Annotated in this window: 32 protein-coding genes and 1 pseudogene (2 of these 33 running past the window's edge); 19 read left to right on the top strand and 14 right to left on the bottom strand. The window is 71.6% G+C overall.

The genetic code is table 11. The annotated features are described in order from the left end of the window. The 3 genes from ACW14Y_RS41695 to ACW14Y_RS41685 all read right to left on the bottom strand — a co-directional run. Window positions 1–25034: the 5' portion of a DUF6349 family protein gene (locus ACW14Y_RS41695; RefSeq protein ID WP_456988731.1), read on the bottom strand. Its footprint begins 10954 nt before the window's first position; 25034 of the gene's 35988 nt are visible here — the first part of the coding sequence; its start codon is at window positions 25032–25034; its stop codon lies beyond the left edge, outside the window. A 53-nt stretch (window positions 25035–25087) separates the two neighbouring features. Beyond that, a complete protein-coding gene (locus ACW14Y_RS41690) occupies window positions 25088–25360 on the bottom strand; it encodes a hypothetical protein (protein WP_456988729.1) in 273 nt (90 codons plus the stop codon). Between the two features lie 581 nt (window positions 25361–25941). Further along, on the bottom strand, window positions 25942–26463 hold the full coding sequence (locus tag ACW14Y_RS41685) for a hypothetical protein (RefSeq protein ID WP_456988727.1): 522 nt from the start codon (window positions 26461–26463) through the stop codon (window positions 25942–25944). A 1022-nt stretch (window positions 26464–27485) separates the two neighbouring features. Here ACW14Y_RS41685 and ACW14Y_RS41680 point away from each other — a divergent pair. Together ACW14Y_RS41680 and ACW14Y_RS41675 are read left to right on the top strand one after the other, a co-directional pair. Beyond that, window positions 27486–27860, top strand: a complete 375-nt coding sequence (locus tag ACW14Y_RS41680) for a hypothetical protein (RefSeq protein ID WP_456988725.1) — start codon at window positions 27486–27488, stop codon at window positions 27858–27860. Continuing rightward, window positions 27841–28353, top strand: a complete 513-nt coding sequence (locus tag ACW14Y_RS41675) for a hypothetical protein (RefSeq protein WP_456988723.1) — start codon at window positions 27841–27843, stop codon at window positions 28351–28353. The genes ACW14Y_RS41680 and ACW14Y_RS41675 overlap by 20 nt, the downstream gene beginning before the upstream one ends. A 195-nt stretch (window positions 28354–28548) precedes the next feature. Here ACW14Y_RS41675 and ACW14Y_RS41670 read toward each other — a convergent pair whose 3' ends face one another. Continuing rightward, window positions 28549–29718 carry an ATP-grasp domain-containing protein gene (locus tag ACW14Y_RS41670; protein ID WP_456988721.1) on the bottom strand — a complete coding sequence of 390 codons (1170 nt, stop codon included), beginning with the start codon at window positions 29716–29718 and terminating at the stop codon, window positions 28549–28551. Between the two features lie 177 nt (window positions 29719–29895). After that, the gene (locus ACW14Y_RS41665) at window positions 29896–30738 is read right to left on the bottom strand and encodes an MmyB family transcriptional regulator (protein WP_456988719.1); all 843 of its coding nucleotides are present in this window, start codon (window positions 30736–30738) and stop codon (window positions 29896–29898) included. A gap of 274 nt (window positions 30739–31012) precedes the next feature. Here ACW14Y_RS41665 and ACW14Y_RS41660 point away from each other — a divergent pair, with 274 nt between their 5' ends. The 3 genes from ACW14Y_RS41660 (at window position 31013) to ACW14Y_RS41650 (ending at window position 35186) form a co-directional block, all read left to right on the top strand. Next, window positions 31013–31810: a helix-turn-helix domain-containing protein gene (locus ACW14Y_RS41660; RefSeq protein WP_380310155.1), complete on the top strand. Its 798-nt coding sequence runs from the start codon at window positions 31013–31015 to the stop codon at window positions 31808–31810. A 28-nt stretch (window positions 31811–31838) separates the two neighbouring features. Beyond that, on the top strand, window positions 31839–32543 hold the full coding sequence (locus ACW14Y_RS41655) for an SDR family oxidoreductase (RefSeq protein ID WP_456988717.1): 705 nt from the start codon (window positions 31839–31841) through the stop codon (window positions 32541–32543). Between the two features lie 528 nt (window positions 32544–33071). Next, complete coding sequence (locus tag ACW14Y_RS41650) at window positions 33072–35186, top strand: hypothetical protein (protein WP_456988715.1); 2115 nt, start codon at window positions 33072–33074, stop codon at window positions 35184–35186. Between the two features lie 311 nt (window positions 35187–35497). Here ACW14Y_RS41650 and ACW14Y_RS41645 read toward each other — a convergent pair whose 3' ends face one another. From ACW14Y_RS41645 to ACW14Y_RS41615, 7 genes are all read right to left on the bottom strand, one after another. Further along, the gene (locus ACW14Y_RS41645; RefSeq protein WP_456988713.1) at window positions 35498–36064 is read right to left on the bottom strand and encodes an NUDIX domain-containing protein; all 567 of its coding nucleotides are present in this window, start codon (window positions 36062–36064) and stop codon (window positions 35498–35500) included. Then, complete coding sequence (locus ACW14Y_RS41640) at window positions 36061–36633, bottom strand: HIT family protein (RefSeq protein ID WP_456988711.1); 573 nt, start codon at window positions 36631–36633, stop codon at window positions 36061–36063. Before ACW14Y_RS41640 ends, ACW14Y_RS41645 begins: the two co-directional genes overlap by 4 nt. Then, window positions 36630–36968 (bottom strand): nucleoside triphosphate pyrophosphohydrolase family protein, encoded by a 339-nt coding sequence (locus ACW14Y_RS41635; RefSeq protein ID WP_375982092.1) that lies wholly within the window; start codon window positions 36966–36968, stop codon window positions 36630–36632. The genes ACW14Y_RS41640 and ACW14Y_RS41635 overlap by 4 nt, the downstream gene beginning before the upstream one ends. Before the next feature lie 319 nt (window positions 36969–37287). Then, complete coding sequence (locus ACW14Y_RS41630) at window positions 37288–38985, bottom strand: ATP-binding cassette domain-containing protein (protein WP_456988708.1); 1698 nt, start codon at window positions 38983–38985, stop codon at window positions 37288–37290. A gap of 326 nt (window positions 38986–39311) precedes the next feature. Beyond that, window positions 39312–39824, bottom strand: a complete 513-nt coding sequence (locus ACW14Y_RS41625; RefSeq protein ID WP_380305522.1) for a GNAT family N-acetyltransferase — start codon at window positions 39822–39824, stop codon at window positions 39312–39314. Window positions 39825–39906: 82 nt separating this feature from the next. Beyond that, complete coding sequence (locus tag ACW14Y_RS41620; RefSeq protein ID WP_456988706.1) at window positions 39907–41076, bottom strand: protein-L-isoaspartate O-methyltransferase family protein; 1170 nt, start codon at window positions 41074–41076, stop codon at window positions 39907–39909. Window positions 41077–41583: 507 nt separating this feature from the next. Further along, window positions 41584–42924 carry a transcriptional regulator gene (locus tag ACW14Y_RS41615; protein ID WP_456988704.1) on the bottom strand — a complete coding sequence of 447 codons (1341 nt, stop codon included), beginning with the start codon at window positions 42922–42924 and terminating at the stop codon, window positions 41584–41586. A gap of 950 nt (window positions 42925–43874) precedes the next feature. Here ACW14Y_RS41615 and ACW14Y_RS41610 point away from each other — a divergent pair. Continuing rightward, window positions 43875–45500 (top strand): annotated as a pseudogene (locus tag ACW14Y_RS41610) (FkbM family methyltransferase); the annotation flags it as partial. 261 nt (window positions 45501–45761) lie between these two features. Here ACW14Y_RS41610 and ACW14Y_RS41605 read toward each other — a convergent pair. Further along, the gene (locus ACW14Y_RS41605; RefSeq protein ID WP_456988778.1) at window positions 45762–46949 is read right to left on the bottom strand and encodes a helix-turn-helix domain-containing protein; all 1188 of its coding nucleotides are present in this window, start codon (window positions 46947–46949) and stop codon (window positions 45762–45764) included. Window positions 46950–47169: 220 nt separating this feature from the next. Between ACW14Y_RS41605 and ACW14Y_RS41600 the strand changes: the two genes are divergently transcribed. The 13 genes from ACW14Y_RS41600 to ACW14Y_RS41540 all read left to right on the top strand — a co-directional run bounded on the left by ACW14Y_RS41600 (window position 47170) and on the right by ACW14Y_RS41540 (window position 57285). After that, window positions 47170–47631, top strand: a complete 462-nt coding sequence (locus ACW14Y_RS41600; RefSeq protein ID WP_456988702.1) for a 6-pyruvoyl trahydropterin synthase family protein — start codon at window positions 47170–47172, stop codon at window positions 47629–47631. Continuing rightward, window positions 47628–48365, top strand: a complete 738-nt coding sequence (locus tag ACW14Y_RS41595) for a 7-carboxy-7-deazaguanine synthase QueE (RefSeq protein ID WP_456988700.1) — start codon at window positions 47628–47630, stop codon at window positions 48363–48365. Before ACW14Y_RS41600 ends, ACW14Y_RS41595 begins: the two co-directional genes overlap by 4 nt. A 48-nt stretch (window positions 48366–48413) precedes the next feature. Next, window positions 48414–49034 carry a GTP cyclohydrolase I gene (folE, locus tag ACW14Y_RS41590; protein ID WP_456988698.1) on the top strand — a complete coding sequence of 207 codons (621 nt, stop codon included), beginning with the start codon at window positions 48414–48416 and terminating at the stop codon, window positions 49032–49034. A 117-nt stretch (window positions 49035–49151) separates the two neighbouring features. Beyond that, complete coding sequence (locus ACW14Y_RS41585; RefSeq protein ID WP_456988696.1) at window positions 49152–49592, top strand: phosphoribosyltransferase; 441 nt, start codon at window positions 49152–49154, stop codon at window positions 49590–49592. After that, entirely contained in the window at window positions 49589–50407 is an 819-nt protein-coding gene (locus ACW14Y_RS41580) for a class I SAM-dependent methyltransferase (RefSeq protein ID WP_456988694.1), read from the top strand. Before ACW14Y_RS41585 ends, ACW14Y_RS41580 begins: the two co-directional genes overlap by 4 nt. Further along, window positions 50404–51126, top strand: a complete 723-nt coding sequence (locus ACW14Y_RS41575) for a thymidylate kinase (RefSeq protein WP_456988692.1) — start codon at window positions 50404–50406, stop codon at window positions 51124–51126. Before ACW14Y_RS41580 ends, ACW14Y_RS41575 begins: the two co-directional genes overlap by 4 nt. Continuing rightward, entirely contained in the window at window positions 51116–52180 is a 1065-nt protein-coding gene (locus ACW14Y_RS41570; RefSeq protein WP_456988690.1) for a radical SAM protein, read from the top strand. The genes ACW14Y_RS41575 and ACW14Y_RS41570 overlap by 11 nt, the downstream gene beginning before the upstream one ends. Next, window positions 52177–53292, top strand: coding sequence for a DegT/DnrJ/EryC1/StrS family aminotransferase (locus ACW14Y_RS41565; RefSeq protein WP_456988688.1), 1116 nt, complete (start codon window positions 52177–52179; stop codon window positions 53290–53292). The genes ACW14Y_RS41570 and ACW14Y_RS41565 overlap by 4 nt, the downstream gene beginning before the upstream one ends. Before the next feature lie 71 nt (window positions 53293–53363). Next, window positions 53364–54137 carry a thymidylate kinase gene (locus tag ACW14Y_RS41560; RefSeq protein ID WP_456988686.1) on the top strand — a complete coding sequence of 258 codons (774 nt, stop codon included), beginning with the start codon at window positions 53364–53366 and terminating at the stop codon, window positions 54135–54137. Further along, a complete protein-coding gene (locus ACW14Y_RS41555; RefSeq protein WP_456988684.1) occupies window positions 54134–54838 on the top strand; it encodes an HAD family hydrolase in 705 nt (234 codons plus the stop codon). The genes ACW14Y_RS41560 and ACW14Y_RS41555 overlap by 4 nt, the downstream gene beginning before the upstream one ends. A 29-nt stretch (window positions 54839–54867) precedes the next feature. Further along, window positions 54868–55833, top strand: a complete 966-nt coding sequence (locus ACW14Y_RS41550) for a phosphoribosylaminoimidazolesuccinocarboxamide synthase (RefSeq protein WP_456988682.1) — start codon at window positions 54868–54870, stop codon at window positions 55831–55833. A gap of 97 nt (window positions 55834–55930) precedes the next feature. Further along, complete coding sequence (locus tag ACW14Y_RS41545; protein WP_456988680.1) at window positions 55931–56590, top strand: 3'-5' exonuclease; 660 nt, start codon at window positions 55931–55933, stop codon at window positions 56588–56590. A 53-nt stretch (window positions 56591–56643) separates the two neighbouring features. Further along, entirely contained in the window at window positions 56644–57285 is a 642-nt protein-coding gene (locus tag ACW14Y_RS41540) for a mycothiol-dependent nitroreductase Rv2466c family protein (protein ID WP_456988678.1), read from the top strand. 125 nt (window positions 57286–57410) lie between these two features. On the opposite strand, the gene ACW14Y_RS41535 is transcribed toward ACW14Y_RS41540, so the two are convergent. Then, on the bottom strand, window positions 57411–57671 hold the end of the coding sequence (locus ACW14Y_RS41535) for an NUDIX hydrolase (protein ID WP_456988676.1). 288 nt of this gene lie beyond the right edge of the window; only the last 261 of its 549 coding nucleotides appear in the window; the start codon falls outside the window, past its right edge — the gene reads right to left on this strand; it ends in the stop codon at window positions 57411–57413.

The following is a 57671-nucleotide window of genomic DNA, read 5'->3' as shown; positions in this document are numbered from 1 at the left end:
GTTTGGACGTGGGCCCGGCCCTCGTCGTCGACTCCGAAGAACCGGCCGACCAAGCCCTGGTGGCCGTGGACTTCCTCCCCGAACTCGAAGGGGCTCGGTTCGGTGCTGTTCTGGGCTGTGCCGGAGATGCCGGCACCGCCCGCGTCACCGGGCGGGTCCTGGTCGGCCTCGTCGATCGCCGCGTCCTGTTCGGGAGCGGAGCGGAAGCGCTCACGTTCCTGCTTCTCGTCGGCCTCCGCCTGCGCGATCAGGCCGGCCCGATCGGCCAGCCGTTCGGCCGTCATGGCATCCGCGGCCTGGTCCTGCCGGGCCGTGGTCTCACCGCGCTCGCGGGATGCCCGCTTGGCGGCCCGGGCGGCGTGCTTGTCACCTTCGGCGAGGGCGGCCTCGTACAACGCGGCCTTGACGTCGGGAACGGGTTGTCCCCCGTCGACGGCCGGGCCGACGAGAGTCCACACAAGATTGTTGAGCCGGTCCTGCCAGTCGACCCAGGTACCGGATCCCGCGATCCTGTGAGCGACGCTGGGCGTCTCGCGGTTGTAGAAGTCGTCGCCGGTGAGGCGGTGCGCAAGGTGTTGGTGGCAGATGACCACGGTGCCCAGCGGCGATCCGCTGTCGTCGAGGACTTCGACCAGGAACCTCCGGTCCTTGGCCTTGGACGCGCAGGACCCGAGGTGCTTGGGTCCGCCCTCCGCGCAGGGCTCGTCCATCTCGCGGTGGGTGCTGATGACCCGGAGGCGGTCGTCGGGCACGGCGAGCAGGCCCTGGTAGGTCAGCTGATGGGCCGCGAGTTCGAGGCGGATCCCGTCGCTGTATCGCCGGTTGGGGTTCTCGCCCAGCCTGCCGCGCTGGATGGTTTCCCAGCCCCACGGGTAGTCGGCGGCGATGGCCTGGTGCCCGAAGCGCGCCACGCGCATGACACCTGGCTCCATCTCCTCGGTCTCCAGCGTGGGCGAGAACGGCACCTGCGTGTTCAGGTGCCCCCAGCGTTCCCATCGGCCGGCCGCCAGCGCCTGCGACTGGCTGTCGCGCCGGATCCAGGCCAACGCCACATCCTGGGTGGGGTTGTGGCCGATCCACCGGTAGCCGCCGTTCGACATCGATGGCGACCAGGGCATCCAGGTGACCCGCCAAGTGTCGGGCTCGTATCTCTCCTTCGTCAGGCGGTACTTGTAGCCCTCCCTGCTGGTGAACACCCAGTCCTCGGCGGCGTGGGGGTGATACAGGAGGTCATCCGGGTTCTGCGGACGCTCGTACGGCAGGACGGACTCGCCTGGCTCCAGTGCGACCTGGACGGTTCCTGCATCGTCGTCGGTGGGTGTGTCGGGCTGTGCGGACAAGTCCGTCCGGCCTGGTTCCTCCTGCGGGTCGGCGGCCGTTCCCTCGCTCCGGGTGTCGGTGGGGATCTGCGCAATGGCGTCGAAGATCGCCTGCCAGCCGGTGGAGGTGACCACGGCTGAACCGCCCGGCCCCACCAGGTTCAGCGGTTCGCCCTCCGTGATGAGGTCGCGGGCCACGGTGAAGGACCTATTGTCACCGCGGGTGACGGTCCAGTAGCTGTCGCCGTGGTCGACGATGGTCATTCCGTCCGGCGGGATCGGTTGATCGCCCTCGGTCGTCAGGGCGAGGCCGGGCAGTCGTGACCGGGTGTTCCCGGTGAGGGGGGGCCGCTCGGGCGTGTCAGGGAGCCCAGGCGTGTTCTGGGCTGCGGGCGCGACCGCGGAGGGCGGTGGGCCCGCCGCTGACAGTGTCTCGCCTTGTGGAAGGTCTGGATCACCGTCTGCGGGTGGGTCCTCGGCGGCGCCGATAGGGGGGATCGGTGGGGTGCCGTAGGGGTCTGAGGCCAGGGGGTCCGCAGGTTCCTGGGCGGCCGGCTCGGGGAGCCCGAAGTCGCTCCCCTGCATGGCGAGCCAGTTGCGACCGCCTTCGATCGGGGCCGCCGGTCCGGTGGGCCGGGAGGAGCCCAGGTTCGCCGTGTCGGCGGGAAGCTGCTCGATGAAGGTCTGTCCGTGCCGCTCGCCGGTGACGGTCAGAGAGCCGTCGTCGGCCCGTTCGACCGAGCGCAGGACGAACGGTTCGCCCCAGCGGTCGGGGTCGACGGCAAGTTCCCCTCGGCCGACGATCTCCGGGTGGGGCAGCCGCGCGGTCTCCCCGGGGGCGACCTGCGACCAGCCCGCGTAGCTCCAGCCGGCGGGTACCCGGTCCTCGTGGCGCCTATGCAGTTCGTGGACGCCCGCGACCGCGTCCGGCACCGTCCCGAAGATCATGTCCATCGCCGAGCCGCCGTCGACGTCGATAGCCGCGAAGCCGTTCCCGGCAGGCACGACGCAGCCGACCAGGTCGCCGTTCCCGTCGGTGACCCGCACCAGGTGAGGGGGCGAATGTTCCGGGCTGGCCATCCACGCGCACAGCTGGGCGCGTTCCTGCTCGCGGCTGACGTTGAGGCCGCGGTGGTGCTCGGCGCGCTGGGTGAGCAGAGTGCGCCTGCGCTCGATCAGGGCCTGGTGCGTCGGGGCGGCGGCGGGAAGGTCGAGGTTGGCGAGTTCGGCGGTGACCTCGGCGGAGGTCATCTTGGTCGGATCGGTCGAGCCCGGGCGGGCGTGCCCGGTGGGGGGCTGCGAGTCGACTGCGGTGATGAGGCCGGCCCGGCGACGGGCGATCACCTGTCCGGGTCGGACGGGGGCGCCGTCGCCGGTGTCGAGGGAGGCCGTCTGGACCGTGCGAACGGTCTGCCACCAGCCCCGCGCGACGAGGATCTCGTCGCCGGGCTCGAAGTCGACGGGGGACCAGCGGCGCGCGCGGTCGTCGACGGCAGCGGATTCGAGTCGGTGACGTTCGTCGGAGGTGACCTGTTGGAGCGGGATGCTGTGGCGACCGCCGTGTTCGAGTGCGGCCGCCCGGTCGGCGGCGTCGAGGTAGACGGGAATCTCGCGGCCGAGGTCGGCGAGGCGCTCGACCAGCCAGGTCACGCGATCGTCGCGCTTGACCCGCTGCTTCCAGGTAGCCGGCAGTTCCCAGTAGTGCAGCCGGCCGTCGGCCGTGACGCGCTTGAACCCGCCGACGCCCTTGCGGACCTGGTCGAGTTCCCTGTCCTTGGCGTCCACTCCGTGCAGGCGTGTGAGGGATCCGCTGTGCTCGATCCACAGCTGCGGCTCCACCGATACGGCGGGCCGGGCCGGTGTCTCGGGGGTGGGTTCGGCGGCGACGACCTGCTCGATGGCTTCCACTGCTGGGGACTGTGGTGCTTGCGTGCGCTCTGCGAGGCCGAGAAGGATGCGTTTGGTGGTCGCGTCGACGATCTCCCAGGTCCCCACGATGCGGTAGCCGGACCTGGTGACGAACGCTTCGGCCCGGTCGGTGGGGACTGAGGCGACGTCGGCCGCGGGCTTGGGTGCCGCCCGCCGGTACCTGGGGCCGCCGGAGGGGACGAGTACGGCACCGTCCGACTGACGGATCCTGTACTCGCTGCCCCCTGTGCCGGGGTCCACGGAGACATACGCCCAGTCTCCCAAGTGTGCTACGTGGCTACTGGGTTCGACTGCGGTTCCGCGCCGGGGCAGGGCGTGGCGGCGCAGCACGTGCAGCATCTCCTCGCGGCTGTCCGCCTCCAGGTTGGCGCCGTCGGCGCTGGCCATGTGCACGATCTGGTCGGTGCCGATGTCGTAGCGTCGGCCGCCGGTGGTGAACAGCAGCCTGGGACCGGGAAGCGACTCGTGGTGTTCGTCTTCCGTGGTCGGTGCTTGCGGCCAGTGGCTGGTGTCTGTCGGCAGGTCGAACAGCTCTGCGGTGCGACGAACCGCGGCCGGCACCAGGTCGTCGGCTTCCTGGGCTGTGGCGATGGGTGTCGCGTCGCCGAGGTACAGGGTCCATTTCCCGGTGCCGTGCCTGTCCTGCGCGTGCTGTGCGGAGAAGCGCAGCCCGTCGACGGTGATGGCAGCCGCGCTGGCGTGGTGCCGTCGGATCCGGACCAGGGACGGGAGCGAGGCATCATCACCGGTGGCTGAGGTCGGCGTGCTCGGGGAGGGCTCGGGCCTGTCGTCGGTGGCCACGGCGACCGGGTGCGGGCCGTACGCCTCGGGAGCCGGTGTCGCCGTCGATGCGGGGCTGTCGAGGTCGAGCTGTTCCTTGCCTGTTGGCGCGGCTGCGGCCTGGCGCTTCTGCCGCTTCGCCGATGTGGTGTCCGGACGGTACGGGACGGGTGTACCGGCCGGCATCGCGACGATCGCCGCCGCAGGGAAGACGAAGGGGAACCCGGGGGTCATGCTCTCGTAGTGCTCCCGGCCGGTGAGCGGGCCGATGCGCGTGGAGAGATAGGTGTTTCCGCGGCTGCGGACACGGACTGTCTCACCGCCCTGGAGGGCGAGGTGGCCACCGACGACCGCCTGCCACCCCTGGGGGGCGGGGGCATCGGTGGTTTCGGGGTCTGTCGGGGCAATCTCGTTGCCGTCGGCGGTGGCCCGGATCAGCTCCGCCCGCTCAGCTGCCGCCTGCTGGTGGGCTTGAACTCGGGTGTCGGAAAGCAGGCGTGCGGTGAGGTCCTGCTCGTCCGGGCCCGCATCGACGACGAATTCGGTGAGGGGGTGGATGCCTCTCAGGTCCCAACCGGCCAACGAGTGCGGCCGGTCGTCCTCGGGGAGCCAGGTGTAGAGGCGCAGATTGGCCGAGCCGAGCCGTTCGGGTCCGGTGCCGGCCACGAGGAAGGGCCGGCCGAACAGCTTTCTCCCGGCGTGCTGGGGGTGGATCTCGCGGGCGATCTGGCCTGGCTGCAGGTCGCTGGCGCGTAGGATCCGGCTGGTGGTGGGCAGCTGCGCGGCCCAGTCCGGCGCCGGTACGGGTCCCTGGGCGGCGGTGGCCCGGAGCCGCCCCTGAGGCACTAGGTGCTCGTGTCCTTCGGGGTCCCGGACCCACCAGGCACGTGCGTTCTCGGCCATGGTGACGTGGCCGTAGGGGACGTGGACGCCGGCGCGGGTGTAGACCTCCACGGTGTCGCCGGGTGCCCAGCCGTCCGTGGCCGGGAACGGAGTGAGGAAGTCCGGGAGCCGTCCGGCAGCAGCATCTGCCGCCGCCTTCGCGACCCTTTCGGCATTGTGGGCCGCGCCGCGCCTTCCGATGGCCCGGACCTCGCGCATGTCGGGCTGTTTCATCCGGGCGGTGGCCCGGGCAACGATGTCCGGGTCCACGGCCGTCGGGACCATGGCGCGCGGGGCCAGCCCTAGATAGCGGCCGTTGGTGCTGGTGCCGAGGTTGGAAAGATCAACGTGGTACAGCCCGCCAGGTCCCACGTACAGGCTCGTGACGATGCGGGGGATGCCGAACTCGGTCCTCCCTTCGCCCTGCTCGAGGGTGAGGACGACGTCTCCGATGGCGAGGTCGGAGGCCCGGGCCGGTCGGTAGCCTTCCGGCACGGCCTCGGCCCAGGTGGGCAGGACGACCGGTTCGTCGTCGCGGTACCAGGCATTGCGTACGCCGACCCTGTGCGAGGTGCCGTCGCTGTCTACCAGGATGCAGGAGGGCCACTGGACGGCCTGGAACTCGCCGCGGGCCAGCGCGCCGTCCGCGGTGCGGAAGTACGCCGGGTCTCCGGCGGCCCAGGCGCGGTAGGGCGCGGTGCCGGTCCTGAAGTCCTCCTCCCCCGGCGGGGCTGGTACGGCGCCGCTGCGCTGGTCTGGGGCTCCCGCGAGGGGGGACGGAAGCAGAGGGCCGTCGGCCGGAGTGCCTCCCTCGACCACGGAACCGGGCAGTACCTCAACGATGGACAGCCCGGTGGCCGGTTCGGTCGTCTCCGGCCGGCCGAGCGGTGGGGCCGGGGCGGCCCCTGGCCCGTCCGCCCTGACCGCCGGTGCGGTGGGCGCCGCCGGAGGGGTCTTGCCGAGTGGGCTCGCAGGGGTGAGTTCGAATCCGGGAAGGACCGGTTCGGTGGGCGGCGGTGCCCAGGTGTCCGGTTCCGGAACCGCCACCACCCGAGTGATCGAGAAGCGCCCGTGGGGTCCCACGGTGTCGTACCAGTCGTTGTAGTCGGGGCCGTCCTGGACAGTGACGTTCTCGTAGCGGGTGTCCTTTCCGTCACCGTGCCGGACGCGGACCATGTCGCCGGCGAACAGCCGCGTCGGCGCCTCGTCGACGCCCCGCCAGCCCGCCGGGGTCGGGTCGGTGGGGCTTTCCGGCAGGAGGGAGGCCTCCGGGCCGGCGGGAGACCCCGCACCGTCGGCGAGTTGCTGTTCTGTGAGGACCTGCACCCGGGTGCCGAGCGGCACGAGCGGGATTTCCAGGCCGTCGACGTCCTTGATCCACAGCCGGTGCCCGGTGACGGGTCCCTCGTGCGAGCGGACAGTGATTGTCGTGTACCCGGCGAACTGACCTTGGGCCCACGCGGTCTGGCCGGCTGTGAGGTAGGGGGCTCGTACGAGGTCGCCGATCGCCAGTTGGTGTGCGAGGACCTCCCTCGGCTGCCCGTCCGTGCTCTCGGCGCCGTGGAGGGGCGCTGCAGCGGGAACCTCTGTCAGCGGGTCGGGCTCCGAGAGGGGCGGCAGGGAGGTGAAGGCTGCGTCGAGGGTCTGTGCTTCGGCGCGCAGGGCCGCGGCCACCTGCCTCAGCAGCTCGCCCGGGCCGGTGTCCGACGCAGCCGCGTCCGCAGCCTCGTGTACGGCGTCCGCGAGTGCGTGCAGGTGGGCGCTGGTGACCGGTAGTCCTCCGTGGGACAGCGGGCGGCCGGCGGCGGCGTTTCGCGACCACGCGGTGGCGGCCTCGACCAGACGGGGGTCGTCGCCGGTGCGCCATGCGACGACGAGCGGAGCGACCTGCTGAAGCTGCTCGACCGTCAGTGCGGGGGTCGAGCGGCCCGCTACCGCCTCGGCCGGCGGCCTGGTGCTGTGCCACGCGATCCAGACGGCGGCGCTCACCGGGTCGCTCCATCGGTCGGTCGCGGGGGCACCCCCGCGACCGTCCTGCGCCCACCACTGACGCACGCTGCGGTGGCTTCGGGCGCGGAGCCAGCCCTGGGTGTGACCGTTCGCGTCCACGACACGCCCTGTACCGCCGTCCTGGTCCAGGGAGACCAGGCGGCGCCCGTGATCGTCGAGCAGCAGCCCCTCGGTGCTCGACGCGGCAGCCAGTCGTCGGGCCTGACGCTGGGCAGAGTCTTCGGCCCCGGGGATGTCCTCGCCGGGGAGGACCAGGTCCTGCGCCGGGACCAGCGCGGTGATCTCCTCGGTCGGCCCCAGGTAGATGTCCGGTCCGACCGTCGGGTCGATGACCTGGCGCAGGTTCCGGCTGAGGCCGCTCGCGTCGACCTGGTAGACCCGTGCGTCGTCGCCGGCGCCGCTGAGGAACCAGTTGCCCTTCACAAGATCGGCGGGGGTGCACCGCATCGGGACCCAGGGCTCACCGGTTCCGGCCCGCCCCGGTCCGAGGCGCCGGGCAGCGAGCGCCAGTGCGGCTCGGATCGCGATCCGGCGGTGCTTCTCCCTGAACAGCCCCTCCCCGTAGGTAGGAGGCGATACTGCCGTGTCATCGGTGGGCAGGTCTCGGCGGCGTTCGTGCCAAGCTGCCCGGTTGCGCTCAAGCTTCTCGCGAAGATGCTTGTGCGTTCGGAGTTTGCGCTTGGCGTCCGTGACATCCGGGCCGGCGTCGACGACCGCGACGTACGCGTGACGGCCCCAACCAAAGCCGTACGAGCCGCCCTCTCCCCGGACCTGTGTGAGGTCGACACTGTGCCTGCGGTTGGCCTCGACCAAGTGCGGATCGTCCCACTGGCCGTCCCTGTATCTGCGGATGACCGTACCGGGTTCTACATCCGCGCCGACGACCCAGCGGGACTTCTCGGGGAGCGAGATCGGCGGCGCGGCCAGGATTCGGGCGGTCAGCTCCGCATCGCGGCGAAGGTGATCGGCGAAACCCGGCGCGTCCTCGCTGAGGTGGGCCCGCGCGTAGGCCGTGTACGCCGTGCCGATGGCGGCGTCGACCACGGCAAGCAGGGCGTGCGGTGGACTGTTGTCCTGCCCGGGTTCCTGGCCGGAGAGGCGACGAAGGAAGTCCACAACAGCGTCCGGATCGGCACCGTCCTCCTCCGCCGCGGCGCGGGCGGTAGCCATTCGCTCCACGAAGCCTTGACGCATCCGGTCGTGGTGGCGAGTCTGCGCCTCGGGACCTGTTGCTGTGGCGAGGAAGGCGTCTGTCAACGATTGCGGGTCGAAGCCGGCGTCGTTGATGCGCGTGAGGTAGTCGACCAGGACGAGTTCGCCGATCCGATTGGCGTCGTTGCGCAGGGCCGCGGCCTGACGGGCCCACACCCGGGGGGTCTCGACCTGCCCGAGGTAGTCGTTGCGAAGGTGCCAATGGTTGGCGTCGAACTGTGCGAGAGGTTCGAGCCGCTCGGCGATCTGCAGCATGCGCAGGTACTCGGCGGTGTCGGCGCGGTCGCCTCCGGCCACGAGCACGCGCTGCGCTGTGATGTTCGGGACCTCACCGCCTTCGGTGGGGTTCCAGTGCGAGGACACGATGCCACGGGCCGGACCGAGCTCTCCGGGCGGCGGGGGCGTGTCGTCGAGGCGAGCAGGTACCGGAGACCGGACACTGCCCAGGAGTGTCGCTGTCACCGGGACTTCGCCGACAGTTCCGGCGACGGGGCCAGGAAGAGCCTCAGCGTTAGCCACGGCCGGGGTGGGGGCTGCCCCGGGCGGCAGGGCCTGGAGCGTGCTCGCGGAGCGCCGCAGCCGCGGGCGGACTTCGGCTCCCTGGACGATGCTGCCGAGGACCGCTTCCACCGCCCGGTCCAGGAGCCCCTGGAGTTCGGGGTCGTCCCGGAGGTCGGCGCCGCTGAACCGCTCGTCCAGCTTGACCAGTCGGGCACCGATGTCGTGCGGCAGGCGCCGGTAGGCCCGGTCGGCGAGCTGGGCCCAGGTGAGGTGGCTTTCGCGGACCTGGTCGGGAGTAGCGACGCGGATACGCAAGCCCTGTGCATCCTGGCTGTAGTGGCGGCGCAGCACTGGGGTCCGCATCGGACGGTAGGACTTGCGGTCGCGCGCGATCTTGATGTGCTCGGCGACCCAGGGCTGGGTGTCCTCGCTGGCGACGGCACGGGCCAGGTCTGCCAGCCGGTGCGGTTCGATCATGGCCTTGAGAGCCGCTCTCAGTTCGTCGTCGGTGACGAGGCCCGAGGGCTGGGCGGCTTCCCAGCTGCGGTCCTCCACCGCGGCGGTGGTCCGGGCGGCGGGAGAGTCTGCTTCGCGGTCGGGATCGGTCGGGGCGGCACGGTCCCGCTCGGGCCCGACCTGCTCGTCCTCGGGGAGGTGGGGCTGGTCTTCGGGCTGCTGGCCTACGGAATCGGGCGCTGCTGCGACGCCGGTCTCGGCTGCGGGCGCCGTCGGCGCGACGGTGGCCACGTCGGTTGCCCCGGCGGTGGCATCAGCGGCTCGCAGAGCGGCTTCGTAGGCCAGTGGGGTGGCGAGGGCGAGCACCTCCTCGCGGGCCCCGTCGCGTTCGATGTAGGCCCAGAGCTGGTACTCGGTGGCGCTCTCCATGGCGCGGTCGACGGCTTCGGCGAGGCGGACCGCGTAGTCGTCCCGGCTGGCTGACGCGGCGTGGTGGGCGAGGGCGGGGTCCGGCGCGACCTGGTCGGCGATCCAGGTGATCAGTTCGTCGGCGGAGGGGGCGAGCGTGTCGTTCACTGCTTGGGCGACGGCGGTGTCGAGTGCCGTTCGGAACGGCTCGTTGTCCCGCGAGTCAGCGAAGCGGCTGGGAGGAAGGGCGGCGGCGAGCCAGGCAGCCACCTCGTCGGCCTCCACCAGGTGCTGCTCCCGGCTTGCCGGCCGGACCAAGGCGGGTGCCACGACGCTCACGGGCAGGGTGATCCCCGGCAGGTGGCCGGCGCCGATCCCGTCGAGGGGACGGGTGGCCGGTCCGGCCCCTTCGGGGGTCAGCGTGACGAACATCTGCCCTGGTGGAGCGACGAGGAGGGTGAGGGTGACCTGCGGTCCGCCGACGGGGCGCTGCTCGACCGTGGGCTGTGGGGTCGCGCTCGAGTTCTCCTGCGGCGTCGGGCCTTCCTGCGCCGGCTGCTCCTGGTCAGTGGCGAGGTCGTCCTGCTCGGAGAGCTCCTGCGCTTCGGTGATGCCGGTGGCGGAGGGTCGGGGGGGCATCGCGCCGTCCACGTGCAGGACGTAGTCGAGTGAGCCGAGCTCGAGACGCTTCTTGGCGCGGGTGACGGTGACGTAGGCCAGGCGCAGGTCCTCGCCGCCCGGCAGGACGATCTCTCCGGTCTCGGTGTCCTCCTTGGGCTGGGGGAAGTCGGGTCCGATGCGGACGTTGTCCCACTCGCGGCCCTTGGCCTTGTGGGCGGTGGAGACCGTCAGGTGCGGGCGCTGCTGGGGGTCCTTGGCGTCCTCGGGGACCAGTTGCCGGACCATGTCGATGATGTGGTCGGGGCTGTAGCGGTCGAGGAGGCGGACGAAGGTCTGCAGGGCCCTGGCGTCCTCGTTGGACTCGGCGTACTGGCGGACCTCCTCCCAGTCCTCGAACGCGCTCAGTTCGGCGTGCTTGGTCCGGCGGCCGGCCTGGAGGTCCTTCGCTGCCAGGGCGATCTGCTTGATGTCGGTGCCGCCGCCGACCATGGCGACGCGCTTGCCGGCGTCCAGCCCTTCGAAGACCGCGCCGACCGCGCCGATGTTGGTCTTCGTCAGGATGGCGTCGGGCTCGTCCACCGGGCCGATCGTCGTGTCCAGGGCCGGGTTGCCCTGCAGTTCCAGGTCTGCGCCCAGGAGACGGAGGTAGCCGTTGCCGACGGCCGCGACCTCGGGGCCGAAGCGCCAGCTCTGGGTGAGCGGGAGCACGGTGTCGGTGGGCCAGTCCCTGAGGGCGTCGATCGCGCCGCGGAAGGAGTAGATCGACTGCTGGCTGTCGCCGACGACGACCGTCTGCGTCGGCTGGTCCTGGATGACCCGCTTCAGGACGGGGTTAATATCTTGGGCCTCATCGAAAAGGATCATGCTGTAGGGCAGTCGGGGCCGCTTGAGCGCCCACATTTTGATGTAGTCGTCACCCTTGAAGACGATCTTGTCGCTGTCGGGGTCCGTGATGTCCGCCCACGCCCGGCGGGCGGCAGCGAGCAGGCCTGGCGCGGCAGGGGTGCGGCCCCACGCCCCGAGGTGCTGCGGCCCGATCTCGTCGTCCGCGCTCTCGCGGTAGAGGCGGACCGCCTGCATGGCGATCCTCCCGATGTCCTCCGGCTCGACCTCTCCGCCCTTGTAGAGGAGAGGCCGGGTGATGCCCAGGGCCGCGGCGACGTCCTTGTCCCGGCGGGCTCCGGGGTGGCTGCGGGCGATGGCGACCTTGCGCTCGATCGGCTCACCCTTGAGCCCCGCGCGGGCGAAGGCGTGGCTGGTGTCGGAGGTGACGTTGCGCGGCATCTTGCGCTTCGCCTCGTCGGCGATGGACCGGTTGAAGGCGATGTAGGCGATGCGCTTGTCGGGCAGGTGGCGGGTGACCATCAGCAGGGTCGAGGTCTTGCCGGTGCCCGCGAGCGCCTGGACCGCGACGTCCTGGCCGGCGAGGCACGCGTCGATGATCTTCTGCTGCTGCGGCGTCGGCGGGTACTCGTGGTCCACCTGCTCCGCCGCGGACGCGGCGGCCGCAGCTGCGTCGTGCTCGTCCATGTCCGCCAGGTAGGCGCGGATCTCGTCGAGGATGTGCGGCAGCCCGCTGCGGTCCCGGCGCCCGTACGTCCAGCGGTTCTCGCTCTTCTTGAAACCGAAGCCGTTGGCCTTCAGCAGCTTCCGGAGGTCGGCCTCCACCTCGAAGTAGCCCGGCTGGCCGGTCCCGCTGATATGCGTCGCCCGCCCGGCCGTGGCGATCTGGATGCGGTTGCTCCACGCGTTCGGGTCCGGTTCCTCCCCATGCCCCTCCGGCCGTCCTGCTGTCGCGTCGGCCTCGGTGGTGGGTTCCGCCGAGCCGGCCACCGCGCCGTCGGCGCTCTCCGGCCCGGCTTCATCCGCGACGGCGGACGCGTCGTGTACCGGCGACTCGTGGTGGGCGCCCAAGCCGTCGGCGGCGTGGTCTGCGTCGTCGGCTCCGGTCGGGCCCCGTCCCTCGGTGGTCTGCTCGGCACGCACCACCTCGCCTTCCATCTGGGGGCGAACGAGAGCGGTCGGTTGGGTCGTTTCCGCGTGCAACGCGGCGGCAGCGCCTGCCCGGCGGTGGAACGGAGGTCCTTCCAGCGGGGTGGCGTCGTTGAGCCGGGCCGACCAAGCGCCTTCCCCCTCCCGGCGTACCGACCCGATGAGGTCGGTGCCGTGCGTCACCGGGACCCATCCGTCCGCGTCGCGAACACCGAACGTGATCTGCGAACTCACGCTGTCGACATAGCCGATCTCGGTAAAGCGCTCTGCGTCCGCCCGGATCCACTCCCGGTTCCTGCGCTCCAGGAAGTTCGCAGTGGTGTGCAGTCGGCCCTGGTGTGCCGTGGCCTCCTGCAGGATGCGGGCGGTCGGGAAGGCGAGTATTTCGCGTGCGTCGCCTGTGATCCGGTCGCGCAGCGTGGCTGCCGGGTCCAGGAAGGCACTCAGGGTGGCAGCTTCTGCCCGCATGCCCTCGACGGTGTGGCCGATGGCGTCGTCCCAGGTGGCGAAGGCGGATTCGAGTGCCAGGAGTTCAGGCTGGCGGGAGTAGTCCAACCCGAAGGCCCGGGTGCCGGCCTCTATGAGGGGCTTGCGCTGACTGCCGAGGCGCGCGCGTCCCTCGGCCAACTCCCCGGAGGTGTTGTAGGGCTGGTCGAGATCGGGGCCGAGGTGGACGTCCTCGTTGAAGGCCCACAGGTGAGCCGCGTTGCGAGCTGCCCCTTGGAGGGTGAGGGTCGTATCGGTGAAGTCGTGTCCGACAATGGCAAGCCAGCTGTTACTGCTGAGGCCGCGTCGGAGCGTGGCCGCGGTCCCACCGTCCGGTGCGACCAGTTCGTGCTGCTCCTCGCTGCTGTCGACGAGGGTGCGGATGCTGAATCCTGGCAGACCGTCGACCGGGATGAGGAGCGGCTCCGCCGACGGGGCACGTTGTGCCTGGGTACCAGCCGTCCCGATGTGGCCGACCAGGACCCGATCGCCGAACCCGGCGATCAGGTCCTGCAGGCCGGTGGCCCCTCCTTCCTGCCGGGCCGCACCTGCCTGGTCCGCCTTCGTCGGCAGGTGTGTGCCCTCTGCGGGCGGGCCCGCAACGATGTCCTCGTGCGCAGTCGGTTCCGGCTGGGGCGGGAGAAGGACATCGAGGTCGACCTCGGCGCCGGACGGTGGCGGGGTCAGAGGCGCGGCCGGTTCAGCCTCGTTGCTGGCCGAAGGCGCAGGCGCGGCGGGTGGGAGCGGCATGGTGCCCGGGTCGCGCACGCGACCGGCCCAGGTGGCTGCACCAGTTGCCAGCTCGGTGTAGGCGGTCCGCAGGTCGCCGTCCCCGGTGGTTTCCCCGGCGGCAGCGACGGCGGTCGCCGCGACGGCCACCGCGTCCAGGCGCTCCGCCAGTTGCTGGCTGCCGAGTGGCCGCTCCAGTGCCGCCTTGACGGCGGTGGCTGCGGTGGTCACCAGTGTGGTCATGCGAGTGGTGATGACGTGGCTGGCTCGCGGGCCTTGCCGTTCGCGGAGGTAGGCGCGGGCGGCACGACGCGCGAGTTGGTCGGCCGTGTATTCCAGGTCGCCTTCCGCCGGACGCATGGCACCGTGCCGGCGCAGGTGTCCTGGGACCGTCTCGGTGAGCGCGGTGTCGCCGCGGATTCCCTCGACGGTGATCTCGCCCGTGTCGGTTCGTGTGACCGAGAGCAGGGTCAGCGGATCGGACCAGAGGCTCGCACGGTCGGGCTCGTCGGAGGGCGGGCGGACCGGCAGGCGTAGCACCGTGCCTGGCTCGAGGTCGTCGAAGGCGGTGGGCCTCCAGCCGGCCGGGGCACGGTCGGCCGCGAGGTCGGCGCGGTCGTAGGCCGCGTTGCGTGCTCCCTGGCGGGTCTTGTGCCCGCTGTGGGGGTGGCCGTCGCGGTCGAGGGACAGGAAGGCCTTGCCGTCCTTGGCCGTCGCGCCGAGCGGCGCTGCGTCTTCGTCGAGCACGAGGTTCTTGCGGCCTGCAGGTGTGCGCTGGTGGTCGGAGCGTTCGGCGCGCAGCCGCTCCTTCTCGCGCCGGAGGGTGTGGCGGCGTTCCAGGCTGGCGGTCAGCGTGGCCTTGCGCGCGGACACGTAGATGGCGTGACGGGGGTCCGCCAGTGGCCGGTCGAGCTGGGCGAGCTCGTCGTGGATCTGCTCGTCCGTGAGCTCGGTGACGGCGCCCGTCCGCGGCCGGGCGGTGCCGTGGACGGTGCTGGGATCGTCGGCGATGGTGAGGATCTGGCCTGCGCGGCGCACCGCCCAGAGGTTCGCGTAGTCGTCCGGCTCGTTGCCGAAGGTGCGGATGTCGTCGCTGTTCACGGCGGTGACGCGGCGCCACCAGGGGATCGACCCGGCGAGGATCTCGTCGCCGAGCTCCAGGTCGATGGGTGACCAGCGGGCCTTGCGGTGTGCCATGTCGGTGCCGTGCAGGGCCTGGCGTTGGTCGGGCCACAGTTCGGGAGCGGTGGTGTCGGCGGGGCCCGGAGGTGTCTCCGGGTTCTGGCGGACGGCGACGGTTCGGCCGCGCTCCAGCATCATCGCCACGAACCGGCTGGTCTTGTACAGGCTGGTGGAGCGGCTGGTGTTGCGGGTCTGGACGTGCAGGTCGCGGGTGGGCGCCCAGGTGAACTGGGTGGCCTCGCGTGCGGCCTGGGCCTCGTCGTCGCCTTCCCTGGGGAGTCCGTGGAGTTCGGCAGTGGGGCCGGTGTGGTCGATCCACAAGGTCTCGGCGGGGCGGGGCCGGTCGAAGTCGACCTCGGTGGACATGGTCCGATGGCGCTGGGCGAGCTTGGCGGCTGTGCCACTGGGCGTGCGGTCGCCGCGTACGCTGCCGGCGCCGGTCACGGAGCCCATCCAGATGACGCCCGTGCTGTCGGGTGCGTGGGCCCGGCCGATGGCGGTCGCGCCGTACCCGATGGTGATGGAGGGACGGCGGGTGCGGGGGTAATCGGCGTAGGGGTCGGAGGGCGACTCGGGGTCCTGGCGCCACCAGTACCCGGGCTGGCCGGGAACGGCGGTGGCACCGTCAGGAACCGCGGGCGTCTCGGCATCGGCAGCAGGCTCCGCGGGGGGCTGCGGATCGTCGTCGGTGTGCTGTGCGACGTCGCTGCCTTCCGGGTTCGCGCCGGGGTGTTCGCTCGGCGGCTCGGGAGTGGGCGCAGCGGCGGTTGCGGCGGTGCTGGTTCCGGGGTCGCCCGCGGCCGGTTGCGGGGTGGCGGTGATCGTCGCCATGGTGTGGTGGAAGTAGTGGCGCATGGCCAGGAGGAACGACCGCCGCTCTTCGGGGTTCGAGAGGGGGAGGGCGAGGGGGCCTTCGCCGATCCGTTCTGTGAGCCAGGTGTCGAGCCGGCCGGGCAGGTCGAGGTCATCGACGGCGGTACGGAAGTGCTGGAGCGCGTCGCGCAGAAGCGTTTCGGCCGCGTTCTCGAATCCCGCGACGGCGGCGGGCAGGGCGTCGGGGAGGAGGGTGCTGGTCACTGAGCCGACGGGGCCGGAGGTGATCACGTCCCCTTCGGGGGTGCGGACGGCCTCGGCCTGGGGCGTGCTGTTGACGAGGTCCGCGAGCTCGTGCCCGGGCCGGTCGTGCACGGTGCCGGTGGAGTCGGAGTAGGTGTACCACCGGTCCGGCTGGAACGCCTGCTCGTGGGCGGTGGTTGCGGCGGTGGGGGGTGTGCCCTGCTCCATTAGGTAGCCGACGGCTGCTTCGGCGGCCTGGATGTGGTCGGCGTGGGTGCCGTCAACCCGCTTGCCGTCGACCTCGATGCGCCATCCCCGTTGCAGATGGGGGCTGTGGATGAGGCGTGCGACCGGCGTGTGGTCAGGCAGGTGGAGTACGTCACGGACGGAGTGTGGGTCCCCGGAGTAAGGGGCGGTGACGTAGTCGGGCCACCCGGTCACGGGTTCCGCGGTGTTCAGGAAGATGGCGCCGGCCCGCGCCAGGGACATCTCCTCGCCGTTCACCCGGTAGGAGATGGTGGCGTTGACCGGGTTGGGGACCGTCTCGACATCGACTCCGGCCGCGCGCAGGGCGGTGACCGTGCTGACACGGGTGAGGGCGTCGGCTCCCGGCTGCTGGGCGGCGTTCGTCGCTTCGACCGCCTCTGCGGGCTGTCCCTCACTCTCGCTGAGGACCGATGCCAGCGGCTGGGTGCGTATCGGCGCGTCCGTCGTAACGCGGATCTGGTCGGCGGCATGGTCGAGGGCGCGCTGGTCCTCCTGCCGCTGCTGGTTCTCATGCGCCTGACGGAGCGTGAGCGAGAGTCTGATGATGTGGCGCTCGGCTTCGCCGAGGAGTTGCTGGGCCAGCACCGCGGCCTCGCCGCCCGTCGGCGGGAGCTGTTGGGCGAGCAGCGTCGTCGAGCTGTGGGCATGGCGGTAGGCGTCCAGGGCGGCGGAGAGGTTCGGTTCGTCGGCGGCGTGCTGCTCCGCCTGCTCCCACGCGGCCTGGAATTCGGTGAGGGCGGTGTCGCGGTCCGCCATGGCGCCGGTCGGACCGGGGAGGGCCGCGGTGAGCCGCTGGTGGTGGCGAGCCAGGTCGGCGGCGGCCTGCTGCAGGGTCTCGCTGTTGTAGGGGCCGGCAACGAGCGGGTCGCTCTCGACTGCTGTGGCATCGACGGTCTCGTCGGGGGCCGGCACGGGCGGTTCGGCCGTCGAGGGGGCCTCGCGGTCGTGGTCCGCTTCCGGTGCGGACTCGGCGAATACCGAGTCCCAGGTACCTTCCTGGGTCGCGGTCGCAGCGATGCGGGAGGCCAGGAGGGTGGCGTACTGGGTGAGGGTTCGCAGGTGGGGCAGTGCGACGGGTGCGCGGAACTTCTCGCGTTCGAGGTTGCGGATCAGCTGGATGGCCGCGGTAGCGAGGTTCCGGCACCGCGCAGCAACGTCCTGGGCCGGGTGGACGAAGGGGTCGAGGCTGCTGCCGACCGGTCCCTGGCGCAGCTCTTCGACGGCCTTCCACACTGCTTCGCCGTCCGGCCTGGCGCCGGGACCGGCGGTGAGGAGCTTTCGGCCGGCCGGGGTTTCCTTCGCCAGCCACAGTCCGGCGAACATCTGCGCGAAGTCGTCGGTGGCCTCCTTCTTGGAGATGTAGGGCTGGCCGTCGGGAACGGTGATGTCGCTGTCGCGGGGCAGCTCGGGCGGATCGGTGATCTTTCGGACGGTGCGCTGGAGGGCTTGGAGGGCGAGGGTGAGCTGGACGACGCGGCTGTCCCGGTTCTGGTAGCCCATGGTGGACGGCAGTGCCCAGGAGCCGGGTTGGGTGGTGGGTTTGAAGCCCTGGCGTTCCAATGCCGTGCGGACCGGGGCGTCGGTGTCATTCTCGCTGACACCCCTGACCGTGCTCGTGAGGTAGTGGTGCTCGAGTTCGATCACCGTCGCGGGAAGCGGCGTGGCCGGTGTCTGCTGCCGGGACGCGGGGGTGACGGAAGCGGGCGCCGGGGTGCCGTCGCGGTCGGTGAGCACGGCGAGGATCTGGGCCGCCGCCGCAGGGTCCTGACGCGAGGCTCGGGTGCCGGCCGCGTACCCGTGGGCGGAGCGGATCAGGTGGGTGAGGACTTTGCGGTCGGCGCGGTCGCGGTAGGCGGTCTCCGGCAGGCTCAGCGCGAGGGCGTAGGAGGCGTGGGCGAGGTTGGTGCTCTGGCGGACCAGGTCGTCGAGGGTGCCGTCGGCGATGGTCGGCCGGAGCGCTTGGTGGGCCGCCTCCTGCATGGCCTCGTGGGCCCTGGCGGCGGTGGGCCCGCCGGCGGCCGGATCGTCGGCGCCGCCGGCGAGGCGCTGGGCTGTCGCGGTGCTCGCCCACGCGTCGAGTGCCGTCGTCAGATCGTGCGTCCCCTGCTCGAAGGGCCGCTCGGAACTGAAGGGGCCGACGTTGGCGGCGGCGAGTTGGTGTGCGGCGAGACTGCGCTGGTGTTCGTAGGCATGCCGGGCAACGTTGCGAAGAATCTCGCGGCTGCTCGGCCGGTCGGCTTCGGCGGCCGCTTCGAGGGCGATGCCCGCTACTTCGAGCCACTCGGGGATGGCACGGCCCAGCAGGGTGTCCGGGGTCTGTCGCAGGTCCCACATCGCGGTGCGCAGCCGTTGGGCGGCGCTGCCGTCCGGGGTGTGGGAGTCGGGCCAGCGGTCGTAGGTCTCGAAGACGATGGAGCGGGCGTAGTAGTGGTGTCCGCTGTCGCTGTAGTAGGTGGGGTGTTCCTTCAGTGGGTCGGTGCGGGACTGCACGGCCCAGGAGTCGGGGTCGAGGTTGGCAGTGTCGAGAAGCAGGTCGTAGGGGTCGCGGACGGCGTGCAGGCGCGCGAGGTGGCGGTGCGCGCGCTCGGCCAGGCGGTGCGCCGGGCCGGTGGTTCCCCGGACGTCGGTGTCGGCGAGGCTGTCCGCGGCCCGGGCCAGGCGGTCGTAAGCGGCGAAGACCTTGCTCGGGAGGGTCTGGTCGCCGGTGGTGGTCGCATCGATCGCGGCCGTGGCCTCGGCGAGGGCTGTGACGGCTGCGTGGCTGAGGTCGCTGGTGGACAGCTGGGAGATGTCGGCGCGCAGCTCTTCGGTGGTGGCACGGACGAGTTCGCGGCCGGCGACGGCCTCGCCGGAGTCGCCGTAGGGACCGAGGAGGACGGCGAGGTTCCTGGCCCTTGGTAGCGCGGTTCCGGCGGTCTCGTCCGTGGCCGGCGGGGAGGCAATCGCGTCGTCGGGGGCGGCGGCCGTGTCGGGGGAAGGGGCGGTAGAGTCCGGGTCCATGCCCCCAGGGGCCGCTGGCGCGGCCGGGGCGAGGTCGTAGCGGCTGCCGTCGGGCCAGCTGAGGGACAGCCCGTGCGGGTGCTGTTCCAGGGTGGCGCCGTCGGCGAGAAGCTGCTGCAGCACTGCTTTGAGGCCGCTGCCGTCGACGGCCTGCGTGCGGATGCCGTCGCCGCCGGTGACCGTGTACTCGGCGTAGGCTGCCAGGTCCGGCAATGGCGCTGTGTCCGGCGCTGTGCCGGTGATGGGTTCCGGGGTGGCGAGCCATGCCTCGATGGCCTCTTCGTGGGGGTTGTCGATGGTGGCGACGTAGCGATCGGCGTGCTCCCGCACGGCCTTCATCATGTCCCAGGTGGCAGTGACCGTACGGCTCGCGCGCGACTCGCGCTCCCATTGGCTGCCGACAGCGCGGGCCCGGTCGGTCAGGTCGCGGAGCAGCTGGGGGTCGAGCTCGCCGGGCTGGTTCAGCTGGCGGGCGCGGCGGGCCCGGGCGCTCTCCGCCAGGACGGTCAGCGCGGCCTTTGCGAGGGCCTGTTCTTGCTGGCTGCCCTCGGCGAGATGGGTTCCGTATTGCTCGGCCCAGGATCGGTAGGTGTCCAGCATCGCCTGTTCGGCGGCCCAGTACTCGGCCCGGTCGGCGTACGGCTGAGCGGCTTCCCGACCGGGGAGCGGCTTGCTGCGTGGCAAGCGGGGTGCTCGTGAGGCGGGCGCGCTGGCCTGGGGTACTACCGGGGCCGCGTGCTCCAGGGGAGGGGCGGAGGGGTTCGCTGCAGGTCGGTCGGGGGTGGTGGCGGAGGTGGGTGGCGCTGGGGACTGACTCCGGTCGAGATGCTTGGAGCTGCGTGTGAGGTGGGCGTTGGTGAGGGCGAGCACGGTCTCGGTGAGGTCGCGCATGGCGCGGCCCTTGTCGTTGAGCACGACCTGCGACGAGGAGAGCCGGTTGATGTAGTCCTGGGTTCGTTGAGCCAGTTCCTCGAGTTCCTGCCGTGCCCAGGGGTCACCGTCGACGGCACTGCCGTCGTCCGCGACGTTTCGCTGGTGGCGCACTTCGCGCACAACCGCGAGACCTGCTTCCTCCATCCTTCGCGCCTCATCGTGACCGCTCCCCCCGCCAGCGCCAGTGTCCTGCCAGGCGTCGAACGCGGCCAGAACCGCGTCCTCTCCCACAACCGCTGCGGTGACGTTCGCGTAGGCGGGAGTCGTGGCACTGGTGGCCGGCGTCGGTGCGCCGCCCTGGGATTCGCTGTGGGTACCTGGGACGGAGGGAGCGGATGAGGTGTTGTCAGGCGGTGCCGCTGTTGCGGGCCTCGGCTTCGGTGGGTCGTTCCGGGGCGCGGGGGTTGCCTCAAGCGGGGGAACGTAGGCGGGTTCGTCGACCTCGGGGTCGTGGGTCTCTGGTCCGCTCTCCTCCGAGCCGAGCTGGACCCCCAGGGAGCGTTGCAGTTCTCTGTACTGCGTCTCCGCATCGTCGAGGTCGCTCTGCAGCGGGAACGGCTTGCCGAGCAGCTGCTTTGCGTGCTCGATGTTGGTCTCGATGCGGGTGATGTGCTCGGCCGACCGTCCTGGGATCGCAGCGACCGCGTCCAGGCTGTTCTCCAACCGACGGACGAGGCCGACGCGGTCCTGGTCGGGCAGAGCTTTGGCGGTCACTGTGACCACCTCGGCGGGAGTGTCCTCGAGGTAGATGTCGACGGCCATCCCAAGGAAAGTACGGTGGGTCACGGCGCGCAGCGCAAAGCCGCCGAGGCTGCCGATGCGAGCTTCCTCCTGCCTGCCGGAGCGTATCGAGGCGCGGATCGTCTGTTCCAGCCGCTCTGCCAGGGCCTCGCCGGCATCGCGGCGCTCGTCGTGTCGGTGGCCGTCGATGGTCATGGTGAAGGCGTCACCACGGGTCGCGGTGCGCCGTCGCAGCACGTCGGTGGCGTCCTGGGCACGTGCGGTGAGGTCCTGTACCCTGCGTCGGCCCTGCTCGATGGAGATCCGGTAGGCGAACTGCTCGTCGTGCCACATCCGCGATTCCAGGCGGAGTTTGCCGAGGAGTCCTTCGATGCGCTCGAGCTGTTCCAGCTCGGGCTTGTCGGCTGCGACGGCGAACATGACGCCGGCGGGGATGCGGCCGTCGTCGCCGTCCTCGGCAGCCTCCAGGATGCGAGTGGTGTCGTTGATGTCGAGAATGGCGTCGCTGAATGCCTGCTTGGTGGCGACCTTCTGCCACAGGAACGGGTCGTACGACTTCTTGGTGACGATCGCGACGTGGTGGACCTGTTGGTTCTGGTTGCCCTGACGCTTGCCGCGTCCGAGGCTCTGGATGATCGGTGTGGCTTTCCAGGTCGGGTCGATCTGGACGATCGCAACGACGCGCTTCTGGAGGTTCCATCCGGTACCGAGGCCGGATCGACTGCCGAAGAGGACTGCGATCCGGCCCTCGATCGCGTCCTTCTGCAGCTGGGCCTTCTGCCGCTGGTTCTTGGCCTCCTGGGCGTAGCGGATGAGGGAGCCCGGCATGCCGAGGGCAGTCAGCCGCTCCCGCATCGCGTCGTAGACCGAGAACTCCTTGGTCGGCCCTGGCACCCCCAGATCGCAGAAGCCCAGTACGAGACCTCCCCGGTGGGGGTCCTCGTTGTTGTTCTCGTCGTGGTAGACGTTGTCCTTGTTGAGCTGCCAGATTCGGAAGATCTCGTCCGCTGCGGCGTCGATCTTCTGCGGCGCGTCGGTCTTCTTGCCGACGAGGCGGACGTCGAGGGAGGCGAGGCGGCCATCCGTGGAGATCCACAGAGTGTTGTCGTCTACCTCGTCGCCTTTCCTGTTGGTCATCGAGCGCGGGGAGCCGGACTTGATGCCCTGCATGCGGGCGCCGAGGTCGCGCATCACGGTGCGCAGCTCGGGGGATGCATCGACTTCCAGGATGCGCATCTCCCCGCCGATGACGGCCGGCTCGTCGAGTTTGAGGTCGCGCTTGAGCTTGACGTCCGCGAAGGAGAAGAGGACGCGCTTGAGTTCGGTCTGGTTGACGTAGCGGGCGAAGCGGGCGCGGGTGGAGAAGCTGTTGCCGTCCGGGCTCATCTCGACGCGGTTGACGGGTTGGATGTAGGTGGAGACGAACTGGTCGTCCTCGTCGATGCCTTGTTCGCGCAGGAGTTCGGGGGCGAGGTACTTGGTGACGGTGAGGATTTCCATCGGGGAGTTGTCGACCGGGGTGGCGGTGGCCAGGGTGACGACGCGGCCGCCGTAGTTGCGGCGGAGGTAGGACAGTTTCATGTCCATGTCCGCGGTGATCTGGTTGCCTTCGAGTGCCAGGTCGTTGATGGAGGAGATGACGCGGAGGTTCTTGAGTGTGTGGGCCTCGTCGTAGAAGACGTAGGTGCTGCCGGTTCGCTCGAACTCGACGCCTGAGTCACCGGGAGCCTTGATCTCGTCTTCGAGTCGGCCTTTGAGGGTGGCGATCTGGTTTTCGATGTCCTTGACGGTGTAGCGGTCGCCGCCCTCGGCGTTGGCCAGGTGTGCTTCGAGGCGCCCGACTTCCTGGTTGATGTAGTCCAGGCGGGCGGCCTTGCTCATGGGGATCTTCTTGAACGCGGTGTGGCTGATGATGACCGCGTCCCAGTTTCCGGTGGACCAGCGCGCGACGAAGCGGTGGCGGCGTTCGCCGGTGAGGTCGGAGGAGTCGGCGACGAGGATACGGGCCCGGGGGTATGCCTGGAGGAACTCCCGCTGGAACTGGCCGAGGACGCCCTTGGGGACACCGTAGACGGGCTTCTTCGCCAGGCCGAGGCGAGTGAGTTCCATTCCCCCGACGATCATCTCCAGGGTCTTGCCGGCGCCGGTGCCGTGGAAGAGGCCGACGCCGGTCTTGGTGGAGCGGATGCGCGCGACTGCTGCGACCTGGTGGGGTTTCAGGGTGAATGCCTTCGACAGGCCGGGGGTGGTGAGGCGGTCGCCGTTGTAGTTCTGGGGGACCAGGGCGTTGTAGCGGTCGTTGTAGTAGCGCAGGAGTGCCTCGGCCCGCTCGGGGTCTTCCCACAGCCACATCCGGAATCGGTCGTCCAGCTGGCGGGACTTGGCCAGCGCGAACGCGGTCTCCTTGTCGTCCGTCACGATCTGCTTGTTCTCGAGTTTCTTCGTGACGACGATCTTCTGATTGTTCAGGAGGTTGCTGGCGAGGGCCTGGGTCGATCGGGCCTTGGTGCCCCATACGGTGCGGGAGAGCAGGGTCGAGGTGTCACCGCCCTTGACGCTCCAGCGCGCGCCGAGGTTGCTGACCTCGATGTCGTCGTCCTCCAGCAACTCCCGAAGGAACTGCTGGACATACCTGGCGCTGACCCATGCCGCGCCGAGGCGGCTCTCGATCTCGGCCGGTTCCAGGTCACGCGGGATGACCTTGCGCAGCGCCTCGACGTTGACGGTGAAGCGGCCGGGGTCGCCCTCGGCGGCCCGCTCGGCGGCAGCGAGCTTGCGCCGTACATTGCCCGACAGGTATTCGGAACGGCGCACAAGGCCGCCGTCCGGGTCGTCGTAGACCATGGTGCCCATGGCCTGGCGCGCTTCGTTCTCGCTGTCCGTGCCGAGCAGGCCGGCGACGACGTCGAGGCGGATCTCGTTGTGCTGGTCCCAACAGATGAGAAGTGCGTCCTCGGCGCTGTCGGCGCGGGTCAGCGGTGCCGGCGGGGCGACGACTCGACCGGTGAACAGGTCGGCCTTGGACGCGTCGTGGGAGTCGTCGTCGTACGACTCGAGGGCGAAGACGTAGGGCGCGAACGGGTCGTGGCGGAAGCCTCCCATCCGCGGGTAGGTCCGGCGCTCGGCCGCCGTGGCATCGCCGCCGTCGGCCACAGTGTCGTCCTTGGCGGTGCTGGCCACGGTCTTGAACCGGTTGATCGGCCCGAACCGGGCAGTGTAGACGTCATAGCGTCGGTTGAGCTCGGCCCGCAGCTGGTCCATACGAGGGGTGGCGAGATGGTGCTCGGCTTCTTCGTCGAGCAAGGCCACCGCTACGTCGCGCAGCCCGATCAGCTCGCGCAGTTCCCGGGCCTGGGTAGCGGGCGGAAGGTGCGGGGTGGGCCGGCCGTTGCGTATTTCGGTGAAGGAGCCGTCCGCACGGACCTCCAACAGTCCGTCGTACTTCTCCAAGGGGCCGTGGAAGACCATTCGGGGAGTCAGCGTGTGCCGGTTTGCCCGGGCGCTCGCGACGACCTGGTCGAGAGCCGCAGACAGGGCCCGTTCGACGGGCTTGTCGGCGTGGACGACGAGGTCGGCCCCGTGGCGTCCGACGTCCACCTTCGGTGTGCCGAGGACCATCTCGGGGTGGCGGACGAAGTAGTCGTTGATCTCCACCAGCTCGGGGTTAACCCCGGCCCGGGCGCCGGGAAGCTCGATCGGGCTGACGTCCAGCCAGTGGGGCGGCTCGGACGGCTCGCCCTCCGCACGCCGCCGGAAGAGCAGCAGGTGGGTGACAACGTGGGTTCCGGCGGCGTCCTGGTGCGCATCGGTGGGCAGGGCAACCGCACCGAGAAGGTCTCCGAGGGCGGCCATCCGCTCGCGGGCCTCACGGTGGACGGCGCCGCTTCCGTCGAGCGTGTATCGGGAGGTGATGAGCGCGAGGAGGCCACCAGGCCTGGTGAACTCAAGCGACTTGAGGATGAAGTGGTTGTGGATCGGCTGACGCCGGCCGGGGTTGTACTTCGGGTCGCGCACCTTGTACTTGCCGAAGGGGACATTTCCGACGACCAGGTCGACATCCTCGGCAGGCGGTGGTGTGTCGGCAAACGACTCGACGAGGATCCGTGCGTGCGGGTGGAGGGCCTGCGCGACCGCGGCCGTGATGGGGTCGACCTCGATGCCGGTGAGCTCGGCGTCGGCGGGCGCGTCGACCAGGAAGCGGCCGGAGCCAACGCCGGGTTCCAGGACACGGAGCTGGGACCCCGTGCCGACGCCCAGCCTCGCGAGTGCCTGCCACACGATGCGGGCGTAGACAGGGTCGGTGTAGTGCGCGTTCAGGGTCGACGCGCGCGCCTTCGTGTACTCCTCCTGCGGCAGCAGCCGTTGCAGCTCCGCGCGCTCACCGGCGAAGAGGTCGGCGTAGCGCTTGCGGACATCGAAGAGGTGAGGAGTCGCGCCCCACCCCGTCCACTCCCGGAGTACCTCCAGCTCGGCTGGCGTTGCCGGCCGGTCCTCCTCCCGAAGCCGCAGGACAACATGGACTGCGGCCATGTTGGCCAGAACCCGCTGCCGCTCGGTGCGCGGCTCCAGCTTCGCCGCAGGCCCTACTCCTGTTCCGGTTCCGTGTTCAGCAGCAGAACCTCCCGCAGCACCGTGCTCTCCGCCTCGCTGTGCGCTGTCTGCAGGCGTTGCAGACGGGCCAGGTACCCCTCCCCCGTCGGCGTCGTCGCCGCCAGGGACCGGGCCAGACTCTCGACCGACCGGGATATCTCCTCGCCGAGCTCCGTGAAATACTCCTGCGGGTCCTCCAGGCTGCGCAACACCACCGGGCGATGCTCCTGCCAGTGGGCCAGCGCTTGCTCGCCAAACCGGTTCACCGTCGGTCTCCCCTGTCTGTTCGAAGAGGTCAGGCGCCGTGAAGTCGGCGCGGCGCCGCTTCGTATCCTCCCGCGTCGTGGTCACCGTGCCCATAGGAGGACCGTGCCTGGATGCGTCGGCGTCGGCCCGGATCCGCGTGGGCGGGGTGGACAAGGCTTCACCCGTCAGCAGCTCTTCGACGGCGAGCAGCGTCGGGTTCGTGGCACCGTCGGCGCTCATGATGACGGACGGCAGGTTGCCGAGTTGCTGGGCCCCTGCAAGGCGGTCGAACAGGTCCTCGGCCCATTCGGTGTGAGCCAGGCGCCGTGGTGAGGCGACCTCGTGGACGCTGTCGTCCTCGTTGACCCTTACCAGAACATGTCGCCCCAATTCGCCAGGCTCTGCACCGGGAGCGTCGGGGTCGACCAGGTAGAGCCGGTACTGCCAGCGCCTGTCGGCCCAGGTCGTCTGGGCGCGCAGGTGGATCGCACCGCTCGCGGCCTCGTTCTCCAGGTCGGCGAGCTGATCGGGTGTCCGGTACATGCGATCCTCCGTGCTTCGCGTCAAGGGTGATCGGGCCGGGGCGGGCTGGTGTGGGTGGCTACAGGTCGCGGCCGCGGGCGCGCTGGTCCTCCACCGAGGTGCCGAGCAGGCGCAGGAAGGACGGGGTCATGTAGTCGAGGACGTGACGCAACTGCTGGTCGTCGAGGTCGCTGAGCCGGAGATTGCCGTCGAGGAGCGCGTCAGCGGTGGTGCTGACCCACTCCGCGTGCTTCCGGAGGTAGGCCATACGGGCCTCGTACTCCTCGTCGCTCTCCAGGCTGTCGTCCTCGCGTTCGGGGCCGGCCTCGGGCTCGGGTTCGAGACGTACGGTCTCGTCGAGGGCCTCGTTCGCGGCACGGGCCTTGAGCTGCGCGAGTCGGGCCACCCGCCCCTCGTGGGTCTCGTCGGCCGGTGCGGTGTCCGCGACGACGTACCGGTCCCAGCGGTCGCCGACCTGGGATTCGACCTGCTCACCGAGCGCGGTGAAGAAGGCGGTGGGGTCGGGCAGGGCGGCGTAGCGCTTGGGCAGCCACTGGCGCCAGTAGGCCCGGGCCTCGGTGCCGTATTGGTTGATCGCCATTGCTGCTCCTCGTGGTCAGCTGATGGTTCTGTCATCGGGGCATCAGGTCGTTGCCTGCTGATGACGGATGGAGCTGTGAGGCTTTCGGGTAGGTACGGTTCCTGGTCGGCCCGGGGTTACCTTGTGGCGACCGTTGTGCATTCGGCCAACCGTGCGGGATTCGGGCCCCACCGGGCATGTGGGGGGTGCTCGGATCCCGGCCTGCGGGAAGCACGGGGCGATTGGGTCCGTGCTTCCCGCCGATCGGAATCGCCGCTCTGTCTACAGGTTCCGGGCTCACCTGGGCGCCGGCGGATCCGTTTCACCGTTGGCAGGCTCCGGTTCGAGAAGCAGGGTCACGGCTGCCTCCAGCACCGCGACGTAGGTACGCAGGCGCTCGTTCTCCTGGACGAGGTCGCCGGAGCCCAGTTGGGCGGGCGTGCCAGGAGGCCGTTCCGCGCCGGGGGGTGGGCCGACCTGGCGTGCGGCACGGCTGGCGGCCAGCTGCTGCAGGAGGTGAAGGTGTTCGGGGGTCAGCTCGACGAGCTCGGTGTCATCGGGTGGGACGGGTTCCGCCCCAGGGTCGGTTGTCTGCGCGACACCTTGTCTCTCCACGTCACACCGCCTGGGCGACGACGACCGGGACTGCGGGTACACGCCGGCCGGGCGACCTGCGCTGTCCGTTGGCGGACAGTCTGGATTCGCAGAGAGCGGCAGCGACCATGAGTGCGCCCGTCAGGAAGAGTGCGGTGACCGCCGCAGTCAGTGGCTGCCCCATGCCTTGCCTCCCCACGGACCGCCTGTCATTCGAGGCCCCAGGGAAGTGCACAGCGCGGTCGGCTCGCACTCGGGCGGTGGTGAAGTTCCCGTGGAGCGGGATGCGGTCCAAAGGGCTGCGGTGCTCGGTTCCGCTCGGCGGGATCCGAGGGTCGAGCTTCATGTGGCGGAGCGGGACGGCGGGAACCTGTGCGGGTACGTCCGCGCTCGCGAGACTGCGGACGTGCGCTCGAGAGCACGGCCCGAGGGGTCGCTACCGTTGGTCCATGGACAGCATGAGTGCCAACGTGACTCCTCCCCAGATGATTTCGCCGAGCCGGGCTGCCGGCACCCTGCGAAGCCTGGTCGGGCAGCTCACTCAGGACCCGTCGCACGCCGTCGTCATCGGGGAAGAGGGCGTCCCGCAGGCAGTGCTGATCTCCTTCAGCGGCTTTCAGCGGCTGCTGGAGGCAGCGGGCGCGGCCGATGCCGCGATGGTCGCGGATCGTCTGGTCTCCGCTCCCCAGGCGGGTGAAGGGCTGAGCAATGAAGCCCTGGCCCAGCTCGTTGCGGATGCCGAGTACGACGCCACCGCCGGGGAGGCCACTGCGGGTGGCGCCGGAGGTGTCGAAGGGGGGCCGGATGCAGGCGAAGGGGCCTGAACTGTACCGCGCGGACCATCATCCGCAGGTTGGCGCCGACATCCTGGCGCTGCCAACCTCCCAGCTCCAACGGCTCGCCCTCATCAGGATCAGCCAGCTCACCCGAGGTGAGCTACGCGGCGCTCCCCTGGAAGCGATGGCGAGGCATCCGGATCTGTCCGACTGCCGAAAGCTCTATTTCGACGAGTCGCAGAACGAGATCAGGACGGTGGGAGGGCGTGCGCCGGCATGGCGGATTGTCTACCGCCTGCGTGATGCGCTCCCCGGCCCGGACGCGCGCATGATGCTGCAGGTCGTCGCGGTGGGGGCCCGGGCCGCGAGCGAGGTGTACGAGCTGGCCGGGGCGAGACTGGACCGGCAGTGGATCGTGCGGGCGCCCGTGCCGCAGACGACCCCGGCGCCGGTTGCCGCTGCGCCCGGGCGTCGGAGCTTGGCCGAGGCGCAGCGGCTGGCTGTGGAGCGGTTGCGCCGAGCGCAGAGCCGGCGGCGCTGAGGCTGCTGCCTTCGATACTGCGGTGTTCGGGCGAGGCAGGGCTGGGGGCTCGTCGTGGAACTGGGAAGTCTGCGCCACGATGGTTCCTGCTGGCAGGGGTTGTCCGAGCGGTCGGTAATCGAGTTGCCTGTGGGCAAGGTGGCGGTTCGCGACCGGCCGCTCGGGCTCGGAAGGGTGGGCGAGTTCGCCGAGGCTCTACGGGTGGTCGGGCTGGACGGTCACCTGGACGCCTTGGCGGGCCTGCGCGAGGTTGGACAGGCAGGTGTCGGGATCGGGTCCGGTGACTATGCAGCGGGCGAGCAGCGAGGCTGGGAGCGCCTCGACCGGCGTGCCCAGGGGTGCCTCCCAGGCCAGTCGTGCCAGCCAGGGTGCGTTCAGCTGCTCGGGGTCGACGGACTGGCCGGTGACGGTGCCGGTGGACGCCGCTCGGATCAGGGCGACGGCCGCGCTCGCACTGTGGGTGGGCGTGATGGCCGGGTGCTGGCCGGTGGCGGTCTGGATGGCGGCCAGGAGCAGGTCCACGCCGGTCGCCAGTCGTACGAGTTCGGGGATGCTGTCGCCCTGCAGGTGGGCTGCTGCGTCGGTGATGAGCGGGCCGAGTACGGTCGTCACGATGTGCACGTGTCCTACGCCGTTCTCGACGCCGAGGGCCTGGATCGCGCGGGCCGCGAGCTGTGCGAGGTCCGGGTCCACGTCCTCTGCGGTGACGAGGTGGGAGGAGGTTTGGAACAGGGGGTGGTTCGTGAACGCCGACCGGACCGCGGCGACCACCCAGGTTCGCCGCCCGCTCGTGACGGTCTGGAGGGTGACCTGGTCGCCGGCCGGGGCTTGCTCGAGGAGGACGGCCCCGGGGGTGGTCTCTGCCGTGAGGGCGGCGGTGTGCGCGAACGTCCATGCGGCGTGAAGGTCTTCGGCCTTGTCGGCCCGGATCGCGCCGTGGTGGCCGAGGTTCGCGAGCGGGCGCAGGAAAACGGGGTACCCGGTCCACAGTGCCGCGGCGGCCGCGTCCTGGTGGGAGTCGACGCGGGTGCCTCGCGGGACGGGCAGTCCCGCTTCCGTGAGCAGGACCCGCGCGATGGAGCGGTCGGCTGACGCGGCGGCCGACGCCTTGGCCGGGCCTCGGACGCCGAGCGCCTCGGCCAGGTCGGCGGCCTGCGGCAGGGCTTCTGCCGTGAGCGCCAGCAGGCCCGCCGGCGGGTCCTCTCCGAAGCCGTCGGCACCCGCTGTCGGTGCGGTCGCGTCGGGTACTCCCCAGTTCGAGGAAGGGTCGTGGTAGGCGATCGGACGGGTCTCGGCAACGCTCTGCAGGTCGGCTGCGTGGTCCCTGCTCGGGCCGACGACCAGTACTGCCGGTTGTGGGGACACGGGGCACTGTCTCCTCGTTTGTTGTAGGGTCCGTCGCCGCTGGCAGCGCCGCCGAGCGTCACAAGTGCGCTTTGGTCACGCATTGTTGCCGATGACGGGATGACGCATCTCGGGGGGTCGGCGGTTGCGTGCCGGAGCGGTCCGGCGTCGGGGAAGCACTTGTCCGGACCGTGCGGGTCAGGGCATCTGGTCGATCGGCTTGGGTGGGACCAGCCAGACGAACCGGTGTCCCGATGCGGCGTCCAGGGGGCGGGTCATCAGGAGTGTGATCCGGGTCGGACCCCACTTGGGGTGGTAGATGAGCCGGGTGTCGCCGTTCGGGTGGACGTATTCGTCGTCCATCGAACGCTTCATCAGCGTGCGCAGCGGCTTGTCGGTGCCGGCCGCTTCCTCGAGTTCGCGTTGGAGCTCGACCAGGCCGGGTTCCCACGGCGAGGCGTTGAGCGCGGCGCGCTGCTGGCGGAGGAAGGGCAGTGCCCACCCGGCGTCCCAGTCGAGCAGTACGTCCTCACGTGCCTGCTTGCTCATCAGGATGTAGCGCAGGACGTTGGTCGGCAGTTCCTTGCCGGCCCAGATGTCCCGGAACGCCTGGTTGGTCAGTTCGATGTCCCAGCAGCGGTTGGAGAGGTAGCCGGGCAGGACGCTGGAGTCGAGCGCCAGCTGGTAGGCCGGTACTGAGCTGAGCTGGCTGGTGAACGGCTGTGGTGGTTCCTGCCCGGTGGCAAGAAGGAACATCACGTGCCGTTCGTGGGCGGTCATGTGCAGCACGGAGGCCACGCGGTCCAAGAACTCGGGTTCCGCGCGGGTCAGGCCGCGCTCGAAGTCGCCGTAGGACCGGACGGACACCCCGAGGATCGAGGCTGTGCGCTCCTGCGAGAGACCGGTACGACGCCGCCCACGGGTGGTGATGGCTGCCGCCGGAGGGCCTGCCTCGACCGCGGTCCTGCATCTGACCAGCAGTGCCTGGAACTGCTCCTTCTGGTCAAGTGCACCGACATTCCCCTGCCGTGCGCTCGTCACTTGCTTCCCCCTCGTCCAGGCGCCGGTGATCGCCGCCGACGGGTTCCCAGTCTCCCGGCGGCGGCCGTGCGGCGCGCTTTCATCGCTCAAGCATTGCGCTCGGCCAGGCCGAGTCGTTGGTCAGGTAAGCCTTCGTAGGTACAACTTCCGGAAGGGGTCCTTCCTGGCCAACGGAGGCCAGTTCGACTACATCTTTAAGGCCACGGGGCGACTTGGCATCCGAATTGGTCATTCGTCTCACCAGCCGCACACGCTCACAGACCTGGGGGGCCTGATGATGCCGAAGCCGCCGCACGAGGTTCAAGTCCACGATCACGAGCGGAACAGCTCTGCCGAGCGCGCCTACCTGGTGCTGCAGGCGTTGATCGAACTCGGCCCGGGTTCTCACACGCTCGCCGAGGTGATCGCCCACAGCGGGCTCACCCGCTCCACCGCCCATCGCATTCTCCAGTCGGGCGTGCGCACACAAACCTTCATCCAGCCGACCTACGGCACCTACGCCATCGCCCACCCCAGCGCCACGGGGCACAGCCAGGACGCGCTGACCGCGCTGCCCGCCAGCTCCCCGGCGATCTCCGAGGAACTCGCGCACCTTCAGCGCCGCACGAACCAGGTCGTCGCGCTGCACAGCCACCTCCTGCTGGGCATGCCCAGCAGGATCTGCGTCGACATCGCCGACGGGAACCGCCACGACTTCGCGGCCGCGCTCGCGACCTCGGACGCGGGGCCCGTCCTTCGACGGGCCCCCCTGCACCAGGACGCGGCCGGACTGGTCATGCTCGCCGGCCTCGACGACCTGAGCGCGGGCAACGCCGTCCTGCGGCGCATCAAGATCCAGGGGTACGCGCGCACTCCGTCACCCGTCGCCGGGTGGGAAATGCTCTCCGTGCCGCTGTGGCGCGGCTCCGTCCTCGTCGGATCCGTCAGCCTCCTCTCCCCCGACGCCTACTTGCAGCGGCGCGCCGAGCGTCTGGCCGACGCCACGATGGACACCGCCGCAGCCCTGTCGCGGCGCCTGGAGCACACCCGGACACAGCGCCAGATCATGCCGATACTGCAGCAAGCCAGCTGAACCGAGAGCATCCGGGGGGAACACGTCAATGAACCGCTCAGTCCGGATCACCGGCGCCGGCCGCGGCACCGGTCTCGCCATCGCCCGGGCCCACCAGGAAGCCGGCGACCGCGTCGCGATCACCTACCGCTCCACGCCCGCACCGGCCGGCTTCCTGTCGCTGCCCTGCGACATCACCCGACCTGACGAGGTCAGCGGGGTGTTCGCCGCGATCGAGGAGCAGCATGGCCCTGTTGAGGTGCTGGTCTCGAACGCCGGAATCACGCGAGACAAACTGCTGCTCACGATGTCCGAGGACGACTTCACGTCAGTGCTGGACACCAATCTCACCGGCGCCTATCGGGTGGCGAAGCTGGCGGCGCGCAGGATGATCCGGCGCCGCGAGGGCCGGATCCTGTTCGTCTCGTCCGCCTCCGCCCTACACGGGCAGGCGGGACAGTCCAACTACACCGCGTCCAAGGCGGGTCTGATCGGCTTCGCCCGATCCCTGGCACGTGAACTCGCGCCCCGCGGTGTCACGGTGAACACGCTCTCCCCCGGCCTGACGGACACGGCGATGCTCAACACGCTCGGTGCTGAGATGGTCGAGGGCCTGGCAGCGCAGGTACCGCTGGGCCGCCTGGCGCACCCTGACGAGATCGCGCGGGCTGCGCTGTTCCTCACCTCTCCCGAGGCCGCGTACATCACCGGCCAGGTCCTGGCCGTCGACGGCGGCGCCTCCATGGGGCATTGAGTTCCCGCCCGCACCAGACGTCCTGGTGGGGCCAGCCCATCAGGACTCGAGACGAGATGAGAGGTCGACCATGAGCTGACACGTCGTGCGGCCCGCCCCGGAATGGAGCAGGAGCCGCAGGGCTGCCGCCTGCACACCGGTGTTACCAGCACCGAGCCCGGCGGCACGCCCTTCCCTTCACCGCCGGCGCATGACCGAGTTCGCGCTCACGTCATGTCCGGCGACGGCCCGGGCGGCCGCCCTCGATCGAGGACCCGCCACCCGGTGTACCGCCCGGTCCCGGGCGGGTCCCACAGGCGATGCCAACCCTGGGAGCGATAGCCGGCCCCAGGGCTTCGTGCTGCCTCCACCTCGAGCAGAGACCTCTTGATAATGCCTGACGTCCTTCCCGTTTGTCACGCATGCGCGAACGCGCCCTCTACCATGCCTACCGGCGGTGACGCTTCGTCAACACGCCGTATCACAGCAGAAGACGACGGACTGTTCGCTTGCGTCGTAGGGCTGGAACCCCTGCGACTGGACGAGCCGATGCGGCTGCGTCTTCGGGCGGCCGTCCACACCGTCCTCCGCTCACCCGCAGCGGCGCTTCTGAAGGACATCGACCAGTTACTTCGTATCGTCACGATCGCCAAGGCCGAACTCGCCCGGACCTGCGCCACCACGTCGGCCGCCCCTGAGCTCGGCCGCTGGCTCGGGGTGTCCGCCTCCGCAATCCACGAGTCCCTCAAGCGGCAACGCAGGGCGTCCACGCTCGTCACCCGGCAGCGGTTCCGTGACACCGGTACCGTGCAGGGACTGTTCGTCGGGGTCCCGGAGCAGATCGAAGCGACTCGGGCGGGCGACCGTCGGCACCCCCTCGCTCTCGACCGACCCGCGCTCGCCACCCTTCTTCGCCTTGTGGAACGGCTCTTCGCCCCGGGCTGGTACCACCGGGACGGCCGCCGGACTCCACCAGGACTGCTGGCCTGTCGAACGGGCCGCGGAGCCCCCACCGATCGGCTTGCCCTGCTCCTCCTGGTCCTGGAGGCCCGACCCGACGGGCGGGTCCGACTCTGTTCCGGCCGGGTGTCCAAACGCGGACGGGCGGCGGCAACGCTCGCCCGGCTCCTGGGCGGCGGTTGCACACCGGCCGGCGCAGCAGGGATCCTCCAACGCCTGCAGAGCGCCGGGGCGATCCAGCTGGTCCGGCGGGTGACCGACAGCCGACTGCGCCAGCATGGAGGGATCGTGGTGCCCGCAGTGGCCCAGGACTGGGCGACGATGAAGGCCGCCCGGCGGCGCTCCGCTGCGTCCCGGCGCGACACCGCCGCTCCTGCAGCACGGCCACGCCCGCGTTGCGCCGGGACATCGCCGCAGGTGGCACACCCAGGCCCGGCAGGTGGCGCCGATTTCCCAGAGAACTCCGCTGCTGAAGCCCTTCACGCCTCTCACGCCGATCACCTTGGCACTGATGGTCAGGCTGATGTCGCGGTCGGTGTTTCCGGCGAAGCCGAGACAGGGGTCCCCACCGTCGCCGGTGGAGCGCGTACGCGCGCGAGGAATCCCGACACGGTCCGCACGCCCCACGGCACCTCCGCGTCCAGGACGGAGGTGACGTCCGGACGCCCTGCCCGGCCAGCCTTGCCGCAGCTGAACATGTCGGCCGCGGCATACCGCGTGCTCCAGGAGGCCGCGGTTCTGCTGCCGCTGATGACCGTCTGGGAGCAGCGGGAGGCTGCGCGTGCCGTGGGCGCGGCGGTGCGGGACGTCGCGGGTGACAGCGGGCGGGTGGCGCGGCGTCTGCGGTTCAGGGTCGCCAGTGCCACCGCGATCGCCAGCCCGTACGGCTGGCTGGTCCGGATCGGGCTTCGCCGTGCCAGCGACTGCGGGCGGGTCGAGTGCGAGAGCGGGATCGACGTGGTGACAGGTCTTGAGTGCGTGCCCTGCGGATATCTCGTCGAGGGCGCGATCAGCCGATCGCGCCATGCCGCTGGAGCGGCCGAGAGGCCGGCGGCGCCCGCCCCTGCGGGGTCGGCGGCTTCGGAAGCCACGGCTCCGGCCGGACGGGAGCTCCGCAGTGTCCGTATTGAGGCCGCCCGGGCGGCCGTTCCCTGTCCCGGCTGCGGTGCTCCTGGCGCGGTCGGGCGCACAGGGCCGTGTGCGGGCTGTTCGCGAGGGCGGGCCATCGGGGCCGGCATCAGCGAGTGCATCAACCTGGCGCTGGCCGCCCATGCTGACCTGCGCGACTATTCCAGTGTTCGCACCGTCTGGGAGACGGTGCGCTCGGAGATCCGCAGCGCCAGAACGCATGCCCGGCACGCAACGCAGGACGAGGAGATCGCGGGTGCCAGCGAACTGCTCGCTGTGCTCTGCATACGCGACCGGTACCAGCAGGACGCCGTCCGGCGATTCAGGCTCTCGCCCGCAGTGGCTGCCGAAGCCTCCGCCGCCCACGACGCCGTGATGCGCTCCAGGCACCGGTTCGAGTCGTCAGCCGCTGCCCGGCAGGCGGCTGAAGCCGCCGCTGCAGCTGCGGCCGACCGGGCAGCCGGGTTCCTGCTCAACCAGCGCGTGACGGCGGTGGCCACGATCCGTGCGGCAGTCGCCGACCGGGCCGGCGGACGGCGCAGCAGTCGTCCGAGGACGTCGGTGGACGGCACCTGATGGATTTGCGGCTCGAGGTCGGCACCTGGCTCGGCCCCGAGGAGCAAGCGCGTTTTGGCGGCTCGGGTGACACTGCCAAGGTGCCGTGGGAGGAGCGGGCAGGGTTGGACGTGCCCGGCGAACGGTCGGGCGGCGACCTGGAGCAGCAGTCACGAGCTCGCCCGCGTACGGCAACGCGGCGGCGCTGTCCGCGACGGCAACGCTTCCCTCGATGCCCGGCTGTCCGCCCGCCACGGCCCGCAGCTGCTGGTCGCCACCGGCCGGGCGCTGCGCGGATGGATCGGGCGGACGGCTGTGACGGCGGGTTACGCTCACCCGGTGGGTGCGGCGGGCGGCCTGGGGACGGCGGCGTGCTGCGCGGTCAGCAGGATCGCCGCGAGCGTGCCAGCCTCGGTGACCCGGCCGTCGCTGCACATCTGAATTGCCTGTTCCAGGGGTACCCAGTGCAGTTCCATGTCGGCCTCGCTCGCGTCCCGGTGGTGCTCGCCGACGGTCAGGCCCCGGGCGAGGAAGAGGTGTTCGCGGGTGCGGGCGCCGGCGGGCATCCGCCACATCGTCGTCAGTGGCTCGACCTCGGTGGCCCGGATGCCGGCTTCCTCGGCCAGTTCCCGTTGTGCGGCCGTCAGTGGGTCCTCCCCGGGCTCGCATCCGCCGCCCGGGCACATCAGCAGCTGCTGACCGCAGACGTAGACGCTCTCCTCCACGAGGGCGATCCGGCTGCGGTCGTCGAGGGCCACGACGCGCACTCCGTCGGCGGACTCGGTGTACTCGTACGTCCCCGTGCTCAGGTCGGTTCGCCGGACCGTGTCGCGGCGCACTACCACCCGGACGCCCGTGTACTCGAGGGTCGACGAGATCGTTGTCCAGCCGTCGATCATGCCGGGCCCTCCTTCTCGCTCTGCTGTTCGGGCAGGTGGTCCGACGTTGTCCGGTCTGCGGGGTGGGCTCTGTGGATCGGGGCGGAGAGTTCGGCGCGCAGCTGTCCGGCGATCCGGCGGGTCTGCGCGGCCGAGACCTCCAGCAGGCCGGCGCTCTGCCACTGGAGGGCGGCTGTCTGCTGTTCCTCGTACGGCACGCCGGGCGGCAGCGCGGCCACGTGGATGTGGACGTGGCTGTTGCCGCTGTTCGAGCCGAGGCTCTGCACGTAGATCCGCTCGGTCGGCACGACCTGCTGGAGCGCGGCGCCGGCGCGGTGGACGAGGCGCCAGAGGTCTGCGGAGTCCTGCTCGGTGAAGTCTGCGATCACGTCCTGTCGGTGCTCGACCGGGGCGACCAGCAGCTTGCCGAGCAATGTCGGGTACCGGTCCAGGAACACGACGTGGTGCTCGTCGCGGAGGATGATCTCGTGCCGGAATTCCGGGTCTCCGGCCAGCATGCGGCAGACGAAGCACGGCCCGGTGCGGGACCGCCGGGTGTATGCCTGTTCGTCGAACCCGACCCGCTTCACTGTGTCTCCCTCCTCTGCTCGAGCTCGCCGGTGATGGTGGTCTCCAGCTGCCGCATGGTGGTCGTGAAGGCGGCCTCGAGGTCGATGTCGTACTCCTTGGCGATCACGACGAGGGACCACAGGCAGTCCGCCAGTTCGTGTGCCAAACCGGGGCCCGGGGGCGCAGGTCGGACGCCATCGGCGGCTTGGGTCAGCTTGACCAGGTCTCCTACGTCCCCGACGAAGCCGAGGACGAAGTCGTGCCGCGACCAGGTGCGTCCGCGCGTGGTCAGGTTGAGTTCGTCGTAGAGGCCGTGGACGTGCAGGGCCTGCCTGATGATTTCGCTGAGGTCCACCGGTGGGTCTCCTTCCGGGTGGGTGCAGCTGTGGGGTGCGGGGCGGTGTGCGGTCGTCGGTGTCACCCGCTGACAGGGGCCGGGCGCTCCGGCCCGTGAGCGCGGCGCGCAGCGGCCGCTCGCGTGGCGGTACCCGGGCTCGGTCTTCGGCGGGGTGGTGCGGGTGTGGCGTGTGCCGACGGGGTGCGGGTGCGCCGGGAGCGGCGGCGAGAGGACCGGGCCTTGGAAACCGACCGCAGCGTCGGCGGGCGGACCGGGGTTGCGGGTCGGGTCGCTGTCGTGGGGTTCGTGTTCGCTCGGGTCCGCCGCTGTCGGGCCGTCATGGATCGTTCCTGTCGGCCGGTTCGGTGGCGGCGTGGCGCGGGCCGGGCAGCTCGGTGGCGTACTGGCGGGCCTGGAGGAGGTAGGCGGCCTTGTAGCTGCCTGTGGTGGGCTGGTCCTCGTCGGTGCCGGCCGTCATGAGGTCGGTGTGGGTGCCCTGTTCGACGAGGCGGCCGTCCTTGAGGACGTAGATGAGGTCGGCGGAGGCGCTGGCGGCCAGGCGGTGGGTGATCAGCAGTACGGTCGCCCCGTGGTCGGCCAGGCGCCGCAGGTTGTCGAAGGCGCGCACCTCCGCGGCCGGGTCCAGCGCGCTGGTCGGCTCGTCGGCGACGACCAGGAACGGGCGCCGGCCGTCGGTGCCGGTGGTGGTGGCGCGCAGGTGGGTGCGGGCGGTGCCGATCCTTTGCCACTGTCCGCCGGAGAAGTCGACGCCGCCTTCGAAGCCCTTCGCCGCCAGGGTGTCCCAGCCCCGGTCCTGCTGCCGGAGGAGGGCCTGCATGCCGGCGAACTCGGCCGCTCGGGCGAGGGCGCTGGCGTCGTCGTGGTGGCCGGGACGGCCGGGGGTGACGATCGCCCGCAGGGTGAGGGGCCAGTGGAAGAGGTCCTGCGGGAGCAGCACGGTGGAGGCGTACTGCTGTGCGCGGTCGGCGGTGGCGGTGTCGACGCCGTCCCAGTGGATGGTGCCGCTGTCGGGCTGGTAGAGGCCGCACAGGAGCCGGGCCAGGGTGGACTTGCCGGCGCCGTTGTCGCCCACCAGGGCCACGATCTTCCCGGTGGGGACGATGAGGCTGACCTTGTCCAGGGAGGGCGTGGTGCGGCCGGGGTAGGTGAAGGTGACGTTCTCGACGTGGATGGCGTCGGGGCGTTCGGGCAGGTCGGTCCCGCCGGTGGGGATGGCCCGGGCGTCGGCCTCGGTGGTGAGTGTCTGCAGGTCGCCGACGTAGAGGGCTTCCTCGAAGAGCTGGTTGACGCTGGCGAGCAGGCCGCTGACGTCCGCGGCGCCGGTGCGCACCGCGACGACGGCGGTGCCGGCGGCGGCGAGTGCCAGGTGTCCGGTGGAGGCCAGGAGGCCCAGCAGGCCGAAGGTGGCGGCGTAGGCGAGGCCGGAGGCGGCCGCGGCGGCGATCCTGGTGCCGGCGGCGGCCGCGGCCAGGCGTGCCTGCTCCGCGTCCGAGGCCCGGGCCATCTGCTCGAAGTGGTGGAGCAGGAAGCCGCCGACGCCGTGCACCCGGATCTCGGCGGCCGTGTAGGTCTGGGTGAGGAGCTGGGCGATGAGTTGGGAGGCCCGCAGGTGCTGGAGCCAGGACATCACCGAGTTGCGTCGGCGTCTGGCCGTGACGGCCGCGCCCCAGGCGCGGGGGGCCGCGATCAGTACGAGCAGGGGCAGCAGCATCGGGGACAGGGTGAACAGGACGCCGCCGGTGGCGGTCATGGAGAGCACGGTGCCGAGGACCGAGACGGACTCGCTGGTCAGCCGGTGGACCGAGTTGATGCCGAACCGGGCCGATTCCAGCAGGCGGTTGAACGCCGGGTCCTCCATGGCCGCCATCTCCACCCGCTGGGCCCGGTCCAGCAGGGTGACGGTCGCGGTCCGCTGGATCCGGGGGCTGAGCCGGTCCGCCCCCCAGGTGGACACCGCTGCGAGCACGGCAGCGGCAGCGGCAGCGGCGCCGGCCACGAGGACGGCGGGCAGCACCCTACGGATTGCTTCCGCTGCCGGTGCGGAGGTGAACAGGTGCCCCAGGGCGGCGTTGACGGCGACCAGGGACAGTGCCGCGGCCGCGGCGCGGGCGACCTCGGCGAGCACCACCCCCACCAGGGCCGTACGGTCGGCCCGCCAGGCGAGCACCCAGGCCAGGCGCAGCATGCCGGGGATCTGCCGGGCGACCGTCCACAGGCCTGCTTGCGCGCCGGCGTCCTCGTGGCGAACGAATCCGCCGTCGTAGCGCATGGGGCCGCCGAACAGGAGTTGCTCGCTCGGGGACGGTTCGCCCGCTGCGACCGTCCCGTGCCGGCGCCGCTTCACGCGGCCCCACCCGCGTTCTGGGGCCCGGCAGCGTCGGCCGGGGCGGGCGGCAGGGGGTGGCGTAGCGTCAGGTAGTGGGCGGCGGGGTCGAAGCCGAGCTTCTCGTACAGCGGGAGTCCTTCGTGGGTGGCGATGAGCTCGACGGAGGAGCAGCCCCGGTCCTGGAGCGCGCCGACCAGCGCGCGGGTGACGGCCTCCGCCAGTCCCTGGCGCCGGTAGGGCCGATCGGTGACGACGGTGTGCACCCGTCCCCACAGGCCGCCGGGGTAGGAGGGGCCCTCGTAGCCCCGGTAGACGACGCCGATCGCGCACGCCGCAAGCGTGCCGTCGCCGGCGTCGGCCACGAAAGCGAGCAACTGCGGGTCGGTCCCGAGCCGGGCCTGCATGTCCGCCAGGAAGGTGGTGCGCCAGGCATCGGTGGCCGGACGGCCGGTCAGGACATCGACGCGCAGACGCAGCAGTTCCTCGGCGTCCGCGGGCGTGGCCGGACGGACAGGGATCGGTGTCATCGCGGAGCCTCCTTCAAGGCGGTGGGCCGCAGGCGGATCAGGCACAAGCGGCGGGCATCGACAGTGCGTTGCTCGATGGCGTTCAGCCCATCGGCAGCTCCCAGCTCAGCCCCGGGCCGCCGACCACCCGCTGTACCGGGCCGGTGAACTCCAGCCGGTACTCGACCGGCTTGCCGGCCGCCGTCCAGCGGGCGTGGAGCTCCTCGGCCTCCTGCCACAGGTTCCGCGGGCCCCGCTCGACGACGCGCGAGCCGTCCCGCGCGACGGCGGCCCGGGACCCGTCCCGGGCGACCAGCACGATGTCGTCCTCGGAGCCGGGGGCGCCCCAGGCTCGTCGTACCCCGGGCAGGTTGTGGGCGAGCGCGACCCAGAAGCCGCGTTCGAACGGCACGGGAGGCGCCAGGACCGCGGAGCGCCGGCGCCCGCCGTCGGCCGGCGCCTGCGGCAGCGGGATCCACCCGCCGGCCCGGTCCGGTACGTGCCCCCACAGTTCCGCGGTGAGTCGGCCGGAGAGCGTTCCGTGCTCGTCGCGGTGGACGAGGGCGGTGGCGTGCCAACCGGGCGCACCGGTGGTGACGGTGGTGCGCAGCCGGCCGCCCGGGGCGAGGCGGCGCGGCCAGGCAGCGGGAATGCGGCGGACGGCGAACGAGGCGGCAACCGCGTCCCATAGGCCTTCCGGCACACCGCGCAGTCCGTCGCGGACCACGATCCGCACGTCCGCGCCGAGGGCGGCCAGCCGCTGGGCGGCGTCGCGCGCCAGCTCCCGGTCGATCTCCACGCCGGTCGCCTGCCGGCCAGTCAGGTCGGCGGCAACCGCGCTCAGGTAGCCGGTGCACGCGCCGAGTTCCAGGAAGCAGTCCTCCGGTGCGAGGCGGAGGTCCTGGAGGGTGACGGCCAGCAGGCCCGCGCCCGAGCTCTGCCCGCTCGGGACGCCGGTGAACTCGTCCCCGGCCATGAGCGGGCCCGTTGGCCGGCCGTCGAGTTGGACGACGACCTGGTCCATCCCGTAGCAGACGGCTAGGTGCAGCTCGGGCTCGTCTCCAAGGTCCACGAGACGCCAGCGCCGGGCGGGTCGGTCACTGCCGAGCGGAGCGAACAGGCGCGGCATCAGCAGGTGACGGGGCACCCGGGTCATCGCTTCGACAACTGCGGGGTCGTGCACGCCGGGCTCCTGGGCGAGCGCGGTACCGAAGGCAGATCGGGCAGGGGCCTCCATAGCGGCCGGGGTGGGGATGCTGCTCGTCTCGGTCACCGGCCGTCCGCCTCGAACCCCTGGTACTGCACTGCGCGAGTGAGCCGGTCGCGTCCGGCGGGGCAGCCTTGTCGGCAGATGAGCGGGCCGGCGGCGATCGAATGGGTGGGCGGCAAGCGATGCTCCTACTCGGGCGGTGGTCGGCGCGAAAGGTGCGGGCGTGGCGAAGCCTGCCCCACGGCGGGGCGGGGTGGGCGGAGTACTGCGTTTCGGGTCGGGTGAGCCGGTCGTTGGTGATGCCGAGCAGCGCCGGAGGGTGGCGTCGGCCGTTGACCTGGAGTACTAGGTGGTAGTGGCCCAGCACGAGGGCGGCGGTGTTGGTGGACTTCCGGGTGTGGGTTTCGACCAGGCAAAGTGGCACGCCCGGCCTTGGCGGTGGCGCAGGCGAGGTGGGCGACCTCGGGCAGTCGAGTGTGCTGGCCCCTTTGGCCCAGCTAACCGGACATGAGTGTTGAAGGATTCACGGCGAGCTGCCGGTCCACGCCTTGGGACGGGTGCGACGCCCGGTCACGCGGTGAACTCGAGGAAGCTTCTGACCTCCGGGACTCCCTGATGTACCCGCAGTCTGGTTCGGAGATCGGCCAGTGCGGTGCTGCCGCGGGCGGAGTTCACGCCGCCCATGTGTTCGACGGCACGGTGGGCAACCGCTACGGCCTGTTCGATGGCGTCGAGTTCGAGGTGTGCTTCTGCGGCGCGCGCTTCGTAGATGGCGGCCCCACGAGGAAAGGAGTCACCGTCGTAACTCTCCCGAAGCTCGGCCACGCCCACGGTGGCGGCATGCTGGAAGTGGTCCAGTGCACGAGCGGGATGGCCGAGGTTGAGCGCCGAGCTGCCGAGGAGCTGGTAGATCTCTCCCAGGTTGACCCAGTACAGCGACGGCAGATCGTCGGCGAGCGGAATGGCGTGGCTGTAGGCATCCAGGGCCGCGTTCGCCTCCCGGTCGGATGCGCGCGCGTCGCCCGCCCGGGCGTGGGCCCGGCAGGCCCGGGCGTGGAGCATCGCGAGCATCCGGGCGGATCCGGTCGCACGACCGTGGACCTTCGCGGCCTCCACCAGCGAAGCGGCCTCCTGGGGGGAACCGGTCGAATACACCTTGATGGCCCAGAAGGAGAGGGTCGTGGCCAGGACTTCCGGATTCTGGGAGGCGAGTGCGTCCTCGGCTGCGTCCGCGAAGTGCCCTTCCGCGCGTTCCGGGTGCCCGCTGTCGTATGCGGTCCAGCCGGCCGCCCGCTGTGCGTCGGCGGCGGCGGCGAGCAGACGCCGACCGGTGGCCTCACTGTAGGACGTGGTGCGCAGCGCCCCCGCGATCATGTCGAACTCGTTGACCGCGGCGTTGTAGACGTGGCCCGAGCCGACGATGTCGTCGAGGTGGCGTAGGGCGATCAGTCGTTGCTCGTGAAGGGCGGCGACGCCGTCGCCGACCCGGCGGCCGGTGCCCGCCGTGGCTGGGACGACGGGTGCGAGGGCGAGGGCCATGCCGCTGGCGGCGGCTGTGATCATGAAGCGACGGCGTTCCACGGTGTCACCGGCCTTTCGTGGGGCCTTCAGCGCGGTGGGGGTCGCGCGGTGCGGTGCGAGTAGGGCATCGGGAATCGCGCGGTGGAGCCAGGCCGGCCAGCCGAGTTCCACAACGTCGTGTCGGGGGACGTTCAGGAGATCGGCGAGCGCGATCTGCGCGTGTGTGTCCGGTCGGGTGCCGCGCTTCCAGCGGTGGAGCTTCTGCTTGTTGGTCGCCATGCCGCCGAATCCCAAGGCTTTGTGACGGGCGGCTATCCGTTTCAGGAACGCTTCTGCCTTTCCGCCGTGGCGGGCGACGAGGTAGTCGAGTCGATCCCCGACCTCGCTCAACGGTGCTCCCCTCGGCTGTCGGACCGGCCGTTCAAGTGTCCCTGGGCGGAGGCGTTCGCGGGAGTGCGCGCGAGAGGTGGATGACCGCTGGATGACCGCAAGGCCACTCGGGATGACGTCCGCGCTCTTCCTGCTCCCCCCGGCTGGCGGTCTCCTTGAGGGCGGCCGGCCGGTGCATCCGCAGCGCTGATGGTGCGGTCCCCGGCTGAGGCGGCCCGGCTGCCTGGAGCGCCGGGTTGGCGTGAGGTTCGGGAAGTACGCGTCGACAAGGGGGAAGAGTGGAGTCTCCACGGACAGAACGGGTCGACCTCGGGCGGCTGCTGGCGCACCCCGCTCCTGGAGCCTCCGGTGCGGGGCCGGCTCCGGTGACCACTTCGTGCGTCATCCGCCGGCCCGCCGGGTTCGCAGGGGCAGCGAACGGCTCGGATGCCGGCCTGCTCGCGCGGACGGTGTTCGCGGTCGTCCTGGCGGTCTGCACCGGCGGCCAGGATGTGCGGGTGGCGTGCGGCACCACCGAGGCTGGGGGGCCCCTGCGTGTTGAGGCCCTCCAGGTTCTTCCGCAGTCCTCGATCCGGCAGCTCTCCACACGGTGGACGTCCGGCCCGTCGGCGCGGGCGGCAGCTGATTCCGGGGGGCTGGCGACCCTTCGGCACCTGGTTGGGGCCGCTGCCCTGCCGGCGTTCCACTTCTCGGTGTCCGGGCCGTCTTCGCCTGCGCCGCTGTCCCCGCTCGCCTGCTCTGTGTGCGTCGTTCCGGGGGGATGGGAGTGGACGTTCAGCTCTCTGCCCGGCGTCGCCGACGAAGGCGTCCTGCGGGCGTTCGCCGACCGGGTCGAGACCGTGTTGCACGGTCTGGCCGCAGTGCCGGACCTGACAGCGCAACAGGCTGCGGGCCGGATCCGGCCGCTGGCTTTCGAGGTCCGGTTGCTGGGAGGTACGGGCTTCGCGGACATGACCGCGGCGTTGTCCGGCTGGGGCAACGCCGTCGGGCTGCCCGTCACGGCGCACCGTGTCGAGGCCGAGGAGATCCAGACACCGGCGCCCGCGGAAGGGGAGCTCCGGCCGGCGGCGTGGGGAGCGAACCTTGTCGTCCTCCAGCAGGGCCTGGGCAGTCTCCCGCAGCCGAGGCCCGAGGAAGGAGCGGGCGGCTCGGGCGCGCCGGAGGCGGACCTGGGGACGCTGCCGGACGGCCGCCCGATCGCGGAGGCGAATGCGAACGAGACGCGCGAGCTCTACGACGAGATCGTCACCCGCAACCTGTACCTGCGGCACGGGCTGCGGCTGTGCGACGGCGACCTCGTCGTCGATGTCGGCGCCAACATCGGGATGTTCGCGCTGTTCGCCGCCGCGCAGGCGAGCAAGGTCACCGTGCACGCCTTCGAGCCGGTCCCCGTCGTGGCCCGGGCCCTGGAAGCGAACATGCGCCTCTACGGGATCACCGGCACGGTGACCCGATCCGCGGCCGGAGCGAGCGCCGGCGACAGCGTGCTCACGTTCTACCCGCGGTCGTCGCTGCAGTCCGGTTTCTACGCCGACGCCGAGGGCGATCGGCACATCGTGCGGCAGTACGCCCGCCACCAGGCCGAGGCTCTTCCCGGGCTCACCGCCGGCCTTCGGGCAGCCACCGCCGAGGCCCTGGATCCGACGGCCCTGGCCCGAACGGCCGACCGGCAGGAGCTCATGGTTCCGGTGGTCCGCCTGTCGGACTGGATCCGCAGCAGCGCCGTGGGCCGGATCGACCTCCTGAAGATCGACACCGAGCGCGCGGAGGAGGACGTCCTCGCCGGGATCGACGACGAGCACTGGCCCCTCGTCGTCCAGGTCGTCGCCGAGGTCCACGACCTGGACGGACGGGTGGACAGGCTCCGCGCCCTCCTCCAGAGCCGCGGCTTCGAGACGGTCGTCGACCAGGACCCGCTGTTCGCCGGCTCAGAGATCCACATGCTGTACGGCCTGCGGCCCGGAACCGAACGCGCCGAGGCCCCGTGGATGGGACGCCAGATCGCGGCCGCCGAACGCTGGGCCCAGACCTCGGGCCTGCCGCTGTTCCTGACCGCTGCGCCCGGTGCGACGCCTGCCGAGACGCGGATCGCCCGTCAGGCCGTCGAGGCCCGCGGCCTGACCTGGATCGAGGCGCCGCACCTGGCGGCCGCCGCCCGGGCCGGGGAGCCGGCCGCGGTGCTGGCGCGGGCGGAGGCGGTACTGCGCCGGATGACCGCCGATCAGCGGGCGGTGGCCAAGGCGGTGGTCGTGGACGGCGACAACACGCTGTGGGGCGGGGTGTGCGGCGAGATCGGGCCCGAAAGCGTGGACACCGGCGGCCCCTACCGGCGCGTGCAGGAGGCGCTGCGCGCCCAGCTGCGGGCCGGGCGGGTGCTGTGCCTGTGCTCGCGCAACAACCCGGCCGACGTCGAGGCGGTGTTCGCCGCTCACCCGGACATGCCGCTGGGCCTGGGGGACTTCACGGTGGTGCGAGCGGGCTGGGGCCCGAAGTCCGTCGCCGTCGGTGAGATCGCCGGGGAACTCGGCTTCGCGGTGGAGTCGCTGGTCTTGGTCGACGACAGCGCAGCCGAGCGTGCCGAGGTCGCCATCGCGCACCCGGGACTCACGGTCGTCGACATGCCGGCCGACCCCGAGGAGTTCACCGCCGCCCTGCGCGGGACGTGGCAGCTGGCGTTGGACGGCACCGGGACCGTGGAGGACCGCGCGCGGACGACCCTGGTCGCGCAGGAGGCCCGGCGCCGGGCCGCGACCGACCGCGTCCGCCTCGACCTGCACTCCCTGCACGCGGACGGCCGGCTGCGCCTGGCCCTGGGCGGACGTCGTGATCCAGGAGCGCTACGTCGACCGCACGGTGGCGGCACGCATCTCGGCGATGGCGGAATCGAGCCGGGCCGATCCCACTGCGGCGGCCAGGTCGACGGCGACCGCGGCGTGGTGGCGTGCCTCGTCCGCTTCGCCCTGCCGGACGAGGAGGGTGGCCAGGCGCGCCGCGCCCATCGCCTTCGCCCTGGGCTGGGAAGCTGCCGAAACATCCGCCGTGCGCCGCAGCTGGGGAACGACGTCGGGCGAGAGGTGGCCGGTGGTCGCCGACAGCCGGTACAGGGCGTACCCGAGGTCGGAACGCAGCTTGGCCGGCGTCAGCGTCCGAAGCCAGCCCTCCTGCGCGCTGTCGCCGGCTCGGAAGGCGTGGTCCTCGGCTGCGGCGACGGAGCGCATGACGGCGCGGATCTCGCCCTTGAGCGCGAGCGCCTGCGCGGTGACGGCACAGGTCATCGCCAGGACGGCGGGAGGGTGCGGTTCGGAGACGGACGCGGTGAGTGCCAGCGCCCGCTCGGCGTCACCTTCGTGGACGGCCTGGCGGGCGGCGTTGGTGGCGATGTGGCAGTACGCCAGGGTGTCGCCGGCTTCCCTGGCGGCGTCGAGCGCCAGGTCGAAGGCGGCTGTGGCGCCCTTCTCGCCGGCGTCGAACGTGGTCCAGGCGTACAGGCCCGCCAGCCGCGCCACGGAGCCGCTCCAGGCGGTGCGGACGGTGGGCGTCATCGAGGCGGAGCCGAGGTCGATCGCCCGCCGCAGTTCCAGGCCCGCGAAGTGCCGGGTCGCACGGCCGCCGGAACGGCGGTCCCATTCCTCCAGTGCGGTGGTGTGGCTGTCGAGGCGGCGTACGTCGTCGGCTCCGAGCCGCGACGGCGACGCCGCGGTGCCGGGCAGGACGGTCGCCGCGCCCAGGGACAGGAAGGTTCGGCGTTGCGTCGGACTCACCTCGCGGTTCCGGGTTCGCGGCCGGCGCGTGCCGACGAGGCCGAGCTCCGCGTCGGTCTCCACTTCGAAGACTGCCCGCAGCGCCTGCCGCACCTCGTCCCGCGGCCACCTGATGCGACCGCATTCAAGGCGGCTGACAGTGGTGGCGTCAAAACTTCCTGGATCCAGCCCTCGCTTCTGGCACCAGGCGTGTACACGGGTGGCCACCGCCTCCTGGGTCCAGCCCCGTACTTCCCTGGCCTGCTGCAAGGCCGTGTTCTCCATCGTCCTGCCCCCTCAACTGGACGTCTGCGAAGGCCAATGAGCCTACCCGACGCCCGTAACTTGCCCACCTAACCTGCCCTGCCCGATTCACCTGAGCGGGTGTCAGATAGTGCTCCGCCCGATCGAGTAGAGAACCGGCGACCGATTGCCCGGGGTCGCTCGGCTGGCTCTCCAACCACAGCTGGGCTCCCGCCCGCTGGGCTTGGCCGAGCGCCGTTTCATGCGGCCCAGTGCCGCCCGCCTTGAGGAGATGATGGCCCTGTCCGCTTCCCTGCCTGCCGTCGAGATGCCGCCCGGCACGTTCCGCATCGGCAAGTCGTTCACCTTCGAGGCCGGCCACCGGCTGGCGGGGCTGTCGCCCGAGCACCAGTGCTCCCGGCAGCACGGGCACAGCTACACCGTCGAGGTCGAACTGGCCGCGCCCGCGGACGCACTCGTCGCACCGGGCTTCGTCACCGACTTCGCCGACCTCAAGCCGTTCAAGGTGTTCCTGGACGGCGTGCTGGACCACCGCAACCTCCACGAGGTCCTGCCCATCGAACCCACCTCGGAGCTCCTCGCCCAGTACCTGGCCGGCTGGTTCATCGAGCACGTCCAGCCCGGCATCCCGGCGCGCCTGGCCGCCGTCCGGGTGCGTGAGACCGCGAGCAGCTGGGCCCGCTTCGAGTTGGCCGACAGGTGACCGTGCTGAGCCTGCCCGGCATACAGGCATCCGCCGACGGGACGCTGCTGATCGCCGAGTGCTTCGGTGTGGAGGTGCCCACCTTCCAGGGGGAGGGGCCCAGCGGCGGCCGGCCGGCCCTGTTCATTCGGCTCTCGCGCTGCAACCTGGCCTGCCTCAGGTGCGACACCAAGCAGACGTGGGACTGGAGCCGGTACGACCCGCGCGAGGTCTCCAGCCGCAAGACGGTGCGGGAACTGGCGCAGTGGGCACTGTCCTCGCCGGTCGAGCTGGTCGTGATCACCGGCGGCGAGCCTCTGCTCCAGCAGCGGCGCCTGCTGCCGCTGGTGCGCGAACTGCTCGCGGCCGGCAAGCGGATCGAGTTCGAGACCAACGGCACCATCATGCCGATGCCGGAACTGCTCGTCGACGGGGTCCGGTTCAACGTCTCTCCGAAGCTGGCCAGCTTCGGAGAGGACGAGAGCCGCAGCCTCGTCGCAGCGGTGCTCGCCGCGTTCGCGGCCGGCGGCCGGGCGGCGTTCAAGTTCGTCGCGTCGGGCCCGGACGACCTCGACCGGATCGCCGAGCTCGTCGAGGAGCACCAGTTCGCCGAGGTGTGGGTGATGCCGGAGGGCACCACCACGGAAGCCGTCATCGCGACACTGCGCGCCATCGCCGACCAGGTCGCCGCACGCCGCTGGAACCTGACCCCCCGCCTGCACACCCTCGCGTTCGAGAACGCCAGCGGCCGCTGAGCCCCCCACATCGGGCGCCACCGCCCCTTTCCGAGAAGAGGACGCACCGTGACGAGTACCGACCTCGCCGCCCGCCCGGCCGGCATCGAAGCCGCCCCGGCCCGGCCGCACATCGACACCGCCCGCATCGAGTCCCTGTTCACCGAACTCCTCGTCGCGCTCGGCGAGGACCCCTCCCGCGACGGCCTGGTCGGCACCCCGCGGCGGGCCGCCGCCTCATGGGCGTCCTTCCTGTCGCCCGCTCCCGCGGACGCGGCGTGCTTCCCCGAGCCGCAGCTCGTGGGCCAGATGGTCCTCGTCGACGGCGTCAGCGTCTGGTCGAAGTGCGAGCACCACTTGCTGCCGATGCACCTGAAAATCGCCGCCGCCTACCTGACGGGCGAGGAGGTGCTCGGCCTGTCGAAGTTCGGCCGGATCGCGCAGCACTATGCCGGTCGGCTCCAGGTCCAGGAGCGCTTCACCGCGCAGGTCGCCGACCACCTTGCCCAGGCGGTCGGCAGCCCGGACATCGCTGTCCACGTCGAGGGCCTGCACCTGTGCATGAGCATGCGAGGCGTGCGGATGGAGGACGCCCGCACCACGACCCTGCAGGCCCGAGGGCGCTTCGAGAGCGACCCCGTGCTCAGCCAGCAGTTCCTCACCATCGCCACCCGGCACCGCGCGGCCTGAGATACCGCCCCACTGACCGAGGAGAAGGATCCGATGGACACGCCGCCGACGGCGCCGACGCACGACACTGCCCCGCCCACGCCTCTCCACCTGACCTGGGACGATATCGACTCCGCCGTGCAAGTCCTCACCGAGCGGGTGAGCGTCGACGGGCTGCCGCAGGCCGTGGTCGCCGTCCTGCGCGGGGGCATGGTCCCGGCCGTGTGGCTTGCCCACCGCCTCGGTATCCGCGACGTGCGCACCGTCGAGGTCGTCCGCACCATGGGCGACGGCGTCAACGCGGACAAGAACCCGCTGCCGGACGTCCGCAACCCCGCCTCGCTCGGCGACCTGCGGGGCCTGGACGTGCTCCTCGTCGACGACATCGCCGGCTCCGGTGTCACCCTCGCCCACACCGCGGACCTGCTCCGCGACCTCGGCGCCGCCCGCGTGCACACCGCGGTCCTCGCCGTGAACCGGGCCAACTGGCAGCAGGACGCCCAGCCCGCAGACGCCATCGACCACATCGCCGCCCTCTACGACACCTGGATCGTCTTCCCCTGGGAGGGGACCGCATGACCACCGAGCTGACCGAGCAGCACCGCACCCGACCCGGCACCCCGATGATCGGGGCGTACAGCACCAACCAGATGGACGACTTCTACGGGGCGCTCGCCGTGGGCGAGGCGAAGCCGTCGGGGCTGATGAACCTGATGCAGCATCTCATCGCCGCCGAGCGGTCCCCGGAGGGCGCCAACGTCCTGGACGTGTGCTGCGGGCGCGGCCTGGCCCTGCCGCTGCTGCACCGCTACGCCCCGAACATCGCCCGCTACGTCGGCCTGGACATCAGCCCGGACAACCTCACCGAGGCCCGCACCCGACTGGAGGCCCTGCGCGGGCACTACGGCAGCCCGTTCCCCGTCGACTTCCTCCAGTGCGACGTCTCCGAGCCCTCGCCGGACCTGCCGCCGTTCGACGTCGCGATCTACACCTCGGCGCTGGAGCACCTGCCCTATGAACTCGGCGTCAAGAGCCTGGCCTTCACCGGCGCCGCGCTCGCCCCTGGTGGGGTGCTGTATCTGTCCACGCCGCAGGCGTTCGGGCCGCCGCCGCGCCCGCTGCAGTACCGGGTGCACGTCTACGAGTGGTCGCGCGAGGAGGTCGAGCGCGCCGTCGCGGACGCCGGCCTGGTCGTCGAGGACGTCATGGGACTGCTGCCGCCCACCCCGCAGGAGATCGCCGCCGAGTTGGAGGAGCGCTTCGGCCCCGGCGCGGTCGACTGGTACCGCCACCTGACCTCCCGGGTGCCGAAGGCGCTGCTGGACACGGTCTCCTCCATCGCGGTGCCCGACCGGGCGACGGAGCTGCTGTTCGTGTGCCGGAGGCCGGCATGAACACCACCACCGTTCCCCGGCCCCGCCGCACCTCCGGCGGGACGGGGCGGCCGCTGTGGGTGAGCGTCGAGGGCATCAACGGGGTCGGCAAGAGCACCGCTGTGCGCGCGGTAGCCGCGGCGCTCGGCCCGCGCTGCCTGCGCCTGGAGGAGCTGACCGACCAGGCGGCCGACTCCCTGCCCGGCCAGGTCATCGCCGCCCTCGCCGCCGGCGGCGACGTGTGCCTGCGCACCGGGCACCCGGTCGCCGAGACGCTGGCGTTGCTCGCGCTGAAGTTCCGCGAGTCCGAGCGCCTGACCGCAGCCTGGCCGGACGGAGTGGAAGTCGTCCTGGAGGACCGCGGCGTGGACAGCGTGGCCGTGTGCCAGACCTCGATCCTGCATGCCGAGCACCCCGCCACGCCCGCCCTGACGATCGCCGAGCGGATCCTGGCCACCGCCCGCCGCTGGCGGCCCATGCCCGACGCCACCGTGCTGCTGGTCGGCGACAGCGACGTGTGCGCGGCCCGCTTCGCCGAGCGCATCGGCCGCGCCGTCCCGCCCGACGCCCGCGCGGTGATCGAGCACACCGGCCGGCTCTACCGGCAGCTCGCCGCCGCCGAACCCGACCGGTACACGATCGTCGACGTGAGCGGGTGCGGCCCGGAGGAAGCCGCGAAGGCCGTCGAGGACGCCGTCCTCGCCGCCGAAGCCCACCGGGAGGTCACCCGTGCGGCCTGACACCCGGCCCCGGCCGCCGCGGGGGCGCGACATCACCTTGTTGTGGGCGCTGCGCTCCCCGTGCTCCTTCGGTTGCCCGCACTGCTACTTCGGCGAGCTCGCGGACGACAAGGTCGGCCCGCCCAAGGAGGTGGGCCTGCTCTCCCACATTCCCGTGCGCGACCTCGACCGCACCGACCTGGAGGCGTTCGCGCGCACCCTGGCCCACTCGCCGGTCGAGCGGGTCGTCCTGGCGGGCGGCGAGCCGCTGGACTGGCTGCCCACCCTCAGTCTGATCAAGACGATCAAGGACGCCGGATGCGAGGTCGTCATCGCGACCAACGGCGTGCCCCTCACCCGGCCCGGCATCGCCCGCACGCTCGTCGAACTCGGCGTCGACGGCGTTTCGGTGTCCCTCGACAGCGCGGACGCGGCCGTCAACGATCGGCTGCGGCCCTCCCGGTCCGGGCGCGTCGGCCACCGACACGTCCTGGCCGGCATCCGCACCCTCCTGGACGAACGGGGACTGGGGCCCGGCCCCCGCGTCGGGATCTACACCGTCGTCATCCGCGAGCGCCCCCAGGAGATCACCAACGTCGCCCGCCTGGCCGCCGAGATCGGCGTCGACTACTACGTCCCGCAGCCCATCTCCCTGCCCCCCGACCACAAACTCTTCGCCGAACGCTGCCACACCGCCGCCGACGTCCCCGCCGTCGAACAGGAGCTGCTGCGCCTGCAGCAGGACCCCGGCAACCTCACCCTGCCCGGCCCCGGCTACACCCGGCAGTTCCTCGACTCGATCGCCACCCAGGACAGCGGCCGCGTCCAGGAGTGCTTCGGCGGGGCGCAGCTGTTCTTCGTCCAGCCCGACGGCTCGGTGTGGGACTGCCCCTCCGACCGGCGGATCGCCGCGACACCGCCCCAGGCACGGCGCACGATCGCCGGCGCGGACGCGCGGACCCTGTTCGAGGGCCGTCCGGCGTGCACGGACTGCTCCCACTTCTCCCGGGACTGCGTCAACATGACCCCGCTCGTGCTCGGCATGCCCCGCCTCCTGGGCCAGGTGGGGGCATGAGCAGCCCCCTGCCCACGCTGCCCGCGGCGGATACTCTCGGGGCCCGGGTGCTGGAGGCGCTGGCCCGCATGCCCGATCCGGCCCGTGCCGCGTGCGTCGACGCCTTCGAACGCGACCTGGCCAACGTGTTCGGCACCCGGTACGCCATCGCGGTGAACTCCGGGACCGCCGCGCTACACGCCACGCTGTTCGCGGCCGGCATCCGGCCCGGCGACGAGGTGCTGGTGCCCGCGCTCACCGTGATCATGACCGCCGCGCCCGTCGTCCAGCTCGGCGCCACCCCCGTGTTCATCGACAGCGACCCCACCACGCTCGACGTGGACTACGCGGACACCGCCGCCAAGGTCACAGCCCGCACCAAGGCGATCGTGCCGGTGCACCTGTGGGGACGGACGGGCGACCCGGCCGCCCTGGCCGCCTTCGCCTCCCGCCACAACCTGGCCGTGGTAGAGGACGCCGCCCAGGCCGCCGGGACCTCACGCGCCGGCACCACGGCCGGCACGGCTGGCACGGCCGGGTGCTTCAGCATGAAGGACGGCAAGATCCTCTGGAGCGGGGAGGGCGGCTTCGTCGTGACCGACGATGCCGACCTCGCCGCCCGGGCCCGGGCCTTTCGCGGGCACTGGCTCACCCCGCCGCCCGGCGACCGGCCCCAGCAGCACCTCGCCGTCAACTTCCGCCTGGCCGAGCCCCTCGCCGCACTCGCCCACGCCAACCTGCACCGCCTCCCGGCCTTGCTGGAACGCCGCCGCGCCCAGAGCACGTACCTGCTGCGTGCCCTGGCCGGTGCCCGCGGTCTCACCCCGATCCACCCGGCCACCGACGAGACGTGGAACCACCACTCCCCGCTCCTGGCGATCGGCCTGCCGCGCCCGCGCGCGTTCGCCGAACACCTCGCCCGGATCGGCGTGCCGAACTCCACCGGAACCTTTGGCCTGGTCCCGTGCGACACGCGCCCCATGTTCAGTGGCGGCGCCCGACCGCCGTGCCGCGGCGCCGCCCAGATCCTGGAGCGCACCCTGGCCGTCGTCCTCACCGACCACAACGACGAAGCAGTCCTCGACCGCTACGCCGCCGCCATCACCCACGCCAGCGCCGCATGGAGCGGCTGACCGCACACCCCCGCAGCCCGGGCCGCCGCACCCGCGGCGGCGGCCCGCCCTCCCCGATGGGACACCGCAGCATGACCACCGCACCGCATCAAGGGCGCTGCCGCCGCGGCCCGCTGATCTCCGCCGAGGGCCTCAACGGCGTCGGCAAGACCTACCTCACCAACCGCGCCGTCGAGACCCTCGAGGCCAAGCCGGTGATGCTGGACGAGTTCTCCCAGCGCGCCGACGGCCGCCCCGGCCTCGGCGAGGCACTCCTGCAGGCGCTGCGCCAGGCCAGCATCGGCGACCCGTTCCTGCGCGGCGGCACCCCGATGGCCGAGGCCCTGCTCCTGATGGCCATCAAGCGGCACGATCTGGACACCGTCCTGCCCGACCTGGCCCAAGGGCGGGCCGTCGTGGAGGGCCGCAGCGTCGACACCACCGCCGTGTGCCAGGCCCTGCTCCTGCACCCAGACGACCAGGACGCCGCCCTGCGCACCGCAACCGACCTGCTGGACCTCGCCGCCTCTTGGCGGCCGCTGCCCGACCTGACCATCCTCGTCACCGACGACCCTTCCGAAGCACTCAAGCGCGCCCAGCGGCGCGACCGCTGCGTCTTCACCGGCGAGCAGGCCCGCTTCATGAGCGAGGCGTCCGCGCTCTTCGAGAGGCTCGCCGCCACCGACCCCGTCCGCTACCGCGTCGTGGACCGCCGCCACGTCGACGAGTACGACGCCGCCGACCGGATCCGCACCTGGATCCACGACGCCGGCGTCGACCTGGACTGCCTCACCGAACCCTGGCAGGGGCCCGGCGCCGCGTGCCTGTGCTGCCACCGGCCCGCCGTCACCACGGCAGCGGCATGAACCCGGGCAGCCCGCCGCCGTGCCCGGGCGGGCACAGTTGCGTTCCCGCGCTCGGTGAGGACACCGGCGCCCTGATCCTCGACTTCGACGGCACCCTCGCCGACACCCGGCAGAGCCACGAGGAAGCGCTGCGCGCCGCCCTGCTGTCCTACGGCGTCGCCCTCGATGCGGACTGGTACGCCCGGTACGTCGGGCTGTCCATCGGCGACCTGCTGGCGGCGCTGCCCGGCAGCCGGGTCCTGCCCCACGACGAGGTCATCGCGCGCAGCCGCGCCCACCTCCTGGCCGAGGTCCACACGATCACGCCCATCGCGTGCACCGCAGAACTCCTGCGGCGGGCACGGGCCGCGGGCCTGCCGTGCGCCGTGGCCTCCGGTGCCAGCCGGCAGCTCGTCGGCCCGGGCCTGGCCGCGCTGGGCCTGCGCGGCGAATTCGCGGCCGTCGTCGCCCGCGAGGACGCCGCCCGCGGCAAGCCGGACCCGGAGCTGTTCCTCACCGCCGCCCGCCGCCTGGGCATCACGCCCAGGCGCTGCCTGGCCGTCGACGACGCCTCCGCCGGCGTAGCCGCCGCCCGCGCGGCGGGCATGCGAGTGCTCACCATGGCCGGCGCCCACCTCGCCCCGGTGAGCAGCGCCCCGTCGACACCTCAGGTTGGCGCCGCCCGGCGAGCCGACCCCCCGCTCCACGACCCGACCCGATGACGGCGCCAGCGCCGTCCGAGAGGAGCACCGTGCCCGTTCTGCACTCGACCAAGCGGACGACCGTCCTGCGCCCGCCGACCGCCACCCGCGAGGGCGTCGGCGAGTTCGAGTACACCGACCACTACAGCGTCTTCCACTACGGCCCGATGCCGGACGCGATCCCCGGCAAGGGCGAAGCGGCCTGCCAGATGGCCGTCTTCAACTTCCAGCTGCTGGAGGCGGCCGGCGTGCGCACGCACTTCCTGCGCCAGAGCGCCCCGAACCGGATCGAGTTCACCCTCGCCCGCCTCCCGGAGACGCTCGACCACCCGCCCACCCCCAAGCTGGGCAACTACCTCCTGCCGCTGCAGGTCCTCTTCCGCAACGAGCTCCCGCCCGGCAGCTCCGTCCACGGCCGCCTGGCCTGCGGCGACCTGCGCCCGGCCGACCTCGGCCTCGACACGGTCCCCGCCGTCGGCGAGCGCCTCCCGCAGCCGACCATCGAGTACGCCACCACCCGCGAGGCGGTCAACCGCTTCCTGACCCGCGCCGACGCCCAACTCCTCTCCGGCCTCGACAACCGCCTCTTCCAAGCCCTGCGCGAAACCACCGTCGCGGTCAACACCGTGCTGAGCGACCACGCGGCCGCCGTCGGCATCGACCACTGCGACGGCAAGACCGAGTTCCTGGTGACAGGCGATCAGGAACTGCTGCTCGCCGACAGCCCCGGCACCCCGGACGAGAGCCGCCTGATGTTCGACGGCGTGCACTGCGGCAAGCAGATCCTGCGCGACTGGTACGTGCGCTCCGGCAACGAGGTCCCCGTCGGCCGGCTGATCGCCGACGGCGTCCCCCGCCACCAGTGGCCCCGACCCGCCCCGCTGCCGCCCGGGTTCGTCCCCGTGATGGCCGACCTGTACCGGGCGCTGTGCGAGAGGTGGACGAGCGAGCGCCACCAGAACGCGCCCGGCCTGCAGGCCGCAACCCGGGCCGTGCGCGCCCTCACCGAAGAGTGAACGGCCACCGCGGCGGCACCTGCGCGGGCATGCTAGTCCCGGCGCGGCAGCACGCCCGGCACACGACGGCCGAAGAACTCGAGGAAGCGGTGGACACATGGGCGGCCTGACCGGCGACCCGGACTTCCGGGCGACGACGTTCATCATCGTCGACTTCGAGACGACCACCCCCGCCGGCCACCCGGCCCAGCCCATCGAGGTCGCGGCCAAGGCCCTGCGCCTTGACGACGGCGCCTGGCAAGAGAGAGGCCACAGCACCTCCCTGATCCGCCCACCCGCGTTCGCACCGGTCACGCCCGCCGACACCGCCCAGACCGGCCTGACCGCCGAACAGCTCGCCCACGCCCCCACCCCGGCCCAAGCACTCGGCGCACTGGACCGCCGCCTCACCCCCGGCACCCCCTACCTACTGGTGGCCCAGCACGCCGCCACCGAGGCGAACGTCATCCACCACCAGCGCGAGCACTGCCCGGCGCTGGCCCGCACCAACCTCATCGACACCATCCCGCTGGCCAAGCACCTCATCCCCGGCCTGCCCAACTACAAGCTCGACACCCTCCTGGCCCACTACGGCATCCCCCAACCGCCCAACCGCCACCGCGCACCCGACGACGTCGACGTCACCGCGAAGCTCTTCCGCCACCTCATCACCGCCGCCGACCGCGACCCGCACCTGAACAGCCTCGCGGCCCTCTTCAAGACCGCCGGGCGCACCGCCAAGGCCAACCAGCCCGTCCAGGCCGGGCTGTTCGACTGACCCACCGCCACACCCCCGTGCGAACGACCCCAGACAAGGACGGTGCCCACCCGATGCCGCACGACGACGAACTGCACCCCACCGAGGTGCCCTTCTGGTTCGACCCGCTGTGCCCGTGGGCATGGGTCACCTCCCGCTGGCTCCTGGAAGTCGAGAAGGTCCGCCCCGTCCGCGCCGACTGGCGGATCATGTCGCTGGCCTACCTCAACCTCGTCCAGCGCGAGGGCAAGGGCCTCAGCACCGAGTACCGGGCCCTAATGGAGAGCGCCTGGGGCTCGGTGCGGGTCTGCGCCGCCGCCGCCGAGCACGCCGGCCCCCAGATCCTCGGCCCGCTGTACACCGCCATCGGCACCCGCCTGCACAACCAGCGTCGCCGCAACGACCCCACCCTCATTCCCGAGGCCCTCGCCGAGACGGACCTGCCCGCAGCCCTGGCCGCAGCGGCCACCACCACCGCCTACGACCGGCACATCATCGCCTCCCACCACGAGGCGTTCGACGAAGTCGGACTCGACGTCGGCACCCCCGTCCTGCGCGTCGCCGGCACCGCCCTGTTCGGCCCCGTACTGCGCCGGGCCCCCCGCGGCGAGGCCGCCGGGAAGCTCTGGGACGGCCTGGCCCTCATCGCGCAGACCGACGGCTTCTACGAGCTCAAGCGCAGCCGCAGCCGCGACGTCAGACCGGTTTTCGAATGACCGAGGCGGTACCGGGCTGGCGTCGGCCGGCCACCGAGGCACGCCCCGGCCGCGGGCGGACGACCGGCTACGGCCGTCCGCCTCCGGCCCGGACCCTAAGAGGTGTCGTACCCGCCTTTCATGGCCTACGCGGTGACGCCGAACGCGCGGGCGACGCGCTTCCCGACCACGCTCATGGCCGACTCCAGCGGGTACCAGGCCGCGCCGGTCACCTCCGTCTCCTGGAGGAGCCCGATCTCGGCGCGCTCCGTCAAGAAGGCGTACCCGAGGTCCAGGTGGTAGTGCTCCGGTTCGTCCTTCTCCGGCCGCGCCGGCACCAGGCCGTACTCCACGTAGACCGGCACCGGCGACAGCGGCGCGATCAAGCGTCCGTCGAGGCCGGTCTC

It is taken from the genome of Kitasatospora sp. cg17-2 (genome assembly GCF_054031055.1).
Note: the sequence above shows the minus strand (reverse complement) of the source record. Positions and strands in the feature narration are given on the sequence as shown.

What these genes read in the sequence shown, in the direction of transcription:
- ACW14Y_RS41685 (WP_456988727.1), bottom strand. Translation starts at nt 26,463, where the DNA reads ATGGCGATCAACCAATACGGCACCGAGGCCCGGGCCTACTGGCGCCAG.
- ACW14Y_RS41680 (WP_456988725.1), top strand. Translation starts at nt 27,486, where the DNA reads ATGGACAGCATGAGTGCCAACGTGACTCCTCCCCAGATGATTTCGCCG.
- ACW14Y_RS41675 (WP_456988723.1), top strand. Translation starts at nt 27,841, where the DNA reads ATGCAGGCGAAGGGGCCTGAACTGTACCGCGCGGACCATCATCCGCAG.
- ACW14Y_RS41660 (WP_380310155.1), top strand. Translation starts at nt 31,013, where the DNA reads ATGATGCCGAAGCCGCCGCACGAGGTTCAAGTCCACGATCACGAGCGG.
- ACW14Y_RS41655 (WP_456988717.1), top strand. Translation starts at nt 31,839, where the DNA reads ATGAACCGCTCAGTCCGGATCACCGGCGCCGGCCGCGGCACCGGTCTC.
- ACW14Y_RS41650 (WP_456988715.1), top strand. Translation starts at nt 33,072, where the DNA reads ATGCGGCTGCGTCTTCGGGCGGCCGTCCACACCGTCCTCCGCTCACCC.
- ACW14Y_RS41645 (WP_456988713.1), bottom strand. Translation starts at nt 36,064, where the DNA reads ATGATCGACGGCTGGACAACGATCTCGTCGACCCTCGAGTACACGGGC.
- ACW14Y_RS41625 (WP_380305522.1), bottom strand. Translation starts at nt 39,824, where the DNA reads ATGACACCGATCCCTGTCCGTCCGGCCACGCCCGCGGACGCCGAGGAA.
- ACW14Y_RS41605 (WP_456988778.1), bottom strand. Translation starts at nt 46,949, where the DNA reads ATGGAGAACACGGCCTTGCAGCAGGCCAGGGAAGTACGGGGCTGGACC.
- ACW14Y_RS41600 (WP_456988702.1), top strand. Translation starts at nt 47,170, where the DNA reads ATGCGGCCCAGTGCCGCCCGCCTTGAGGAGATGATGGCCCTGTCCGCT.
- ACW14Y_RS41580 (WP_456988694.1), top strand. Translation starts at nt 49,589, where the DNA reads ATGACCACCGAGCTGACCGAGCAGCACCGCACCCGACCCGGCACCCCG.
- ACW14Y_RS41575 (WP_456988692.1), top strand. Translation starts at nt 50,404, where the DNA reads ATGAACACCACCACCGTTCCCCGGCCCCGCCGCACCTCCGGCGGGACG.
- ACW14Y_RS41565 (WP_456988688.1), top strand. Translation starts at nt 52,177, where the DNA reads ATGAGCAGCCCCCTGCCCACGCTGCCCGCGGCGGATACTCTCGGGGCC.
- ACW14Y_RS41560 (WP_456988686.1), top strand. Translation starts at nt 53,364, where the DNA reads ATGACCACCGCACCGCATCAAGGGCGCTGCCGCCGCGGCCCGCTGATC.
- ACW14Y_RS41555 (WP_456988684.1), top strand. Translation starts at nt 54,134, where the DNA reads ATGAACCCGGGCAGCCCGCCGCCGTGCCCGGGCGGGCACAGTTGCGTT.
- ACW14Y_RS41545 (WP_456988680.1), top strand. Translation starts at nt 55,931, where the DNA reads ATGGGCGGCCTGACCGGCGACCCGGACTTCCGGGCGACGACGTTCATC.
- ACW14Y_RS41540 (WP_456988678.1), top strand. Translation starts at nt 56,644, where the DNA reads ATGCCGCACGACGACGAACTGCACCCCACCGAGGTGCCCTTCTGGTTC.